Origin of the sequence: Streptomyces sp. NRRL B-1140 (assembly GCF_001280065.1) — a bacterium.
GTDB lineage: Bacteria > Actinomycetota > Actinomycetes > Streptomycetales > Streptomycetaceae > Streptomyces.
In genome coordinates this window covers 1-57,671 of the sequence record NZ_LGEA01000114.1, presented here as the reverse complement: position 1 = coordinate 57,671, position 57,671 = coordinate 1, and the positions used below count along the sequence as shown (strand labels likewise).

46 protein-coding genes and 1 pseudogene (1 of these 47 running past the window's edge) are annotated in these 57,671 nt (G+C 71.2%); 27 read left to right on the top strand and 20 right to left on the bottom strand.

The window, feature by feature from the left end; translation table 11 throughout:
• Nucleotides 1–33 carry the 3' end of a hypothetical protein gene (locus ADK65_RS26330; RefSeq protein WP_053673299.1) on the top strand. It extends 333 nt beyond the left edge of the window, so only the last 33 of its 366 coding nucleotides appear in the window; the start codon falls outside the window, past its left edge; its stop codon occupies nt 31–33.
• Nucleotides 34–86: 53 nt separating this feature from the next.
• Here ADK65_RS26330 and ppk2 read toward each other — a convergent pair whose 3' ends face one another.
• The 5 genes from ppk2 to ADK65_RS26305 all read right to left on the bottom strand — a co-directional run bounded on the left by ppk2 (nt 87) and on the right by ADK65_RS26305 (nt 4,603).
• The gene (ppk2, locus tag ADK65_RS26325) at nt 87–1,043 is read right to left on the bottom strand and encodes a polyphosphate kinase 2 (protein ID WP_199825708.1); all 957 of its coding nucleotides are present in this window, start codon (nt 1,041–1,043) and stop codon (nt 87–89) included.
• 230 nt (nt 1,044–1,273) lie between these two features.
• Nucleotides 1,274–2,002: an SDR family NAD(P)-dependent oxidoreductase gene (locus ADK65_RS26320; protein ID WP_053673751.1), complete on the bottom strand. Its 729-nt coding sequence runs from the start codon at nt 2,000–2,002 to the stop codon at nt 1,274–1,276.
• Nucleotides 2,003–2,201: 199 nt separating this feature from the next.
• Nucleotides 2,202–2,597, bottom strand: a complete 396-nt coding sequence (locus ADK65_RS26315) for a cupin domain-containing protein (RefSeq protein WP_053673295.1) — start codon at nt 2,595–2,597, stop codon at nt 2,202–2,204.
• A gap of 132 nt (nt 2,598–2,729) precedes the next feature.
• The gene (locus tag ADK65_RS26310) at nt 2,730–3,674 is read right to left on the bottom strand and encodes an MIP/aquaporin family protein (RefSeq protein WP_053673293.1); all 945 of its coding nucleotides are present in this window, start codon (nt 3,672–3,674) and stop codon (nt 2,730–2,732) included.
• Between the two features lie 176 nt (nt 3,675–3,850).
• Nucleotides 3,851–4,603, bottom strand: a complete 753-nt coding sequence (locus tag ADK65_RS26305; protein WP_053673292.1) for a helix-turn-helix transcriptional regulator — start codon at nt 4,601–4,603, stop codon at nt 3,851–3,853.
• A gap of 162 nt (nt 4,604–4,765) precedes the next feature.
• On the opposite strand from ADK65_RS26305, the gene folE reads away from it, so the two are divergent.
• The gene (folE, locus tag ADK65_RS26300) at nt 4,766–5,368 is read left to right on the top strand and encodes a GTP cyclohydrolase I FolE (RefSeq protein ID WP_053673750.1); all 603 of its coding nucleotides are present in this window, start codon (nt 4,766–4,768) and stop codon (nt 5,366–5,368) included.
• 57 nt (nt 5,369–5,425) lie between these two features.
• Here the strand turns inward: folE and ADK65_RS26295 are convergent, their stop codons facing one another.
• Entirely contained in the window at nt 5,426–9,079 is a 3,654-nt protein-coding gene (locus tag ADK65_RS26295; RefSeq protein ID WP_053673290.1) for a LamG-like jellyroll fold domain-containing protein, read from the bottom strand.
• A 364-nt stretch (nt 9,080–9,443) separates the two neighbouring features.
• Between ADK65_RS26295 and ADK65_RS26290 the strand changes: the two genes are divergently transcribed.
• The 5 genes from ADK65_RS26290 (at nt 9,444) to ADK65_RS26270 (ending at nt 15,415) form a co-directional block, all read left to right on the top strand.
• Complete coding sequence (locus tag ADK65_RS26290) at nt 9,444–10,466, top strand: LacI family DNA-binding transcriptional regulator (RefSeq protein ID WP_053673288.1); 1,023 nt, start codon at nt 9,444–9,446, stop codon at nt 10,464–10,466.
• A gap of 122 nt (nt 10,467–10,588) precedes the next feature.
• A complete protein-coding gene (locus ADK65_RS26285) occupies nt 10,589–11,830 on the top strand; it encodes a sugar ABC transporter substrate-binding protein (protein ID WP_053673287.1) in 1,242 nt (413 codons plus the stop codon).
• A gap of 10 nt (nt 11,831–11,840) precedes the next feature.
• Nucleotides 11,841–12,824, top strand: a complete 984-nt coding sequence (locus tag ADK65_RS26280) for a carbohydrate ABC transporter permease (RefSeq protein WP_053673749.1) — start codon at nt 11,841–11,843, stop codon at nt 12,822–12,824.
• Complete coding sequence (locus ADK65_RS26275; RefSeq protein WP_053673286.1) at nt 12,821–13,639, top strand: carbohydrate ABC transporter permease; 819 nt, start codon at nt 12,821–12,823, stop codon at nt 13,637–13,639. Before ADK65_RS26280 ends, ADK65_RS26275 begins: the two co-directional genes overlap by 4 nt.
• A 33-nt stretch (nt 13,640–13,672) precedes the next feature.
• On the top strand, nt 13,673–15,415 hold the full coding sequence (locus ADK65_RS26270) for an amylo-alpha-1,6-glucosidase (RefSeq protein ID WP_053673284.1): 1,743 nt from the start codon (nt 13,673–13,675) through the stop codon (nt 15,413–15,415).
• Between the two features lie 16 nt (nt 15,416–15,431).
• Here the strand turns inward: ADK65_RS26270 and ADK65_RS26265 are convergent, their stop codons facing one another.
• Complete coding sequence (locus tag ADK65_RS26265; RefSeq protein WP_053673283.1) at nt 15,432–16,793, bottom strand: pyridoxal phosphate-dependent decarboxylase family protein; 1,362 nt, start codon at nt 16,791–16,793, stop codon at nt 15,432–15,434.
• A gap of 121 nt (nt 16,794–16,914) precedes the next feature.
• Here ADK65_RS26265 and ADK65_RS26260 point away from each other — a divergent pair, with 121 nt between their 5' ends.
• Both ADK65_RS26260 and ADK65_RS26255 read left to right on the top strand, forming a co-directional pair.
• Nucleotides 16,915–17,397, top strand: a complete 483-nt coding sequence (locus tag ADK65_RS26260) for a MarR family winged helix-turn-helix transcriptional regulator (RefSeq protein WP_053673281.1) — start codon at nt 16,915–16,917, stop codon at nt 17,395–17,397.
• A 142-nt stretch (nt 17,398–17,539) separates the two neighbouring features.
• Nucleotides 17,540–18,655 (top strand): acyltransferase family protein, encoded by a 1,116-nt coding sequence (locus ADK65_RS26255; protein WP_053673279.1) that lies wholly within the window; start codon nt 17,540–17,542, stop codon nt 18,653–18,655.
• Here the strand turns inward: ADK65_RS26255 and ADK65_RS40000 are convergent.
• A pseudogene (locus ADK65_RS40000) lies at nt 18,643–20,504 on the bottom strand (rhamnogalacturonan lyase). The gene ADK65_RS26255 and the pseudogene ADK65_RS40000 overlap by 13 nt on opposite strands.
• Nucleotides 20,505–21,059: 555 nt before the next feature.
• Here ADK65_RS40000 and ADK65_RS26240 point away from each other — a divergent pair.
• From ADK65_RS26240 to ADK65_RS26230, 3 genes are all read left to right on the top strand, one after another.
• On the top strand, nt 21,060–22,052 hold the full coding sequence (locus ADK65_RS26240; protein WP_234352965.1) for a rhamnogalacturonan acetylesterase: 993 nt from the start codon (nt 21,060–21,062) through the stop codon (nt 22,050–22,052).
• Nucleotides 22,053–22,073: 21 nt separating this feature from the next.
• Nucleotides 22,074–22,940 carry a GDSL-type esterase/lipase family protein gene (locus ADK65_RS26235; protein ID WP_053673277.1) on the top strand — a complete coding sequence of 289 codons (867 nt, stop codon included), beginning with the start codon at nt 22,074–22,076 and terminating at the stop codon, nt 22,938–22,940.
• A gap of 176 nt (nt 22,941–23,116) precedes the next feature.
• Nucleotides 23,117–23,824, top strand: coding sequence for a GNAT family N-acetyltransferase (locus ADK65_RS26230; protein WP_053673275.1), 708 nt, complete (start codon nt 23,117–23,119; stop codon nt 23,822–23,824).
• A gap of 9 nt (nt 23,825–23,833) precedes the next feature.
• On the opposite strand, the gene ADK65_RS26225 is transcribed toward ADK65_RS26230, so the two are convergent.
• The 3 genes from ADK65_RS26225 to ADK65_RS26215 form a co-directional block, all read right to left on the bottom strand.
• Nucleotides 23,834–26,473 (bottom strand): SpoIIE family protein phosphatase, encoded by a 2,640-nt coding sequence (locus tag ADK65_RS26225; RefSeq protein WP_053673747.1) that lies wholly within the window; start codon nt 26,471–26,473, stop codon nt 23,834–23,836.
• A gap of 252 nt (nt 26,474–26,725) precedes the next feature.
• Nucleotides 26,726–27,814, bottom strand: a complete 1,089-nt coding sequence (locus ADK65_RS26220; protein ID WP_053673273.1) for an ABC transporter substrate-binding protein — start codon at nt 27,812–27,814, stop codon at nt 26,726–26,728.
• Nucleotides 27,815–27,923: 109 nt separating this feature from the next.
• Nucleotides 27,924–29,024, bottom strand: coding sequence for a saccharopine dehydrogenase family protein (locus ADK65_RS26215; protein WP_053673271.1), 1,101 nt, complete (start codon nt 29,022–29,024; stop codon nt 27,924–27,926).
• 103 nt (nt 29,025–29,127) lie between these two features.
• On the opposite strand from ADK65_RS26215, the gene ADK65_RS26210 reads away from it, so the two are divergent.
• Nucleotides 29,128–30,072 (top strand): helix-turn-helix domain-containing protein, encoded by a 945-nt coding sequence (locus ADK65_RS26210; protein ID WP_053673269.1) that lies wholly within the window; start codon nt 29,128–29,130, stop codon nt 30,070–30,072.
• A 12-nt stretch (nt 30,073–30,084) separates the two neighbouring features.
• Here the strand turns inward: ADK65_RS26210 and ADK65_RS26205 are convergent, their stop codons facing one another.
• From ADK65_RS26205 to ADK65_RS26190, 4 genes are all read right to left on the bottom strand, one after another.
• Nucleotides 30,085–30,744 carry a maltokinase N-terminal cap-like domain-containing protein gene (locus ADK65_RS26205; RefSeq protein WP_053673267.1) on the bottom strand — a complete coding sequence of 220 codons (660 nt, stop codon included), beginning with the start codon at nt 30,742–30,744 and terminating at the stop codon, nt 30,085–30,087.
• Nucleotides 30,745–30,828: 84 nt separating this feature from the next.
• The gene (locus tag ADK65_RS26200; RefSeq protein ID WP_053673265.1) at nt 30,829–31,101 is read right to left on the bottom strand and encodes a hypothetical protein; all 273 of its coding nucleotides are present in this window, start codon (nt 31,099–31,101) and stop codon (nt 30,829–30,831) included.
• A complete protein-coding gene (locus ADK65_RS26195; protein WP_199825714.1) occupies nt 31,098–31,646 on the bottom strand; it encodes a SigE family RNA polymerase sigma factor in 549 nt (182 codons plus the stop codon). The genes ADK65_RS26200 and ADK65_RS26195 overlap by 4 nt, the downstream gene beginning before the upstream one ends.
• A 14-nt stretch (nt 31,647–31,660) precedes the next feature.
• Nucleotides 31,661–33,202: a sodium:solute symporter family protein gene (locus ADK65_RS26190; RefSeq protein ID WP_053673261.1), complete on the bottom strand. Its 1,542-nt coding sequence runs from the start codon at nt 33,200–33,202 to the stop codon at nt 31,661–31,663.
• A 226-nt stretch (nt 33,203–33,428) separates the two neighbouring features.
• Here ADK65_RS26190 and ADK65_RS26185 point away from each other — a divergent pair, with 226 nt between their 5' ends.
• Both ADK65_RS26185 and ADK65_RS26180 read left to right on the top strand, forming a co-directional pair.
• Nucleotides 33,429–35,636, top strand: a complete 2,208-nt coding sequence (locus ADK65_RS26185; RefSeq protein WP_053673259.1) for a carbon starvation CstA family protein — start codon at nt 33,429–33,431, stop codon at nt 35,634–35,636.
• Complete coding sequence (locus ADK65_RS26180; protein WP_053673256.1) at nt 35,633–35,821, top strand: YbdD/YjiX family protein; 189 nt, start codon at nt 35,633–35,635, stop codon at nt 35,819–35,821. Before ADK65_RS26185 ends, ADK65_RS26180 begins: the two co-directional genes overlap by 4 nt.
• A 44-nt stretch (nt 35,822–35,865) precedes the next feature.
• Here ADK65_RS26180 and ADK65_RS26175 read toward each other — a convergent pair whose 3' ends face one another.
• Nucleotides 35,866–36,462: an acetoacetate decarboxylase family protein gene (locus ADK65_RS26175; protein WP_053673255.1), complete on the bottom strand. Its 597-nt coding sequence runs from the start codon at nt 36,460–36,462 to the stop codon at nt 35,866–35,868.
• A 566-nt stretch (nt 36,463–37,028) separates the two neighbouring features.
• Between ADK65_RS26175 and ADK65_RS26170 the strand changes: the two genes are divergently transcribed.
• Both ADK65_RS26170 and ADK65_RS26165 read left to right on the top strand, forming a co-directional pair.
• Entirely contained in the window at nt 37,029–37,286 is a 258-nt protein-coding gene (locus ADK65_RS26170) for a hypothetical protein (protein ID WP_053673252.1), read from the top strand.
• A 1-nt stretch (nt 37,287) separates the two neighbouring features.
• On the top strand, nt 37,288–38,253 hold the full coding sequence (locus tag ADK65_RS26165; RefSeq protein ID WP_053673250.1) for an ATP-grasp domain-containing protein: 966 nt from the start codon (nt 37,288–37,290) through the stop codon (nt 38,251–38,253).
• A gap of 91 nt (nt 38,254–38,344) precedes the next feature.
• On the opposite strand, the gene ADK65_RS26160 is transcribed toward ADK65_RS26165, so the two are convergent.
• Nucleotides 38,345–38,746 carry a hypothetical protein gene (locus ADK65_RS26160; RefSeq protein WP_053673248.1) on the bottom strand — a complete coding sequence of 134 codons (402 nt, stop codon included), beginning with the start codon at nt 38,744–38,746 and terminating at the stop codon, nt 38,345–38,347.
• Between the two features lie 99 nt (nt 38,747–38,845).
• On the opposite strand from ADK65_RS26160, the gene sigJ reads away from it, so the two are divergent.
• The 7 genes from sigJ (at nt 38,846) to ADK65_RS26125 (ending at nt 48,911) form a co-directional block, all read left to right on the top strand.
• Nucleotides 38,846–39,805, top strand: coding sequence for an RNA polymerase sigma factor SigJ (gene sigJ / locus ADK65_RS26155; RefSeq protein WP_053673247.1), 960 nt, complete (start codon nt 38,846–38,848; stop codon nt 39,803–39,805).
• Nucleotides 39,806–40,180: 375 nt separating this feature from the next.
• Nucleotides 40,181–41,290 (top strand): LacI family DNA-binding transcriptional regulator, encoded by a 1,110-nt coding sequence (locus ADK65_RS26150; RefSeq protein WP_053673244.1) that lies wholly within the window; start codon nt 40,181–40,183, stop codon nt 41,288–41,290.
• A 301-nt stretch (nt 41,291–41,591) separates the two neighbouring features.
• Nucleotides 41,592–42,977, top strand: a complete 1,386-nt coding sequence (locus tag ADK65_RS26145; RefSeq protein WP_053673242.1) for an ABC transporter substrate-binding protein — start codon at nt 41,592–41,594, stop codon at nt 42,975–42,977.
• A gap of 1 nt (nt 42,978) precedes the next feature.
• The gene (locus ADK65_RS26140; RefSeq protein WP_053673240.1) at nt 42,979–43,896 is read left to right on the top strand and encodes a carbohydrate ABC transporter permease; all 918 of its coding nucleotides are present in this window, start codon (nt 42,979–42,981) and stop codon (nt 43,894–43,896) included.
• A gap of 2 nt (nt 43,897–43,898) precedes the next feature.
• The gene (locus ADK65_RS26135; protein WP_053673239.1) at nt 43,899–44,831 is read left to right on the top strand and encodes a carbohydrate ABC transporter permease; all 933 of its coding nucleotides are present in this window, start codon (nt 43,899–43,901) and stop codon (nt 44,829–44,831) included.
• Nucleotides 44,832–44,881: 50 nt separating this feature from the next.
• Nucleotides 44,882–47,029 (top strand): beta-galactosidase, encoded by a 2,148-nt coding sequence (locus ADK65_RS26130; protein WP_053673238.1) that lies wholly within the window; start codon nt 44,882–44,884, stop codon nt 47,027–47,029.
• A gap of 16 nt (nt 47,030–47,045) precedes the next feature.
• Nucleotides 47,046–48,911: an RICIN domain-containing protein gene (locus tag ADK65_RS26125; protein ID WP_053673235.1), complete on the top strand. Its 1,866-nt coding sequence runs from the start codon at nt 47,046–47,048 to the stop codon at nt 48,909–48,911.
• Nucleotides 48,912–49,046: 135 nt separating this feature from the next.
• On the opposite strand, the gene ADK65_RS26120 is transcribed toward ADK65_RS26125, so the two are convergent.
• Both ADK65_RS26120 and ADK65_RS26115 read right to left on the bottom strand, forming a co-directional pair.
• On the bottom strand, nt 49,047–50,663 hold the full coding sequence (locus ADK65_RS26120) for a glycoside hydrolase 43 family protein (protein WP_053673233.1): 1,617 nt from the start codon (nt 50,661–50,663) through the stop codon (nt 49,047–49,049).
• Between the two features lie 182 nt (nt 50,664–50,845).
• The gene (locus tag ADK65_RS26115; RefSeq protein WP_053673746.1) at nt 50,846–52,309 is read right to left on the bottom strand and encodes an aldehyde dehydrogenase family protein; all 1,464 of its coding nucleotides are present in this window, start codon (nt 52,307–52,309) and stop codon (nt 50,846–50,848) included.
• A 152-nt stretch (nt 52,310–52,461) separates the two neighbouring features.
• Between ADK65_RS26115 and ADK65_RS26110 the strand changes: the two genes are divergently transcribed.
• Nucleotides 52,462–54,870, top strand: coding sequence for a SpoIIE family protein phosphatase (locus tag ADK65_RS26110; RefSeq protein WP_053673230.1), 2,409 nt, complete (start codon nt 52,462–52,464; stop codon nt 54,868–54,870).
• A gap of 34 nt (nt 54,871–54,904) precedes the next feature.
• Here the strand turns inward: ADK65_RS26110 and ADK65_RS26105 are convergent, their stop codons facing one another.
• Nucleotides 54,905–56,218 carry a Gfo/Idh/MocA family protein gene (locus ADK65_RS26105; protein ID WP_053673228.1) on the bottom strand — a complete coding sequence of 438 codons (1,314 nt, stop codon included), beginning with the start codon at nt 56,216–56,218 and terminating at the stop codon, nt 54,905–54,907.
• Between the two features lie 311 nt (nt 56,219–56,529).
• On the opposite strand from ADK65_RS26105, the gene ADK65_RS26100 reads away from it, so the two are divergent.
• Nucleotides 56,530–56,967, top strand: a complete 438-nt coding sequence (locus ADK65_RS26100; RefSeq protein WP_053673226.1) for a hypothetical protein — start codon at nt 56,530–56,532, stop codon at nt 56,965–56,967.
• Nucleotides 56,964–57,671, top strand: a 708-nt coding sequence (locus ADK65_RS26095; protein ID WP_053673224.1) for a hypothetical protein, incomplete at its 3' end; no start/stop codon positions are given. The genes ADK65_RS26100 and ADK65_RS26095, both read left to right, overlap by 4 nt.

Below are 57,671 nucleotides of genomic sequence, written 5' to 3'. Positions count from 1 at the left end.
CGCACGGAGACGCGCGCTTCCGCCCGGTCCTGAGGCGGACACCGGCCCCTCACCTCCGCAAACGAGAGGGGAGGGGCCCTGATGCGTCAGTCGGCCCCCGGGTGCTTCCCGGGCCCCTCGGCGCCCGGGAACAGCGGAGTCGGCGACAGCGTGGTGTCCTCCTCACCCGGCTCGAGCAGGGTGTCGGCGGCGCCCACGATGAGAGGGTCGGGTGTGCCCACCGCCTCGTTGTCCTTGCTCGCGTAGTCGATGCGTGACAGCAGACTGCGCATGGTCTCCAGCCGGGCGCGCCGTTTGTCGTTGCTCTTGACGACGGTCCAGGGCGCGTGCGCGGTGTCCGTGGCGCGGAACATGTCCACCTTCGCCTCGGTGTAGTCGTCCCAGAGGTCCAGCGAGGCCAGGTCGGTGGGGGAGAGCTTCCACTGGCGCACCGGATCCACCTGCCGGATCGCGAAGCGCGTGCGCTGCTCGGAACGCGACACCGAGAACCAGAACTTCACGAGCAGGATGCCGTCGTCCACCAGCATCCGCTCGAAGGCCGGGCACTGGCCGAGGAACAACTCGTACTCGTCCTTGGAGCAGTAGCCCATCACGCGCTCGACGCCGGCCCGGTTGTACCAGGAGCGGTCGAGGAAGACGATCTCCCCGGCCGTCGGCAGATGCGCGATGTACCGCTGGAAGTACCACTGGCCGGACTCGCGTTCGGTGGGCTTGTCCAGGGCGACGACGCGTGCGCCGCGCGGGTTGAGCCGCTCGGTGAGCCGCTGGATCGTGCCGCCCTTGCCCGCCGCGTCCCGCCCCTCGCACACGACGACCAGACGTGCGCCGGTGTCCTTGACCCAGCGCTGGAGCTTGAGCAGCTCTATCTGCAGGATGCGCTTGGTCCGCTCGTACTCCTTGCGGCCCACTTTCCGGTCGTAGGGGTAGTTCTCCCGCCAGGTGCGGATGGGGCGCCCGTCACCGTCCAGCACGATCGGCTGCTCCCGCCGGCTGGTGTCCACGGTCAGCCCGTCCAGCAGCTTGTCCGCGTCTTCGGCGCTCATCACTCGACTCCCCGTTCGGCTCGCACGGTCGGCACCGAGCGTACGGCGCACGCCGTGCGGACACGGCTCCCGTCGCTGGTGAACGCCCACACGGGTGCCCCGCCCGGCCCCGCCCATGTGAGGTGCGCCAGGACGGCGGCGCCTCCTGGAGGTGCCGTCCGGCAGGTGCCGCCTGACGGCCGGGCTCCACTGACGCCCCCGGCAGGCCGCGGCCGAGGGCGGGACCGCGCTCAGAGCGCGGTGCCCGTCTCCTCGGCGAGGGCCTGCACGAGTCGGTCCTGGAACGCCTCGTCGCGGACGGCCTCGTGCGGCCGCGACCGCCGGCCGTGGTACCAGTACCCGCCGGTGGTCAGGGCCTCCGGGTCGTCGCTCGACGCCAGCCACTCCTGTGTCCGGTGGCCGAGCTCGAGGTCGTCCGGCGCACTCGGCCCGCCCATCCTGGTCGGCACCCAGCCGGGATCCACGGCGTTGCTCGGCGCTCCGGGGCGCAGCCGGGCCACCGCGGCCGCCAGCGCCGTCACGAACAGCTTGCTGTCGGCGTACGATCCCGCGCTCTCGCCGCGCCAGTCGGCCTCCTCCAGCGCCCACGGGCGCCCGCCGAGATGCGAGCCGCTGCTCAGGTACACCAGCCGGCGCGGCCCGCGCAGCAGGGCGGTCAGCAGATAGGGCGCGACGATGTTGACCGGCATGACGGCGGGTCCGCTCCACACCCCGGCGTTGTGGACGACGGCGTCGAGCGGTGGCAGGTCGTTCAGCTCGTCGGCGACCCGGCGCACGGCGTCACGCTCGGCGAAGTCCCCCACCACGACATGTGCCCCACGGGCGGCCGGCTCCTCCAGTACCTTCGCCCGCTCCGGGCTGCGGGCGTGCACCACCACGTCGTGCCCGGCGGCCAGCAACGCCTCCGCCGTGGCCCGCCCCAGCCCCTCCGCGGAGCCGGTCACCAGGATCCGGCGCACCGTTCCTCGCATGCGACTGCCTCCTTCCGCGGGATTCGCGTCCGGGTTGATCCCGGGCACCCCGTGTGCCCCTCGCTCGGGGTCGCAGTCGCACGGCGTCGGGGCACGGCCGGACCCGGGCTCAGTGGCCCACACGCAGGGCCGTGTCCTGAGGGCCGGTCGTCGTGGAGAGCGCACGATCCCCTGCCCGATGCCGCGGTCAGGTCGGCGGCCGGTCCTGGATCTGCATGCCCGGCCGGCGGCGGTGCACCGTCACGTACGACAGGCCGCCCGCGCCCGCGGTCACGCCGCGGACGCTGCCGTGCGGCAGCCAGACGAGGGTCCCGGGCTCCACCGGGTGCGGTCCGGCCGCGGAGCCGAGCGTGCCGTCACCCGACACGACGAGGAGCAGGACGTCGAGATCGGGTTCGGCGTGGGCGTCGATGGTCCCCCGGGGCGGGACGCGCACGAGGTTGGCGTCCAGCTGCCGGCCGGGTTCGGCCAGCCGCCACAGGGCGCCGGTCGCCTCCGGGGCGGCTGCGACGAGCGCCCCGGTGTTGCCGAGGATCCGGGGGAGAGGAGGTCCGGCCGCGGGGAGCTCCTCCGGGTCAGTCATGGATCGTGCCACCATCCGATACGGGCCTGCCTTGGGCCGGTTCACCTGTACAGCAGGCGATCCGCGCCTCTCATGGCCGGACGCCCGGAGGAATTTAGCATCGGCCGCGGTCCTGGCCGCGGCCGATACCGCTCACTCTTCGTCGGAGGTGGTGGGGCGCGTCCGCCCGGGCTCCGGTGCCTCGCCCTGTTGCGCGCGGGCGTGCAGGACGTCGCCGATGAAGAGGTCGTACACCAGTACGCCGATCACACCGCCGATGAGCGGACCGACGATCGGGATCCACCAGTAGCCGCTGAACGCCCCGGCCAGACTGCCGGGAAAAGCCAGCCCGTCCCATCCCGCCATCCAGGTGAACAGGCGCGGGCCGAAGTCGCGGGCCGGATTGATGGCGTACCCCGCGTTCGCCCCGTAGGACATGCCGATGGCCGCCACGACGAAGCCGATCACCACCGGGCCCAGATTCGCCTTCACGGCCGTGTTGCGCAGGTCGATGATCGCCACGACCAGCATGACGAGGAAGGCGGTGCCCACGATCTGGTCGATCAGCGGGCCCCAGATGCCGCCGTGGAAGTACGGCGCCGGGAAGGTCGCGAAGATGGAGAACGAGGCGAGGGTCTTCCCGTCGGTCTTCGGGCCCTTGAAGGCGGCGTCGAAGGCGTTGATGGCGTCGTGGTACACGGCGTAGACCAGGGCCGCCCCCGCCAGGGCGCCGGCCACCTGGGACACCCAGTAGGGCAGGACCTTGACCCAGGGGAACCTGCGGCGGACGGCGAAGGCCAGGGTGACCGCCGGGTTGATGTGCGCTCCACTGACGCCGCCGGCCACATAGATGCCGAGGATCACGGCCATGCACCAGCCCCAGGTGATCAGGAGCCAGTCCCCGGCGCCCAGGAAGAAGATGGTGGGCCCCTCGGTACGTCCCGAGCCGGGCAGCGCCGCCACCGTCATCGCCACCACGCCGCACCCGAAGGAGATGAGGACGAACGTCCCGAGGAACTCCGCCAGGCACTCGCCCGCCAGGCCTGCGCGACGTCTGAGCCTGGAGGGTTTCACCAGAGGCTTGATCTCCACTGCCATGTGATTTCTCCCTGGGTTCGCTGCGGTCGCACGTAACGCGTCGTAGTCACGTGGTAACCCGGAGCGTGACCCGCGGCAACCGCAGGAGACCCGTCGGCAGCTCGCTCACCGAACGACCGACGGCAGCTCGCTCACCGATACGCCCGGGACGCGGTGGCGTGCGGCTCTGACGCCCCTCAGGGGCCCGGGGGCGTCTCCTCGGTGGACTCGCCGCTCCCGGAACCGAGCCGGACGCAGCACTCCCCGGCTTCCGGCGCCAGTACCGCGCCGACCCCGCTGACCTCCAGACCCTCGAGGTAGCCGCTGAGGAACGCCTGGTTCATGCCGCACACCAGATCCGGCGCCCTGGCGGCCAGCGGGTGGAAGGGGCAGTTGCGCAGCCGGATCCGGGTCGGGGTTTCCCGCACCGGCTCGTAGCCGTACTGGTCCAGCAGTCGCTCGCAGGTGGTCAGCCCGCGCTCGGGGCCGAGCCGGCCCGGGCGGGTCTCGTGCCGTGCGGCCTCGCCCACCTGCCGGCCGCGCTGCCGCGCGACGCTTATCGCGGCCTGTGCGGCGTCTTCGCCGGCCTGCGCGGTCAGAACGGCGTCGAGCAGCAGGTCGGCCAGCAACTCGTGCCGACGGTCGGGGATGTTCACGGTGATCTGGGCGCCGGTGGGCTCGTACACCTTCGGCTGCCTGCCGACCTTGCGGGCCCCGCCCGGCGCTTCGTAGCGGGCGCGCAGCAGGCCGGCGTCGACCAGCTTGTCGAGGTGGAAGGCGGCGAGTTTGCGGGAGATGCCGACGCTGGCGGCGGCCTCGTCGCGGGTGACGGGGTGCCGGGCCCGCCGGATGAAGGCGAACATGCGCCGGCGCGAGTCCTCGTTCAGGACGCTGACGGAATCGATGGCGCCGGCGGCCGGATCGGCCGGCGCGGGCGGGTCGGAAGCCACACGACCACGGTAACTCCCACACCGGTGGGAGCGAGAGCTGTTCGGGCTCCCTGGTCTGCGGGCCTTGACGGTGACGCGCAATAAAGGAAACACTTGTTGGTGAAACTCTTGGAGGTCAGCATGGTCCCGCTCTCACCGCACTCGGCATCGGAGGCAGCCGGCATGACGGCACCCGTGCGGCCCGCCCTACGGGTGGTCCACGAAACCGACGGGATCGACCTGGCCGCCGCCGAGGTGGCGGCAGGCCGGTTCCTGGAGGCCCTCGGCATCTCCACGGCCTCGGAGAGCCTGCGCGGCACCCCCGGCCGGATGGCCCGCGCCTACGCCGAACTCTTCAGCCCGCGCCCCTTCGACCTGACGACGTTCCCCAACGACGAGGGCTACGACGAACTCGTCCTCGCCCGGCGCATCCCGGTCCGCACCGTCTGCGAGCATCATCTGCTGCCGGTGGTCGGTACCGCGCACGTCGGTTATCTGCCCGGGGCCCGCATCCTGGGCCTGTCCAAGCTGGCGCGCGTCGTCGAGCACTTCGCCTGCCGCCCCCAGGTCCAGGAGCGCCTGACCAAGCAGGTCGCCGACTGGCTGCAGGAGCATCTCGAGCCCAAGGGCGTCGGCGTGGTGATCGAGGCCGAGCACTCGTGCATGACGCTGCGCGGGGTCCAGGCCACCGGCTCCGACACCCTGACCTCGACCCTGCTCGGTCTCCTGCGCTCCGACGCCCGCTCCCGCGGCGAATTCCTCGCCCTGACGGGTGTGGCCAAGTGAGCACGGCGCGGCGCCCGGGACCGTCCCCGACGGTCCCGGGCGCCGCGCGTCAGCGGGTCATCGCACCTCTCGCGCATAGGGCGCGACGGTGATCCGGTCGATCAGCGGCGCGTAGCGGGAGCGGAGCAGTACGCCGGGGAAGGTGTCCGAGGCGTAGGTGGTGCCGTCGAAGTTCGGCGGTTCCTCGGAGCGGAAGCCGATCGTGTTCTCGCCCTTCTTCAGCTGCACCGGGACGGTCAGCTCCCAGAAGTTGTTCTGGTGGAAGCTGTGCGGGAAGCCGACGCGATCGGCCGGGCCGCCGTTGACGCTGATGTCGGCGTGGCGGGCGAGCGGGTCGGGGTTGTAATGGGTGGCCTCGGACTGTTCGGGGTTGGAGTAGCGGATGCGCAGCGCGTACAGGCCGGTCCGGTCGGCCGTGACGGTGAAGGTCGCGGTGTTGCCGTTGCCGGGGGCCCCGCCGATGCCCGTGATCGCCGTGCCGCCGGTGGCGAGGGAGAGCGGGGCCAGCGTGGCGTCTCCGGCGAGAGCGGCGTCCCCGGCTTCGTAGGTGCGCGCCGGCAGCCTGCCTTCGGTGGGAGTGACCGTGATGCGGTCGACGAGGGTCGTGGCCGGTCCACCGGTCACCGTCACCTTGTTGACGCCGCCGGAGAGGGAGACCGCCGCGCTGCTCCGGTCCCTGGCCAGGCGCAGGACGTCGTGGCCGTTGACGGAGAGCCGGGCGCCCGTGCCGCCGAGGGTGTCGACCACCAGGGTCGCCTCCCGGTCGGCCGGGGAGTAGACCCAGAACGTCGCGCTCTGGCCCTTCGCGAGCCGGATCGCACCCGAACCGGAAGCCGCCCGCTTCGGGAGGTCGTACACCGGGCGTGCCCCACCGGCCGGCCACGCCAGTTCGCCTTCGTACACCCGCGTGTCCGCCGAGGCGCGGGGGAGGGAGAGGGTCAGGCGGTCGACGATGGCGTCGCCCTTCGTCGCACGCTTGCCGTCGGCGCTCCTCGCGGCGAGCGTCAGGGTGTGCTTGCCCTTGGTGAGCTCGACCTTGGTGTCGGCGTGGTCCCACACGACCCACTTGTAGCCGAGCGGCAGGTGCAGTTCCTGCTCACCGGCCGCCTTGCCGTCCACGCGCAGGAAGACGTTGGTGGGGCCCTGCTCCTTCACCTTGTCGTAGGTGTTGAGGGAGTTGGCGAAGACGCTCAGGTCGTAGGTGCCGTCCTCGGGCACGTCCACGGTGAAGTCGAGTGCGACGTCCGAGCCGGTGCGCAGACCGCCGACGTCGTAGCCGCCGGAGGTGTAGAACTTCGACACGTCACGCGGTGAGCCCTCCGGACCGTTCTTCGACCAGCCGGAGCCGGTGTGCGCGGCGTCCTCGGCCTCGTACGAGGACTGCCAGCGCACGGGCGGCGCCTGCGTGCCCTTCGCATTCCCGGCAGGGCTGAGGACGACCTCGTAGGCCGAGGACTCCTTCAGCTTCGGCAGGACGCCGTCGCCGAAGCCGAGCGTCACCGTGCCGTCGTGCGCGACCGTCAGGTTCGTCTCGGCGAGCAGCTTCGGACCCGAGGAGTCACCGACCTGCCCGCTCCACTCGATCTCCCGCACCCAGGCGTGCACCCGCCTGCCGAAGACCTTCTCCGGGACCCCCGCGAAGGTGATGTGGCCCTTGCCGGTCGACCCGCCGAAGAGCAGCCGCGCCTGCTTCCTGTTCTCGTCGAGGGTGGCGACACCCTGCATGGTGTAGTTCTCGCCTGGGAACGGCGGGGTCACCGTCACGGTGTGACCGCTCATGGAGGCGTACGAGTTCAGCAGCCACCACTGCCCGTTGCCCCGGTTCGACTGCACCGCGGAGTCGGACAGGTTGCCGTCGATGTTCCAGTACGCGATGTCGGCGTCGACCTTGGACTCCTCGATCGCGGACACCCACTGGATCATCTGGCCCGGCACCGAGGTGTGGTAGTTGAACGCGTACTCGTTGATGTTGATGGGGAGTCGGGTGCCCTCGCGGTCGGTGCCCTTGAACAGGTCCTTCTCCCAGGCCCGGTACGTGGCGACGCTCCGGCGCACCGCCTCCGGATGGCTGAGCTCGTGCCAGGTGATGACGTCCGGGAGGGTGCCGGCGGCCAGGGTGTGGGTGAGGAATCCCTTCACCTGGTCGTACAGGACGCTGGTGTTGGGCCCGGCGATGCGGGCGCGGGGCATCCTGCTCTTGATCAGCTTGTACGCGTCGTCCCAGGCGGCGAAGTAGGCGTCGGGGTCGCTCAGCCAGCTGACCTTGTCGTAGCTCCACTCGCCGGTGCCGAACATGTTGCCCTCGGGCTCGTTGAACGGCACGAAGACGATGTTGTCCTGGTACTGCTCCGGCAGCTTCAGGACCTGGTCGACCTGCTGGGCGATCTTCTCCTTGTAGAGCTTCAGCTTCTCGGCGGGGGTGTCGCCCGGCCACTGGTACGGAAAGCCCCGGTGGATGTCGGTCATGTAGATGTACACGTCCCCGTCGGTGGAGTCGGCCAGTGGCTTCACCACCTCCAGGGCGTCGGCGCCGGGATGCTGGGGGCCGTCCTGCGCCTTGGTGGAGACCGTGCGCAGACCCATGCCCTCCATGAGGTTGTTGGTCGGGACGTCGGGCCCGTACACGCCGTAGAGGGTGCCGGACGCGCCGCCGTGGAACGCGCCGGTGTCAGAGCCGAGGTCGACGGTGAGCTCCCCCTCGCGGACCACGGTGACGGTGGCCTTCACGGCGCGTCCGGCCGCGGTTCCGGAGACCGTGAAGGTGCCCGGCGCGGCGTACTCGTCGGAGGGCACGGCGTCCCAGGTGACGGGGGTGTCGCGGTCGTATCCGTCGGAGAAGGAGGCGCGGACGGCGGCGGGCAGGGACGGGGCGGTCCCGGTGGTGGTACGGACCTCGAAGGACGTCCGTGAGAGTTCCTGGAGGGTCGGCACGGCACCGACCGTACCGGCCACCTGCTCGGGGCTCAGTGCCGCGTGCCACACCGTGAAGTCGTCGATCGCGCCCCGGAGCAGCGGGTCCGGGTAGAGGGACTTGCCTATGTACCCGGCGGTGGTGGCAGAACCGTCCAGAAGGTCTCCGGCCCTGATGGCGGTCGCGGCGGAAGAGACCGCCACGCCGTCGAGGTAGGTGGTGAGCCGGCCGGCGGCGGTGTCGAGGGTGACCGTGACCGTGCGCCACTCGTCCGCGGGCAGGCTCGCGTAGCCGCGCACCTGGTCCTCCGCGCCCCCGCCCCCGGTGGTCACCGAGGTCTGCAACAGCCCGCTGCCGTTGTAGGGCGTGCTGAAGAGGTACTTGCTGGTGTCCGTGCCCAGGTCGAAGATCCGCTGCCAGGGTGAGGTGCCGCCGTTCCACTTCACGCGGGCGGAGACGGTCAGGTCGGTCGTGCCGGCGAGCACCTGGCGCGGAAGGCGGACGTACGCGCCGTCGGACGTCGCGGAGCCGCCGGGCAGGGACAGCGCCTTCCCGCCGGCCGGGCCGTCGACCGAGCGGGCGGTGGAGGCGTTCACCAGGGTCGCCGTCAGGCCGTTGCCCGAGCTGTCGGTGATCTTCCCGGAGGCGAGGTCGTCCTGGTCGAAGGAGTAGTGCGCGGCGGGCTGCGGTGCCTCGGCGGCCTGTGCGGGGGCCGCCGGTGCGGCCAGCAGGCCCGCCCCGAGGGTCAGCGCCACGGTGGCCGGGGCCCGGCGCCGCGTGAATCTGTCAGCGGATGGCATGGATGGCGTCCTCAGTCGTCGTGTAGTCCGTCGTGTCGTCGCTTGGTCGAGCAGCGGTTCGGCCCGCACGTTCGTCGAACCGGTTCGATCCGGGCCTCGGGCGAGCGGAGGGGGCTGCGTCGGGTGGCGGGTGCGCCGGTGTACGGATGGGGGCGTGAGGGCTGCCCCGCCGCAACCGAACGGGCCGATGCGTCGAACCGGTTCGCGAAGCTAGCACCGGCACCCCGGGTCAGCAATGCCTGTGGCACAAGGATTCCGGGCGGGCGATCGACCGGCCGGCGAAGTATGTCCCGGGTGTTGACAGGAGTCGGGGCGCTTCCTACCTTCCTGCCATGCGAACCGGTTCGACGAGCCAGGAGATGCCGTGAACATCGGGGAGATCGCCAAGCGTGCCGGTGTCTCGCGGAGCACCGTGTCCTACGCACTCAGCGGCAAGCGCCCGGTCTCGGAGGACACCCGCCGGAAGATCCAGCAGGTCGTCGACGAACTGGGCTACCGGCCCAGCGCCAGCGCCCGCGCCCTGGCCAACGGGCGGACCAGCACCATCGGCCTCGTCTTCCCGCCGGCCGGCAACCACTACACCGGTATGCAGCTGGACTTCATCGGCAGTGTGGTGGAGGCCGCCGCGGCCTACGACTACGACGTGCTGCTGTCGCCCAGCGGCGTGGACAGCGACCGGTCCTTCCAGCGGCTGCTGGGGGAGCGGCGGGTCGACGGCGCCATCCTGATGGAGATCCGGCTGGAGGACGACCGGGCCGATCACCTCGCCGCCCTCGACTTCCCCGCCGTCGCCATCGGCCGCACCGCCCGTCCGGAGAGCGGCTGGTGGGTGGGCCTGGACCACACCGCGCTGGCGGCGGCGTGCGTCCACCACCTCGCGGACCTGGGCCACCGCCGGGTCGCCTTCGTCAACCGCCCCGAGCAACTCCTGCGCGCGGGATACGAGTCGGCGCACCGCGGCCTCGACGGCTTCACCAAGGCCGCGGCCGAACGCGGACTGACCGTGCGGACCTACTGCTGCGGGGACGACGCCGCCTCCGGCCAGGCCTGCCTGGAACAAATTCTGCGCGACGACCCGGACACCACCGCCCTGGTCACCCTGAACGAGGCCGCGCTGGGCGGTCTGTACCGAGGACTGGCCGGGGCCGGCCGCCATGTGCCGCGCGACTTCTCCGTCACCGGGGTGGTCGCGAGCCGGTGGGCGGAGACGGTGACCCCCCAGCTCACCGCCGCGGACGTACCGGCGGAGGAACTGGGCCGGCGCGCCGTGGAACTGCTCGTGGAGCGGCTCGGCCGGCCCGGCGCCCCCGCACGGCACCATCTGCTGACACCCCCCATCTCGCTGCGGGCCAGTACCGGACCCGCCACCGGCTCCCCACAGCCCTGACCCCCGCCCCCTCTCCCGCCCCTTCTTCGAGCACACCCCCGCGACGCCTCCCCGCGGTGTGCCCGCTTCCCCCACATCGCCCCCGCCACGGCACCCCTGTGCCCAGAACGAAGGAACCCGCGATGCACAGCTCCTCCAGACGGCGTCTCGCCGCAGTGGCCCTGTCGACCGTCCTCGCCGCGGCCGGCACCGCCTGCTCCTCCGGCTCGGGAAGCACCGGCACCAAGGGCGCGGACAGCGGCACCTACACCATCTGGGACCCCTACCCGCAGTTCGCCAAGGGCTCGGCGTGGGTGAAACTGCTGGACGCCTGCGGCAGCAGAGCGGGCGTGAAGGTCAAGCGGACCGGTTTCGACACCAGCGACCTGGCCAACAAGACGCTGCTCGCGGCCCAGCAGGGCAACTCCCCGGACGTCCTCATCGTCGACAACCCGGTGGTGTCCACCCTCGCCGAGGCGGGCGTGCTCACCACGACCGACGAGAACAAGCTCGACACCTCCGCCGTGGACCCCAACCTCCTCGCGGCCGGCCAGTCGGACGGCAAGACCTACGGCACCCCGATCGGTGCCAACACCCTCGCGCTCTACTACAACAAGAAGGTCCTGAAGGAGGCCGGTGTCGACATCGCCTCCGTCAAGGACTGGAAGTCGCTGACGGCGGCCCTGGAGAAGACCAAGAAGGCGGGCAAGAAGGGCATCACCTTCTCCGCGATCGGCACCGAGGAGGGCAGCTTCCAGTTCCTGCCCTGGTTCTGGGGCTCCGGCGCCGCCCTGACCGACCTCGACTCGCCCGCGGCCGTCTCCGCGCTGTCTCTGTGGAAGACCTGGCTGGACAAGGGCTACGCCCCCAACTCCGTGCTCAACAACACCCAGACCACCAGCTGGCAGGAGTTCGCGAGCGGCGACTACGCCTTCGCCGAGAACGGCACCTGGCAGCTCGCGGCCGCCAAGAAGGCCGGCTTCGACTACGGCGTCCTGCCCATCCCGGCCACCGGCGGAGGCAGCGCCGCGGCCCCGACGGGCGGCGAGTTCGTCACCGTCCCCGTCCAGAGCGACACCGCCCGCTACACCACCACGGGCAAGCTCACGGCGTGCCTCACCAGCTCGACGAACCTGTACGACACCGACACCACCCTCTCCTACGTGGCGCCCACCGAGGTGGTCCGCGAGAAGCAACTGGCGGCCGACCCCGCACTGAAGCCGTGGGTCGACGCGGTCAAGGCGGCCAAGGGCCGCACCAGCGACGACCTGGGCACGAAGTACCCCAGGATCTCGGAACAGATGTGGAAGGCCGTGCAGTCCGCGCTGAGCGGGTCCAAGTCGCCCAAGGACGCTCTCACGTCCGCGCAGGCCGCGGTCAAGTGACGTGGGACCGATGAAGCAGACCGCCCGTCCGCCGGACCACCGGTCCGTGCGGCCGCGGAACGGGGCGGCCCACGCCGCCCCGCCCCCGGCCCGCACCGCGCGACGCCGCCGGCCCACCTCCCCGCAATGGGCCGCCTGGGCCTTCCTCACCCCGGTGACCGTCTATCTCGCCCTCTTCTACGCCTATCCGCTCTACCGCAACCTCGACCTGAGCCTGCGCAACTACACCGTCCGCTCCTTCGTCCAGGGAGACGCGCCGTTCACCGGCCTGGAGAACTACCGGAAGGTCTTCGACGACCCGACCTTCGCCCCGGCACTGCTCCACACCGTCGTCTTCACCGGCGTGTGCCTGGCCTTCCAGTACGCCATCGGTCTGGCCCTCGCGGTCTTCTTCAACCAGCACTTCCGGCTCTCGGCGACCCTGCGAGCCCTGTTCCTCGTCCCCTGGCTGCTGCCGCTGATCGTGTCGGCCTCGACCTGGTCGTGGATGCTCAACAGTGACTCCGGCATCGTCAACGCGGCCCTGCACGTCCTCGGCCTCGACCCCGTCAACTGGCTGACGTCACCGTCCTGGTCGCTCACCTCGGTGATCATCGCGAACATCTGGATCGGCGTTCCCTTCAACCTGGTCGTGCTGTACAGCGGCCTGCAGTCCATCCCCTCCGGCCTGTACGAGGCGGCCGCCCTCGACGGGGCGGGACCCTGGCGCCGCTTCTGGAGCATCACCTTCCCGCTGCTGCGCCCCGTGTCCGCGATCACGCTGCTCCTCGGGCTCGTCTACACACTCAAGGTCTTCGACATCATCTGGATCATGACCAAGGGAGGCCCGGCCGACGCCTCCACGACCTTCGCCACCTGGTCCTACCGGCTGGGCTTCGGCAACCTGCTGCCCGCCTTCGGGCCGGGCGCCGCCGTAGGCAACCTGCTGGTGGTGGCCGCCCTCGCGTTCGGCCTCCTCTACATGAGGGTCCAGCGAAAGCAGGCGTACTCATGACAAGCCGACGCACCTGGGGAAAGACCGCCTTCGGCGTCCTGCTGACCGCGATCATGCTCTTCCCGGTCTACTGGATGCTGACCGTCTCCCTCACCCGCGACCAGGACATGCGCAAGTCCCCGCCCGACCTGTTCCCCGTCCACGGCACCCTGGCCGGCTACCGCACCGTCCTCGACGAGCAGTTGCCCTACCTCGGCACCAGCCTGGTCATCGGCCTGGGCACCGTCGCCCTGACCGTGGCCCTGTCCGCTCCCGCCGGCTACGCCCTGGCCAAACTGCGCCCGCGCGGCGGAGGCGCGCTGAGCTTCCTCCTCCTCGCCGCGCAGATGATCCCCGGCATCATCATGGCGATGGGCTTCTACGCCATCTACCTGCAACTGGGCCTGCTCCAGTCCGTCCCCGGGCTGATCGTCGCCGACTCCACCCTGGCCGTCCCGTTCGCGGTGCTCATCTTCACCGCGTTCATGTCCGGCATCCCCGGCGAGATGCTCCAGGCGGCCCGCACGGACGGCGCCGGGCCCGTGCGCACCTTCTGGTCGATCGTGCTGCCGATGAGCCGCAACGCAGTGGTCACGGTCTCGCTCTTCGCGTTCCTGTGGTCCTGGTCCGACTTCGTCTTCGCCGGCACCCTCGTCAACGGAGGGGCGCACGAGCCGATCACCCTCGGCATCTACCACTACATCGGCAACAACAACCAGGAGTGGAACGCCATCATGGCCACCGCCGTCGTGGCCTCGCTGCCCGCCGCGGTCATCCTCGTCCTGGCCCAGCGCTACGTGGCCGCCGGCGTGACGGCCGGCGCGGTCAAGGACTGACCTTCCCCCTGCTCGAGAAACGAGTGACACCTCATGACCGCCGACCGCTCCGGCCCGGCCTTCTCCGTCCAGGACATCCCGTTCAGCACGTACGGATCCTGGTTCGGCATCTCGCCCGTGGTGGCCGAGAAGACGTACGCCGAGGATCTTCACCTGGTCTCCCACCAGAACGGCATGCACGCCGTCCTGAGCCTGACACCCCTCGACCCGGTCACCGGGGATCGCGCGGCGACCCGCGTGGAGGCCGGCCCGGGCCTGCTCAGCTGGATCGGCGCGCGGGGGCGCGCTGACCTCGCCTACGAGTCGCCGGACACCGTGCGACTGCGGGGGAGCGGCCTGGGCATGGCCGTACGGGCGGCCGCGCGGACCCTGACGCCGTTCAGCGGAACCTGGTTCTTCCACGACGCCGCCGCCCGCGCCCACGTGTTCACGTCCTACGAGACGGGACGCCGGTACCGCGTCACCGTGCTGTCCGGCACCCTCGACGCTACCGGTGCCCAGACGCTGGGCAGCGCCGAGCGCGGTCTGGCCACGGCCGCGGCGGACGACGAGACGTGGGAGATCGCCATCGAGGAAATCGACGCCGCCCGCCCGCCGTACGCGTCCGCCGCGGCCTTCGACGACATCGCGGCGTCCGCGCGGGCCTCGTTCACCCGGTTCGTGGACGCCGTGGCTCCCTGGCGCTCCTCCGCCACCCCGGCCGCCGAACTGGCCGCCTACGTCGTCTGGTCGGCCACCGTGAACCCGACCGGTCTGGTCACCCGGCCCGCGGTGCTGATGTCCAAGCACTGGATGGACAAGGTGTGGAGCTGGGACCACTGCTTCAACGCCCTCGCCCTGGCGCCCGGTTGCCCGGAACTGGCGCGCGACCAGTTCGCCCTGCCCTTCGACCACCAGGACGGCAGCGGCGCCCTGCCCGACTCGGTGACCCATTCCGAGGTCCTCTACAACTTCGTCAAACCCCCCATCCACGGCTGGGCCTTCGGCCATCTGCGCCGCCGCCTGCCGACGCCTCCCGGCCCGGCCGAACTGGACGAGACCTACCGGCGGCTGGAACGCTGGACGAACTTCTGGCTCACCGCCCGGCGCGCCCCCGGCGCCCCCTTCCCCCACTACCAGCACGGCAACGACAGCGGCTGGGACAACGCCACCACCTTCGACCCCGAACGGGTGGTCGAGACCGCCGACCTGTCCGCCTTCCTCATCCTCCAGCTCCACGAACTCTCGCGTCTGGCTGATGAGTTGAACCGAGCCGACGAGGCGCGCCGCTGGGCGCGAGCCGCCGAGGAGACCCAGGCGGCACTGCTGGACCGGCTCTGGAGGGACGACCGGTTCGTCGCCCGGGGAGTCGGTACGGGGGAGACCTGGAGCAGCGCCAGTCTCCTGGACCTCATGCCCATCGTGCTCGGCGAGCATCTGCCCGGCCACGTCAGCGGTGCCCTGGCCGACCACATCAAGGCCCACCTGACCCCGTACGGTCTCGCCACCGAACTGCCCACCTCCCCCCACTACCTCGACGACGGCTACTGGCGCGGCCCCATCTGGGCCCCCGCCACCGTCCTCGTCGAGGACGGCCTGCGCCGCGCAGGCCATCACCGGCTGGCGGACGACATCAGCGGCCGCTTCCGCGCCCTGTGCGAGACCCACGGCTTCGCCGAGAACTTCGACGCCCTCGCCGGAACGGGCCTGCGCGACCGCGCCTACACCTGGACCGCCAGCAGCTACCTCCTCCTCGCCGAGGCGTACGCACTGCGAGGCGACCGTGACCTGACGTGAACCCCGTGGGCGGCGCTCATGACCGGGCGAGACGCGCGACCCGGTCATGAAGGCGCCGCACGTGGTCCTCGGACTCCGGCTTCATCAGGACGCTGCGCAGGATGCGGGCCCCGTCGGCGTCGGCGGTGACCTGCGGGTGGCGTGCGGTGAAGGCGTCCCGGTCGGCCTTGAGGGTGCTCAGGAAGACGGGGTCGGGGCCCGTCATGCCCCCGGCCAGGACGCGTGCCGATGCCGCGTCGACAGCACCGAGGGTGGCGGGCTCCACCGCGGGGAAGTAGGCGACGATGTCCAGCTCGGGCCGCTGGTACAGCTCCAGCTCGTCCGAGGAGGTGATCAGGTCGGCCCAGCGCAGCGCGGCCCGTCGGCCGGCCCCGAGGACACGGCCCAGTCCCGCGGGCGTGGGCGGAAGCACCTGGAAGGTGAGCCACAGGGCCGCGGCCGAGGCACCGGCCCGGGAGCACTCCAGGCTGATCTCGCCCAGGTGCAGCTCGCTGGAGGTGAAGTAGGTGTAGGGCGAGTCGTGCAGGTAGAAGCGGCCCACCTCCGGATCGCGGAAGAGGACGGCGCCGCAGCCGTAGGGCTGGAGTCCGTGCTTGTGCGGATCGACGACGACCGAGTCACACCCGGCGATCGCCCGCCAGGGCTGCGGGGGCAGTCCCTCCGGCCCTTCGGCACCGGCGAGCAGCGTGAAGAAGCCGCCGTACGCGGCGTCGACATGGAGCCGGACGCCGTAGCGCTCCTTGAGGGCGAGGGCGTCGTGGACCGGGTCGACCGCTCCGAGGCCGGTGGTGCCGGCGGTGAGCACGACCGTGCCGACCTCTCCCGTCCCCAGGATGTCCTCGAGCGCGTCGAGGCGGATGCGGCCGCGGTCGTCGGCCGGGACCGGATACCCCTTCATGCCCAGGACGTGGCACATGCGGCCGTGGGTGTAGTGGGCGTCGGCGCTGTAGGCGATGCCGCGGCCGGGGTGGAGCTCGCGGGCGACGAAGAGGGCCTCGAGGTTGGCGATCGTGCCGCTGGTGGTGAGGTGACCCAGGTGGGTGTCGTAGCCGAACATCGAGGCCAGTTGCGCGACGGCCTCGCGTTCCATGCGGGCGGTGGCGGGACCACCGTCCAGGGCGTGGTTGTTGGGGTTGATCAGCATCGTGGTGAGGTGGCCGACGATCGCGGCCGGGTGCGGGGGCTTGATCATCTGCCCGGCGTAGCGCGGGTGGAAGAAGGGATAGTTCTCCTTCAGCCTCCCGGTCAGCTCCTCGAAGGCGGCGGCGAAACGGTCGTCGTCGACGAGGAGGGACGGGTGCTGCTCATAGGGGCCGAAGGTGTCGGCCCACCGCTGTATCGCGTCGTTGGCCCGGCCGAGCCAGTGCTGCAGGTCCACTGCTCTCCCTCTCTCCGCCGACGTCCGGGTGGCCCACACGGTAGAACTTTGTTGACTGATCAGCAATTGATTGCTCAGTAATTGAGACGGCAGTAGGTGAAGAGGCAGTAAAGTCGGCCGGGTGAATCCCGCGAAACGAGACGACGACGAGGCCGCCCGGGCCGCCGGCAGCCGGCTGGTGCACGACTTCGGCCTGCTGATCAAGACGGCCACGCGCCTGGAGCGGCGGATCGACGCCGCTCTGCGCAAGGAGTGCGAGATCAGCCACACGATGTTCGAGGTCCTCATCCGGCTCTGCCGGCAGCCCGACGAGGAGATCTCGCAGCGCCGGCTCGCCGACGACCTCACGCTCACCAGCAGCGGTATCACCCGCCTGATCGACCGCATGGAGGCGACCGGCCTGGTGCGCCGCGTACCGGCTCCCGGGGACCGCAGGAGCGTCCTGGTCGAGCCGACCGGGCCAGGTCGTACGGTGTTCCTGCGGGCGGCCGCCGTCCACGCGCAGGTCGTCGAACAGTACTTCGTGGCGCCGGTGACCCCCGCCGACTACGGGCGGCTGACCCGCTCGCTCGGCGAGATCGAGAAGGCGCTTGGCGACACCTGACCGCTCGGGGCGCTCATGGTTGCACGATTACGCAACCGATGAACTTTCGTGATGTGATCGGGGCAGGTCCACCGGCACGCGACGAAAGAGGTGTTCTGGTCTGTCCGGGCTTTCACCGCAAGGAAACGCCGGCCCACCCACGCTGCCCCCGCGCGGCGACCGGGAGACACGGCGCTCCCCAGCCGAAGTCCCGCGTGGAACGAGCGGCAGGGCGACCGGAGACAGGCCGACGGCCCCCACGGCAAAACCCAGAGACGCGTTCTTCGACAACGCCAAGTACCTGGCCATCGTTCTGGTGGCCATCGGACACGCCTGGGAGCCGCTGCGCGACGGCAGCCGGGCCGTCACCGCGCTCTACACCGTCGTCTACGCCTTTCACATGCCGGCCTTCATCGTCATCTCCGGCTATTTCTCCCGCGGTTTCGACGCCGGGCCGGAGCGGATCAAACGCCTGGTCACCACCGTGGTCGTGCCGTACGTCGTCTTCGAGGTGGCGTACACCTGCTACACCCGCTGGACGAGCGGCGACCCCGACCGCGCCATCAGCCTGCTGAGTCCCCTGTACCTGACGTGGTTCCTGGCGGCCCTGTTCATCTGGCGGCTGACCACCCCGGTCTGGGCACTCCTGCGGTGGCCGCTGCCGGTCGCCCTCGTCATCGCGGCTCTGGCGACCCTCTCGCCGTCCATCGGCGACGACCTCGACCTCCAGCGCGTCCTGCAGTTCCTGCCCTACTTCGTGCTCGGGCTGCTGCTGAAGCCGGAACACTTCCGGCTCGTGCGCCGACGGGAGGTGCGCCTGCTGTCCCTGCCCGTCTTCGCCGTGGCCCTCGCCGGGGCGTACCGGATCACGCCCCGGTGGGACTACGCCTGGCTCTTCCACCGCTCCAGCGCCGAGGAACTGGGCGTACCCGGCTGGTACGGGCCCGTGATGACCCTGGCCCTGTTCGGCTGCTCGCTGCTCCTCGTCGCCTGCTTCCTCGCCTGGGTCCCGGGACGGCGCACGTGGTTCACCGCCCTCGGCGTCGGCACCCTGTACGGCTACCTGCTGCACGGCTTCGCCGTCCAGGGGGCCAAGCACTTCGGCTGGTTCGGCCCCGGCTGGGTCCACGATCCCGTGGGCGAGATCACGGTCACCCTCGTGGCCGCGGCCGTCATGACCGCCCTGTGCACACCGCCCGTGCGGCGGGTGTTCCGCTTCGCCCTGGAGCCCCGGCTGGAGTGGGCGTTCCGGCGGGACCGCGCCGGTCAGGGCGTGTAGACCGTCGGCCGCGGCGCTGCCGCCATGCCGTTTCCGATGAGGAAGCTCGGGTGCGGAGGCTGGTTGTAGGCGGTGTTCTGCCAGGCCAGGGCCGTGCGGTACTGGGAGTCGTGGAGCAGGGTGGTGATCTTGGTGGTGGTCTGGTGCGGCGTCGAGTAGATCCGCAGCGCCCTGTTGTCGCCGGTACGCCAGACGACCTCCTCGCGCCAGTCGCCGAGCAGATCACCGGACAGGACGGGAGTGGACTTGGTGCCGTTGTTGGAGGCGACGCCGGAGCCGGTGAGCAGCCGGGTGTCGCCCGAGGCGCCGTACTTGTCGATGCGGGTGCCGTCCAGGAGTTCGCGCACGGGGTCCCCGTCCCACCAGGACAGGAAGTTGATGCTGGACGGCTCCCGGCCCAGGGAGGCGCCTGCGGCCGAGCGCAGGGTGGTGTCGGAGGCGGACCAGGCCTCGGCGCCCGGGCTGCCGGCCCAGATGTCGGCGGCGACCCCGCGGCCGTTGTCGGAGCCCGAGGCCGTCTGCCACAGCCTGGCCCCCGTGCGGGCGTCGGCCATCCAGGAGCCCGGCTTGCTCGAGTCCTCCGAGACCTTGAAGTACTCCAGGCCCGCCCGGGAGGGATCGAGGTCGCCGACGTGGCCTGCGTCGCCGTGACCCAGCTTCGTGGTCCACAGGCCGCTGCCGTTGTCGTACTCACTCATCCCAACAGGGCCGCACAGCGGACCGGACAAAATCCTTCACGAGCAATCAGCCCGATCTTACCCTCCCTCCACATGGGTGCGCTCCCATCTCCCCCCACACCCCCCAGGCCAACGCCACAGACCCGCCCCCCCCGCCAGTCCCAGGCGGCTATCACCGTGCGGGTGTAGTAGCCGCGCGCCATGATCAGGGAGGGGCGGGCGCCGTCGAGGTAGGCGGTGCCGGCGAGGAAGCGGTCCACGCGGTTGCCGTAGGTGTCGCCCCAGGAGGAGACGGTGCCGCGGCCCGGGACGTAGTCGACGCTCTGCATCGCCTTGCCCGTCCGGCCGTCGAACATCGTCAGGTACTCCGGCCCGGACAGGACGTAGCCGCTGGAATTGCGGTGGTCAGCGGAGGAGTTGCCGATGACCGCGCCCGTGCCGTCCCGGGTGCCGTCGGCGGTCTTCATGGCGACCTCCGCCCTGCCGTCGCCGTCGTAGTCGTAGACCTGGAACTGTGTGTAGTGGGCGCCGGAGCGGATGTTCCGGCCCAGGTCGACGCGCCACAGCCGGGTGCCGTCGAGCTTGATGCCGTCGACGACGGTGTTGCCGGTGTAGCCGGACTGGGAGTTGTCCTTGGCGTTGGTGGGCTGCCACTTCAGGACGAGGTCCAGGACGCCGTCGCCGTCGAGGTCGCCGACCGAGGCGTCGTTGGCGTCGTAGGTGTAGGCGGAGTTGCCCGGGGCGGTGCCGCCCGCCGGCGGGGAGATCGGCACGTCCTTGTAGCCCGCGCGGAACTGGACCGCGGACGCCGACGCGGCCTGCTCGGTGCCGTTGACCACCGCGCGCACGGTGTAGTCGGCCGAGTCCGCGCCGCCCGCGTCGAAGTAGTTCGTCGAGGCGGTGACGGGCGAGGAGTTGAGTCTCGTGGTGCCGCGGTAGACGTTGAACGACACGTCGTTCGGGTCGGTCGCCAGCCACCGCCAGGACACCAGGTTTCCGCTGCCGGTGTGCACGCTGGTCAGACCCCGGTCGAGCCTTTCGACCTGGCGGGCTGTCGCCGCGTGCGCGGACGGCGGCAGGGCGACGAGTGCGGACACGGCCAGTGCCGCAGCGGACACGCAGCCGACGATCCGGCTGCGTGTCCGGCGGGGCGAGCGCCGGGGTCGTAACACGGTGAGGGGGCGCCGGTGCGGGTCGGTCACGGTTGCCTCCGGGGTGTGGGGGGATATGGGAACGCTCCCATGTCGAGGGAGAGTAAGAACGGGCTGATGGCTCGTCAAGGATTCTGTCCGGTCCGCTGTGCGGCCCTGTTGGGATGAGTGAGTTGTCCGCGCCTGCGCATTGACAGCCGGGCGACGGGCCTTGAACACTGCGTGATGCGCCCTGCGGGCAACCGCGGCCGAAGGCGGCCGGATCGGTCCGCTCAGTCCAGTGATCGGGCGCGGCGCAACAGCCGTTCACGTCTCCTCGTACCCGCACATGTTGTGAACGCTCCCAGTGCACGGATCACGCGGTCCCGGAAACTCCACCCCCACCACCCGCTGCCCGCCGGCCGCGGCACCTCACGCGCGGTCGGTGGGCAGGGAGGAGCGACCATGTCCCCCGTCCCTGCTCCCGTTTCCTCTCGGATCACCCGCCGGACACCGCTCCAGGCCGCCCCCAGGAGGGCGGGGCTGGTAAGAACGGCGAGCCTGCCGGCCTTTGCCTCACTGGCCGGTACCGGTGCGGTGACACAGACCGCGGCAGCCGCGCCGCGGGCCCTGCCGGCCGGCTGCTCCGGGACCTCGACCATCGCCTGTCATTACGGTGTCGCACCGGGCACCTACGACGTGACGGTCTCCGTCGGTGGCGCCGTCGCCGGGCGGACCGAGGTGTGGGCGGAGGCCCGGCGTCTGATGCTCCCGGTGACGAGCACCGCGGCCGGAGCCGTCGCCACGTACGCCTTCACCGTCGACGTGCGCCGGCCGGAGGGGCAGCCGACCGGCCAGGGCGGTACGGGCAGTCCTGGACTGGATCTTCGCTTCACGGGTGCCGCCCCCCAGGTCTCGGCCGTGTCGGTGAAACCGGCGGCGCAGCCACTGGTCGCCTACCTGGCGGGTGACTCGACGGTGTGCGACCAGCCGGCCGCTCCGTACACCGGCTGGGGCCAGATGATCACCACGGCGGTGCGTCCCGGTGCGGCCATCGCCAACTATGGTGACTCCGGCGAGAGTTCGGGAAGCTTCCTGAGCAACTCGGCGCTTTTGCCCGCATTGCTGTCGAAGGTCGGGGCGAACGACCCGGTCTTCATCCAGTTCGGCCACAACGACAAGCAGACCAGCGCGTCCTCCTACCGGAACAACCTCACCACCATGATCGCGCGAGTCCGAGCCGAGGGCGGCGTCCCGGTGCTGGTGACGCCGCCGGTCCGCCGGCTCTTCGACGGTGACCGGCTCACCCCCACGGCACTGCACGTCAACGGCGTGGGCGCCGACCTGCCCGCCGAGATGCGCGCGGTCGGTGCGGCGCAGCGGGTCCCGGTGATCGACCTGACCGCCCGGAGCAAGGCGCTGGTCGAGTCCCTCGGACCCTCTGCTTCCGCGCAGCTCTTCCTCCGCTCCTCCGCCGACGGCGTCACGGACAACACCCACTTCTCGCAGTACGGCGCCACCCGGATGGCCGGGCTGGTGCTCCAGAGCATCCGGGAGCAGAACCTGCCCCTGGCCTCGTACCTGCGCTGACCGGCCCGAGGGGGACACACGATGAAGAAGCTCCGTACGCTCGTCACGACGGCGCTGGTGATCGCCTTGTCGAGCCTCGGCGTCAGCACCGCCTCAGGGGCCGGCGGCGCCGGGGCGAGATGCTCCGGCGGAACCGGCGCCGAGGCCCCGGCCGCACGGGCGGCGGCCGCACCGGTCACGGTGTGGCTGGCCGGGGACTCCACCATGGCCAACCCGGGCGCCGCCCGCTGCCCTGTGGGCTGGGGCAGCCGGTTCGACGCCCTGTTCAACGCCGACGTGACCGTCAGGAACCAGGCGGTGGGAGGCCGCAGCATCCAGACCTGGATGTACGAGGGCAACGTCAGCGGCACCACGGGCGCGGACGGCGAGTGCCGGCTCACCTCCGGCGCGTACTCGGCGCGCTGGCAGTCGATGCTGAACGCGAGCACCGGGATGAAGGCGGGTGACTACCTTTTCATCCAGTTCGGCATCAACGACTCCTCCTCGACCTGCCCCCGGCACGTCGGTCCCGCCCGCTACCGGCAGTTGATGACCACCATGGTGCAGGCCGCCCTGGCCCGGGGAGCGCACCCTGTGCTGCTCACCCCGGTGGCCGCCCTCACCTGTTCCGGAAGCACGGCGACGAGGAACCGCGGTTTCGTGAACGAGACCTTCGCCGTCGGGTCCACCACCGGGACGCCGGTGGTCGACCTGCACTCCCTCAGCGTCTCGCTCTACAACGGTCTGCGGTTCTGCCCGCACAACGGCGACTTCGGGTCGGGCCCCGTGGGCGCCTTCTTCTGCGAGGACCGCACCCACTTCGAGACGTACGGCGCGCAGCGGATCGCCGGACTCGTCGCCGGTGACGTGCGCAGGCAGAACCTGCCGCTGGCCGCGTATCTGACGTAGCGCCGTGATGCGGTCGCACGTCGCTGACCAGTGCCGTGGCAGGCAGCGTTCGCCTCGTCGTGACGCCCGGGCGAACGCTGCCTGCGGCGGCACTAGCATGGCCGGCGACATCCGGTGACGCCGTGTCGGCCTGCCGGCCGAACCGGCCCCGGCAGGGGACAGGAAGGCGCAGCACGATGACGGGGTTCAGCGACGCCGCCGCACTCGACGACCCGGTGGGTGAGTCGCTCCGCGGGCACCACGCACATCTCGCCCGCCGGCTCGGCGGTGCCGTCACCTACGTACCCGAGGTCGCGACCTTCTCCGCGGTGCCGGCCGAACCGGACGCGGCGGCCTGGGCCGACCTGGCCAAGCTGCTGGGTCCGGGCGCCTTCGCCGACATGTTCAGCTGCCCGGCGATGCCGCCACCGGACTGGGAACCGGTCTTCGTCCTGGAGGGCCGCCAGATGATCTGGACCGGCCACGGCGGGCCGGCCCCCTCCGCTGCCGAGTTCGGCTCCGACGTGGTCGAACTCGGCGCGCGGGACGTGCCCGAGATGCTCGACCTCGTCGAGCGGACCCGGCCGGGCCCGTTCCGGCCCCGCACACACGAGCTCGGCACCTATTTCGGCGTCCGCGACGGAGGCACACTGGTGGCCATGGTGGGGGAGCGGCTGAGGCCTCCCGGATGGACCGAGATCAGCGCCGTCTGCACCGCCCCCGAGGCCCGCGGGCGGGGCCACGCGGTCCGCCTGCTGCGCACACACATCGCACGGATCACGGCTCGCGGGGACCGTCCCTTCCTGCACGTGGCCGAAGCGAACAGCGGTGCCCTCGCGCTCTACGAACGACTGGGCTTCGAGACCCGTAAGCACGTGACGTTCCGCGGGTTCACCACCCCGTGACGGGGTGACTCACCAGGCCGCGTCCTCCCACTGGTCCAGCAGTGCCTCGGCCGGCATCTCCTCGGGCTCGCCCGCCGGGTCACGGGTGGACTGCTCGGTCCAGATCACCTTGCCGCGGGCGAGGTAGCGGGTGCCCCACCGCCGGGCGAACCGGGCGACGAGGAACAGGCCCCGCCCGCCCTCGTCGGTGGTCGCGGCCCGGCGCAGGTGGGGCGAGGTGCTGCTGCCGTCGGCGACCTCGCAGATCAGGCTGTCGCGGTCGTGCAGCACCCGGAGCCTGATCGGTTCGATGCCGTAACGGATGGCGTTGGTGACCAGTTCGCTGACGATCAGCTCGGTCGTGAAGGCCATCTCCTCGAGCCCCCAGGCCCGCAGCCGCCCGGTGACCTCCGCCCGGAGGGGCGCGACGGCCGAGGGATCGCCCGGCACGTCCCACTCGGCCACCTGGGAACGGTCCAGCAGCCGGGTGCGGGCGACGAGCAGGGCGATGTCGTCGCTCGAGCGGGCCGGAAGCAGCGCGTCGAGCACGTCCCGGCAGGTCTCCTCCGAGGTGCGGCCCGGGCGGGCCAGAGCGTGGCCGAGGGCCTGTAGGCCGGTGTCGATGCCCTGCTCCCTGTCCTCGACCAGGCCGTCCGTGAAGAGGACCAGCCGGGAACCCTCGGGGAGGGTGACGTCCGTGGTCTCGAACGGTTCACCGCCGCCCAGACCGAGCGGGGGCGAACCGGACACCCGCAGGAACTCCACGGTGCCGTCGGGGCGCACCAGGGCGGGCTCCACATGCCCGGACCGGGACAGGGAGCACATCCCGGAGGCGGGGTCGTAGATGGCGTAGAGACACGTCGCGCCCGAGACGCTCTCACTGTCCCGCTCCACGTTCTCGTCGCCGTCGATTTGCGCGACCAGCTCGTCCAGGTGCCCGAGCAGCTCGTCCGGAGGCAGGTCCAGGGCGGAGAAGTTGTGCACCGCCGTGCGCAGCCGGCCCATCGTGGCCGCGGCGTGCAGGCCGTGCCCCACGACGTCGCCGACCACCAGGGCGACCCGCGCACCGGGCAGGGGAATCACGTCGAACCAGTCGCCGCCCACGCCCTCCAGGGCGGGCAGATAGCGGTGGGCGACCTCCACGGCCGAATGCTCGGGCAGGGAGCTCGGCAGCAGTCTGCGTTGCAGCGTCTCGGCCATGGTGTGCTCGCGGGTGTAGCGGCGGGCGTTGTCGACGGCGACCGCGGCCCGGGCGGCCAGTTCCTCGGCGGTGGCCAGATCCTCCCCGTCGAAGGGAGCACCGTCGGAGCGCCAGAAGCTCGCCATGCCCAGCACCACACCGCGGGCCTGCAGCGGCACCGTGATCAGGGAGTGGAATCCGAGGGCCAGCAGCCGCCGGGCCCGCTCGGGATCCTGGGCGCTCATCCAGCCGCCGGAGCCGGTCAGGTCGGCGTCCAGCACCGCACGGCCGCGCTCGGCGCCGACGGCCACGGGCGACGTGGGTACAAAACGGATCAGCTCACCCACCGGATAGAGAGTCCGGGCCCCGTCGACGCCGTGCACCGCCACCCGGCGCATCTCCGGACCGGGGCCCGCCGACACCGCACCCCGCAGGAGCGGATCCAGCAGATCGACCGTCGCGGCGTCGGCGAACCGGGGGACCGCCACCTCGGCCAGCTCCTCCGCGGTGCGCACCACATCCAGCGTGGTCCCGATGCGTACACCCGCCTCGTACAGCAGCCCCAGCCGCTCCCGCGCCACCTCCGCCCGGCCCGCCAGTGCGCGCAGCTCCGTCGTGTCACGCAAGGTGGCCACGCTTCCCGCAGGAGGGTCGTCGGGGTCGACCGGCCGTACGTTGACCGCCAGCAACCGGTCGCCGGCCCGGTGCACGACGTCCGTGACCTGCCGGCCCGTGCCCAGCAGCGCCGCGGTCCCCGCCTCCAGGCCGAGCTCCGCGACCCGGCGCGTCTCGGCGTCCGCGGGCAGGTCCAGCAGCCGGCGCGCCTCGTCGTTCGCGAGCAGCAGCCTCCCGTCGCCCCCGGTGATCAGTACGCCCTCCCGCACCGCGTGCAGCACCGCGTCGTGATGCTCGTACATCCGGGTCATCTCCGACGGATCCAGTCCGCGGGTCTGCCGTCGCAGTCGCCACGACACCAGTGCCGTGCCGCCCGCGGCGACGGCGAGCGCGCCGCCGGCGAACCCCAGCAACTGCGGCAGCTGGTCCTGTACGACGTCGTCCACGCTGGCCACGGTGACCCCGACCGACACGAAGCCGGCGATGGTGAGCCCGTTGCTGTCGTAGACCGGAACCGTCGTGTCCACGGCAAGACCGAGACTGCCCTCGAACGTCTTGGTGAACGGCCGGTCGGCGGCGGCGCCCTCGCGCCGGGCGTAGATGTGCTTGCCGATCAGTTTCGGGTCGGGGTGGGTCCAGCGGAAGCCCTGGGGATCGAAGGTCACCACGTAGTCGACCCCGCTGTTCCTCCGGGTGTCCTCCGCGCGCGGTTGCAGCAGCTCGGTGGGTTCGCCGGACTTCATGGCGGCCAGCGTTCCCGGGGCCCGGGCGAACGCCTGGGCGACCCCCTTCGACAGCTGCCGGGCCTCCTGCGTGCTGGAGTCCCGGGCCTGCACCACGAGCGCTCCCCCCGCGGCGGCGGCGAACAGCACCATGATCGCCAACTGCAGCAGAAACACCTGGCCGGCGACGCTGCGCACTCTCGGCAGTGTCTTCCAGCGGACTCCCGGGGGCCCGGCGCCCGGCCGCTGCCGCGCACCGGGCTCCCCGGCATGACGCAGAGCCCGCCGAAGTCGGCCGCCTCTGCGCCCGGGGGAGCGATGGGCCGGACAACGGCCAGGGTGCCGGAGCATACCGACTCTTTACCATGCGCATTGATATTCAGCCATATGGCTGCATTCGCTCGGTCAACCGCGAGCCCACCGCCGCCAGCGCCCGGTCACGGCGTCCCCGTTCTCGAGCCACCACTCGATGTCCAGGTCGAAGCCCGACAGCAGGTGCCCGGGAGTGCTCGCCAGACGGACGGCGGTGGACTCGGTGAGATGGCCGTAGGCGGCGGGCACCACCGGGCCGTCGGGGTAGAGCCGGGCCATATGGGCCTGGACCTCGGGCCGCAGCGCGAAGTCGATGAGCCGGTAGGCGGCGTCCTGGTTCGCGGCGCCCTTGGGGATTCCGTAGCCGTTGCTCTGCCGGCGGGCACCGTTCCACTCACACGCGAGCGGAACCCCGCCGTCGATCAGATGCTGAACCCTGCCGGCCCACGTGCTGGAAGCCATGACGCTGCCACGGGAGAGCAGCTCGCCGGGCTCCGCGCCGTACTCCCAGAACGTCCGCACCGAGCCCCTGACCTCATCGAGGACCCTGAAGGCGCGGTCCACGTCGAGGGGGTACAGCCCGTCGAGCGGAACACCGTCGGCGAGCAGGGCGAACTCGAGCTCGGGCCAGTCGACCTCGCCCTGCAGTGCGCGGCGGCCCGGGAAGGCTCCGAGATTCCAGAAGTCGGCCCATGACTCGGGCCTTCTCCCGCCGAAGGCGTCGGTGCGGTAGGCCAGGACGCTGGCCCAGTAGCTCTTTCCGACGCCGTTGGGGGTGAGCAGGGACTGGGCGATGCCCGCGTTCCGGGCGTTCTTCAGCCGGCCGTAGTCGAGTGGCTCCGAGGCGCCCTCGTGCTCGAACCGCACCAGGTTGGACATGTCGATGTCCATGACGTCGAACTGCGGACGGCCTTCCTTGATCTGGGCGAGCATCTCGTCGTGACCGAAGTTCACCGCCCGGACCCGGATGCCGGTCTCCCTGGTGAACGGCTCGTACACGGCCTCACGGTTCGCCTCGCCGTAGGAACCGCCGAAATTCCGGACGACGAGCAGTCCGCCGCCCTTGGCGGCGCGCCCCCCGGTGCGGGTCTCGCACGCGGTGAGCGGTGCGGTGGCCGCGCCGACGGCGATCCCCGCGACCCTGGCCAGGAAGGCTCTGCGGCCGGCTCCGACGTCTTCCACCGGCTGCCTCCACAACGTCCTCGTGCGGCTTTGATGAGTTTTTACCAGGAAAAGTGCCGCTTTCACAGATGCGGAGGGTCGGCGTCATGGCCGGGTGCTTCGCCACCGGTCAGGACGCCGGCTCCGCGATCGACGGCGTCTTGAGTGAGGTCGTGGGCGTTGCCGCGGCGGTAGGAGACGGGGCGGGCAGCTCCACGGAGAGGTGCGAGGACAGCGCGTGCAGGAAATCGGCGGCGTCGAAGATCTCGCCCGCGGAGGCGACGCCGACCGTCCTGGTCCGGCCGGTGAGGATCCTGTGCACCGCCTCCACCGCGAGCGGCGCCGTGACGGCGTAGATGTCCTGCCCTCGCGCCACCGCGCGCCGCTCGGTCCCGCCGGAACGTACGACCACGTCGACGAGGAAGGTCTGGGCGGACCGTCCGCGCTCGTCGACCGCGGCCGGCGTCGGCGTGTCCGGGGCCACCACGTCCTGGGCGGCCTCGGCCGACATATGGGTCCGCACCTCGGGGATGCGCAGGTGGCTGGGGATGGTGACGACGTCGGCCATCGTGAACTCCCCGACGACCGTCCGCGGTCCCAGCGGCTCGGGGAAGGACCACTGGAAGGTCGTGGCCGCGTCGTGACGGTAGTCCAGCCGCCCGTTCCGGTACACCACCCGCGCACCGCCCCGGCGCTGCCGGGAGACCGCACCCGCGGTCCGCGTCCCGTTCGTGGGCTGCCAACCACTCAGCGCATAGGCGACGTGCGCCTCGTCGGCCGCGGTCCAGTCGCCCATCGCCGCGGTGGCCAGCAGGTCACCGAGGCCGCCGAAGAAGGCCATCGCCGGGACGATCACCGCTCCCGCGGCGAGGGCGCGGTCCGCGAAGTGCGCGAACGTGTCCGCGTTCGCCTCGATCTCGGCCGCCACATCGACGTACGGGATGCCGGCGCGCAGGGCCGCCTCGATCACGGGTGCGGCCGTCGTGGCGAACGGCCCCGCGCAGTTGACCACCGCCGCCGCCCCGGCCAGCGCGCGGTCGAGCGAGTCCGGATCGTCGGCCGACGCCGGCCGCACCTCCAGCCCGGGGTGCGACGCCGCCAGTGTCTTCAGCCTGGCCTCGTCGCGACCGGAGGCGATCGGCACGAACCCGCGCCGCCGCAGCTCCGCCACCACGAACCGTCCGGTGTGCCCGTAGGCGCCCAGCACCGTCACCGTCTGACCCGGTCCCATGAGCTCTCTCCCCTGCGCTCGAACGATCAACTGCGGCCATCCTGACCGCGATGAGCACTCGATCGTGAGTGTCCGGAACGACCTGCCCCATACAATTACGGACATGGTCACTGTCGCGCTCGCCGCCACCGACGGAATGCTGCACTTCGAACTGTCCCTGGCACACGAGGTGTTCGCCTCCGCCCCGGACGGCGTGACGGCCCCCTGGTACGACCTCACCGTCTGCGGTCCGGCCGCCGCGCACGTCGGCCGGTTCCGGCTGGAGCCCGACGCCGGGCTGGACCGGCTGCGGCAGGCCGACACCGTGATCGTCCCCGGCTGGGCGGACATCGACGAGGAGCCGCCCGCTCAACTCGTCGACGCGGTGCGCGAGGCCCACGAGGCGGGAGCGCGCGTGGTCTCCCTGTGCACGGGCGCGTTCGTGCTGGCGGCGGCGGGGCTTCTCGACGGGCGGCGCGCCACCACGCACTGGGCGCACACCGAGGCACTGGCCCACCGTCACCCGCGAGTGGAGGTCGACCCGGACGTGCTCTACGTGGACAACGGCACTGTGCTCACCTCGGCAGGCAAGGCCGCCGCGCTGGATCTGTGCCTGCACCTCGTCCGTCTCGACCTGGGTTCGTCCGTCGCCAACGCCGTCGCGCGTCGCCTGGTCGTACCACCCCACCGGGCGGGGGGCCAGGCCCAGTTCGTCACCGCCCCGGTGCCCGACCGGGACGACCACCCGCTGGCCGCCCTGTTCCCCTGGGCCATCGAACGGCTCGACCAGCCGCTGACCGTTCAAGACCTGGCCCGCCGGGCGGGGATGAGCTCCCGCCACCTGGGCCGCCACTTCAAGGCCGTGACCGGCACGACTCCACTGCAGTGGCTGCTGACCCAGCGGATCCGCTACGCCCAGGAGCTGCTGGAGCAGACCGACGACGGCGTCGACACCATCGCGGCGGCCGCCGGCATGGGGACCGCAACGACGCTGCGCCGCCACTTCAACCGCACGGTCGGCGTGCCCCCGGACGCGTACCGCAGGACATTCCGCTCGGGAGCCCGCTGATCCCGGAGGAAGCTACGCCCGACCGGACCTGTGCAGAACCGCGAACGCACCCCGGACGCGAGTGCCGTCCGGCAACTGCCAGGAACCGGTGACGTGGCCGATCGCTTCTCCGGGAGACGCCGACGGGCCGTCCGGGGAAGGCCGCAGAACCCGATGCAAACGGAGGGTCGCACCCAGCGGCGCGGTCAGTGCGGTGCCGTCCTGGTCGTCGGCGACCGTGAGGTCCGGCGGGAGCGAGCCTTCACCGGCGCACGAGACGACGACCTCCCGCGCGGGAGCGTCGCTGATGTTCTGGTCCTGGGCCCGCACGCGCCCCTCGATCAGGGCAGCCAACTGGGCGACCGCCACGGCGTCGTGGCAGCCGTCGTAGGCCCAGCGCCGCCCCAGCACGCCGTGCTCCATCGTGCCGACCAGCGCGTGCTCCGCCCCTTCGAGCGGGGCACCGCGATAGGTGAGGGGCACCAGGTACGCGACCGGCCGGGAACCCGAGACGTCCGTGACCACCATGAACTCGATCCCCACCGCCCCGCGCGGATCGTCGAGCCGGAAGCCGCCCGCCTTCGCCAGCCGCGGTCCTGCCGGGCCGCCGCGGTACCACGGACGGGACGGCAGCCACGAGGCCAGCAGTTCCAGCTTGGTGGGCTTGAGGGTGGTGTGATGGATGACGGCCATGCCGAAATTCCCTTCCGACGAGTCACACGGGTGATCACACTGTCGCACCGCCCGGCCGCGGCGGGGCTGTGGCCGACCAGCCGTCTACGGTGCGCCGCTCTGCGTGCCCCCAAGGCCCGAGAAGATCACCCCCGCGGAGGACGGCGCCGCGTTCAGCACCCACAGACCGATCAATGTGGCCAGCGCGAACACGACGGTGATGAGCACGGCGAGAACGAGCCGGCGGCGGCGTTCGCGACGCAGCCATGCGCCGCGTGCCGTGCGATAGGCGTCGGGAGCGGCCCGCACCCCGCCGGCCAGGGCGGCCAGGGCCTCGGCGAGCTCCTGCTCCGTGCGGTCCGGTTCGGTGTGGTTCATCGCCGGGCCTCCATCGCCTGGGTCAGCGCGGCGAGGCCGCGTGCGGTGTGCGTCTTGACCGAACCCGGGGAGATGCCCATCGCGGCCGCGATCTCGCCCTCCTTCAGCCCGAGCCAGTGCCGCAGCACGAGCGCCTCGCGCTGCCGGGCCGGCAGCTGCTGCAGCGCGTCGATCAGCACGCGCTGGTCGTCGCGGAGCAGCGCCGCGCTCTCGGCGGAGACGACGGTCTCCTCGGGCGGGCTCTCCACGTGCTTGCGGGCGACCTGGAGGTGCCGGATGCGCATCCGGGTCAGATTGCACACCGTGGAGCGCAGGTACGCCTCCGCCGCCTCGGTGTCCCTCAGACGCCGCCACTTCCGGTAGATCTGGTAGTACGCCTCGGCCACCACGTTCTCCGGGTCGTCCGCGCCCAGCAGCACGGCCAGGCGCAGCATCGAGGCGTAGTGCAGCTCGAAGAGCCCGGCCAGTCCGGCCTCGCGTTCCAGTTCCGCGGGGTCGGCGGGCGCGGGCGCCAGCGTCTCGACGCCGGGTTCCGGCACCGGTATCGGATGTCTGTGTCTCACTGCTGGTGGGCTCCCGTCTCCGGACGCCGCCCGGTGCTCAGGCGGGACGGCAGGTCGGTCAGATCGGCGCCCCGCGGGACGCCGAGACGTTCGAGTACGGCGGTGCCGGTCACCGCGACGATCAGGTTGAGCACGAGCGCGGCGAGGCCGGCGTAGATCTGCAGCGGCCCGGAACCGAGGCCCACGATGGAGGAGAACCCCTCGCGCACGACGAGGAAGGTCCCGCTCGCCATGCCCACGCCCCACCCGGCGAGCAGCGCCCGCGGATGCAGTCGCGCGGTGTACAGGCCGACGGCGACGGCGGGGAAGATCTGCAGGATCCAGACCCCGCCGAGCAGCTGGAGATTGATCGCGTCCTGGTCGCGCAGTCCGATGACGAACGCGACCGCCCCCGCCTTCGCGATGAGCGACACGGCCTTGGCGATGCGCACCTGCCGTTTGGGTGTGGCCGTGGGGTGCACGTACTCGACGTACACATTGCGTACGAAACCGGTGGCCGCCGCGATCGACATCACCGCCGCCGGGACGAGCGCCCCGACGGTGATCGCGCCGAAGACCAGCCCGGCCAGTGGTCCCGGCATCAGCCGGTCGACGAGCATCGGCACGGCCGCCTCGGCGCCGCCCTCCGGTGCCCGCACCCCGGCCGCCAGCGCCGCGAAACCCAGCACGCCGAAGAGCGCGAGCAGGCCCGTCCAGGCGGGCAGCGCCACGGAGACCTTGCGCAGGGTGCGCGGCCCGTCGGCGGCGAAGCCCGCCGTCAGCACGTGCGGGTACATCATCAGGGCGAGCGCGGAGCCGAGCGCGAGGGTGGCGTAGGCGGGCTGCTGGGCCGGGGTCAGGGCCAGCGCCCGGCCGCCGAGCCGCCGGGCCGCTCCGTCGAAGACGGCGCCCGGCCCGCCGAGCCGCTCCAGGACCAGCCAGGTGACCGCGGTCAGTGACACGAAGACGGCCACCGCCTTGAGTGCCGAGATGACCGTGGGTGCGCGCAGCCCGTGCCGGTAGGTGGCCACGGCGAGACCGGCGAACAGCGCCACCATCACCAGGTCCCCGGCCGCGCCGCGCGGATACACCCCGCCGGCCGTCAGCACGGCTCGTATCCCGAGCAGCTGGAGGGCGAGGTAGGGCATGGTCGCGAGGATCCCGGTCAGCGCGACGACCAGCGCGAGGGGCGGTGACCCGTACCGCCCGCGCACGAAGTCGGCGACGGTGATGTAGCCGTGGGCGCGTGCCACGGTCCACAGCCGGCTGAGCAGCACGAAGGCGAGGGGACAGACGATCACCGTGTACGGCACGGCGAAGAAGGCCGCCGCGCCGTTGCCGTACGCCAGCCCCGGTACGGCGGTGAAGGTGTACGCGGTGAAGATCGTGCCGCCCAGCAGGAACCAGGTCCACACCGGGCCCAGGCTGCGGTCGGCCAGCGCCCAGCCCTCCAGGGACGGCAGCCGGTCGCTGGGACGCAGGCGCCGCGCGGTGACGGCGAGCAGCGACGCTCCGCCGATCACGGCGAGGAACGTCGCGGTCATGGTGCCGTCGGCCATGGGTCACCGTCCTTGGTGTGCCTGATCCTCACGGGGGAGTTGCGCGACGGCCCCGATCGGAGGACACGGAACCGGCGGGAAATCCTCTGGAAATTCGCTGTCAACCGGTTCCGGGGGGTGGGCAACTCTTGCACAGACCGACAGCGAGCGGGAGAGCCGCCGCTTCGCCGATCCCCCGGCACCTCGTGTCACGAGGTGCCTCGCACCGCCCTGGTGAGGAGCCGCCATGCCTGCGTCCACCCTGCCCGAAACCGATCTGCCGAGGCCCGGAAAGTCGCGTATGTCACCCCGATCCGTCCTGTTGTGGACCGTCGTGGGCCTGCTCGGCGCCGTCGCCTGGGGTGTGCTCGCGCTGGCCCGGGGCGAGAGGATCTCCGCGGTCTGGCTGGTGGTCGCCGCGCTCGGCTCCTACGCCATCGCCTACCGCTTCTACGCGCGGTTCGTCGCACGCCGGGTGCTCCGGCCGGACGACCGCCGGGCCACGCCCGCCGAACGCCTGGAGGACGGCGTCGACTTCCAGCCGACCGACCGCCGGGTGCTGCTCGGCCACCACTTCGCCGCCATCGCCGGCGCCGGACCGCTGGTGGGGCCGGTCCTCGCGGCGCAGATGGGCTACCTGCCGGGCACCCTGTGGATCGTCGCCGGGGTGATCTTCGCCGGGGCGGTGCAGGACATGGTGGTGCTGTTCCTGTCGATGCGCCGGGACGGCAAGTCGCTCGGGCAGATGGCCCGCGAGGAGATCGGCCGGGTGGGCGGAGCCGCCGCTCTGGTCGCGGTGTTCGCCATCATGATCATTTTGCTGGGTGTGCTCGCCCTGGTGGTCGTGAACGCGCTGGCCCACTCGCCGTGGGGCACCTTCTCCGTCGCGATGACCATCCCCATCGCTCTCTTCATGGGCTTCTGGATGCACCGCGTCCGCCCCGGCAGGGTCGTCGAGACCAGCCTCATCGGCGTCGCCCTGCTCCTCCTCGCCATCGTCGGCGGCAGCTGGGTGCAGAACTCCTCCCTGGCCGGCACCTTCACCCTCGGCCCCACCACCCTCGTCCTCTGCCTGATCGGCTACGGCTTCGTCGCCTCCGTGCTGCCGGTGTGGATGCTGCTGGCTCCGCGCGACTACCTCTCCACCTTCATGAAGATCGGCACGATCGCGCTGCTCGCGGTCGGTGTGGTCGTGGCCGCGCCGGTGCTCAGGGCGGACGCGGTGAGCGACTTCGCTGCCTCGGGCGCCGGGCCGGTCTTCGCCGGATCGCTCTTCCCCTTTCTCTTCATCACGATCGCCTGTGGCGCGCTGTCCGGCTTTCACGCCCTGGTCTCCTCCGGAACGACCCCGAAGCTGATCCAGAAGGAGTCGCAGGTCCGGCTCATCGGCTACGGCGCGATGCTGATGGAGTCGTTCGTGGCGATCATGGCGCTGATCGCCGCGGCGACCCTGGAGCCGGGTCTCTACTACGCGATGAACGCACCGGCGGGCCTGCTCGGCGCGACGGCCGAGTCCGCTTCCCACGCGGTGGCGGGCCTCGGCTTCACCATCACCCCCGACCAGCTCACCCAGGCGGCGAAGGCCGTCGAGGAACAGACCCTGATCGCCCGCTCCGGCGGGGCACCGACCCTCGCGGTCGGCATGTCGGAGATCTTCTCCGGAGTCTTCGGCGGGTCCGCCATGAAGGCCTTCTGGTACCACTTCGCGATCATGTTCGAGGCACTGTTCATCCTGACCACCGTGGACGCCGGGACCCGGGTCGGCCGCTTCATGCTCCAGGACATGCTCGGCAATGTCTTCAAGCCGCTCGGCCGGGTCAACTGGAAGCCCGGCATCTGGCTGTGCAGCGCCCTGGTCGTCGCAGCCTGGGGCTACTTCCTCCACACCGGCGCGACCGACCCGCTCGGCGGAATCAACCAGCTGTTCCCCCTCTTCGGGATCGCCAACCAACTGCTCGCGGCCATCGCCCTCGCCGTCTGCACCACGGTCCTGATCAAGTCCGGGCGTCTTCGCTGGGCCTGGGTCACCGGCGTCCCCCTGGCCTGGGTCACCGCGATCACCTTCACCGCCGGCTGGCAGAAGCTCTTCTCCGCCGACCCGAAGATCGGCTTCTTCGCCCAACGGGCGCACTACGCCGACGCACTGGACGCCGGGCAAATCCTCGCCCCCGCCAAGTCGACGGCCGACATGCACACCGTGATCACGAACTCCACCGTCGACGGCGTCCTCATCGCCCTCTTCCTGCTCCTGGTCGCCGTGGTGATCGGCAACGCGGCGGTGGTCTGCGTCCGCGCGATGCGGTCCGCGTCGCCGCTGCCGACCACCGAGGCGCCGTACGTCGAGTCCCGCATCGACGCAGCGGGCAGCTTGGCCGAGCCCCGGGCCGGAGCGGGAGCGGGATCGGCAGCCGGAGCAGGAGCCGGAGCCGAATCCGGAGTCGGAGCCCGCTCGTGAGGATCCCGAACTGGGCGCGGGCCGTGCGCTGGTATCTGCGCGAGCTGACCGGCGAGGCCGAGTACGACCGTCACTGCGAGCGGCACCGGCGCCACCACCCGTCGGCCCCGGTCCCGACCCGTCGCGAGTACCAGGTGCTGCGCCTCCGGCACCAAGAGGCCCGCAGCCACAGCCGCTGCTGCTGAACGGCTGGAGCCGCAGCGGGGGACCGGGCGAGGACCCGCGCGGCTCAGCTGCCCACGACGCTGCGGAAGTCGCGGAGCGCGAGGGAGAGGGGCGGCCGATGCCGGCCGAGGGCGGACAGGACATCGTCGGGCAGGGCCCCGCCGGGCCCGGTCGTGACCCGGCCGCGGCCGAGGGCCGGCCGCCCACTGATGCGCAGGGGGACGCGGCACCGCGTACCGTCGGACAGCTGCTGCACCAAGTGGGCGCGGCCGGGCAGCCTGCAGGGCAGCCGCAGCATGTCGCGGTACGTGAGGCGGAGAGCCGGAGACCCCGGGGCGGTCAGCTCGCCCCGGGCGCTCCGGCCGTTCAGGCGGAGCGTGATCGCGGCGCGCTCTTTCGGGATGCCCCACAGGGCCCGTCCCCCGGCGAGGGACTGTTCGTCGTCGACCCAGGCGGCCACGGTCGTGGCGGTGAGGCCGTGCCCGTGGCGCGCCACCAGGGCGATGAGGAACTCGCGGTAGGTGAGGACGCCGCCGGGCCGGTAGTCGACCCAGAAGCCGACCAGGGTGGCGCGCCGCCGCACGGTCAACGGCCGAACCCCCGACGGCAGTGGCCAGGGCGGCAGCTCGTCGACGGGGACGCGCCACAGCGAGACGATCATGTCACCGGTGAGGTGCCACGGCGAAGGAGGAAAAGGGACGGCTGGTCGTTCCACGGCGTGATGACCGACTTCCTCGGTTCGGACTCGTAGGGCCGATTGTTCCACCCGACGTGGCGGATGTGTCTGGTCGTAGGGTGCGACGAGTCGTCTTCCACGCCAGGATCATGGACTGTGCGTGGGCTGCGCGAGCGGCTGCCGTGCCAACACGTCGGCCGAGCGCTGCAGATCGTCCATCGGAGGCGCACGCTGAGCACCGGCCGCAAGCGAGAATCGCCCACCACATCAGGGATGGGCGTGAGGCAGGTCGAGTGAGGCAAGGATGGGGAACCAACGAGGCTGCTGCTGACGAGTTGAGAGGTCGAACAACTCTCGCAATGGTGCAGGGTCTGATTGACCGGGGTGGGGCGGCGGTCGGTGAGGTGGGTGAGTTGCTACAAGCGCCTCGTCTGCCTCACCACATGGGACACCGTCTTGGCGAGGCTTTTCCGGCGTGCGTCGGCAGCCCTGCCGTAGCATCATGGAAGAGCCAGAAGTGCAAGTTGGCTCACTTTTCCGAGGTGAGAGCGATGGATGAATTCCTGCTCGGCAAGCCCCTGGACGAGAGCGCGGACGGATTTGTCAAGATGCCGCCCCCTGTGGTGCTGATGGTTCAACCCACCTCGTTCGTGCCGATGAATACTCCTGAAGAGTTGCGCGCCTGGGAAGCAGCGGTCCGTATGACCACGGGGGTTGAGATCGTCGCAGACAATCTCGCGGGCATCGCAAGCGAGTCCGGGTCGGAGGGACACCAGAAATGCATCAGCGACGACTGTGCTATGCAGTGACGTGATCCTCACCATTTCAATACACAACGAATTCCACGCCCTCGCCATCCAGCATGCGGCACGCCGCCGTGGATATCAGGACTTCCACATCGTGGAGTGCGACAGGATAAGCGGTCGACGCGGCATCACTTGGCGCTCGCATGGAGACGCTCCCGCCACCGTGCGGACGTCAGAAGGTATCGCGCTCCCCGTCAACGAGGCGTCACTGCTCTGGTGGCGGCGGGTACGAGCCGATCAAGAGGCCGTAGACCACGCATCAGGCGAGCACGAACGCAGCCTCGTGAACAACGACTGCCGTGGAGCGCTCGCCGGGGTCCTCGCCGCAGAGTTCCGGGGGCAATGGGTTTCACCTCCCGACGCGACCGATCGCGCTGCGGACAAACTCTACCAACTGGCAGTAGCGAAACGGATGGGCTTCCGAGTTCCACAGACACTCGTCTCGCAATCGCGTACCGACGTCGTGGCGTTCACCCGGAAAGTCGGTCGGACCATTGTCAAACCGGTCGTGGGAGCCCGGGGGCCGATGATGTTCACGCAGTTCATCAACGACCCGGAAACCATCCCGGCAGAGTCGTTCGACGCGTGCCCCGCCGCTTATCAGGAGTACATTGAAGGCCGTCGCCACATAAGGCTGAATTGCTTCGGCAAGCGAATGGTCGCCGCACTCATTGAGACGGACGCTCTCGACTGGCGTCCGAACCTCGGTGCTTCCACCATCTCCAAGTGGCGTGTGCCGCAGGATGTGGCGCAGCGGGTGACGGCGGTGTTGCGTCAACTGGGTCTCCGCATGGGCATCATAGATCTCAAGCTCACTCCGGATGGGGAACCGGTGTGGCTCGAAGTAAACCCCCAGGGCCAGTTCCTCTTCCTGGAACCACTTCTACGAGAGCCCATGGCAGACCACTTCGTGGACTTTCTCCTCACGCTGACAGAGAACGGCGCCACGCCCACCGGTCAACAGGCTTGACGAGGTCACGGTTATGCAGTGGCAGACGAGCCGCGTGCGGGTAGTCCGCTGACGATCACTCAACGCACGGCGGCGCTGGAACGGCCCGGGTCTACCTCGCTCCGGCGGCCCCCCTGCCGGCTCTCACCGCCGGGGCCAGCACCAACACGCTCAGGCCGAACATCAGCACGCCCAGGGGGAGATGGAGTGAGGGGACGTGCGCGATGCCGAGCACGACCTGCAGCGAGGCGAGCGCCAGGAAACCCGAGGCGTACCAGATCGGCCGGGGCGAGCCCCCGCCCGGCTTCCACGCCAGCACCGCCGCGAGCACGTACAGCATGGACGCCCCGTACATCACGCGCGCCCCGACGCCGTGCAGCATCTCTCCGTAGGACGAGGTCAGCAGCAGTCCGGCGGACACCGCCTGGAGGAAGATCGTCAGTGTCTGCAGGGTGATCGCGATCTGCAGGAACGCCGCACCACGCCGCGTCGCCGCCGTCACCTGAGTGGCCATGTCGCAGTCCTCTCTTCCGCCGTCGGGCGGGAGATCGATAAGGTCTCGAAAGACCGACGACGCGGGGGCGCGAAAGGTAAGGCGGGGGGACGCCGACATATGGGGACGGCCGGGACCGGCACGGATGAGATGGCCGGCGAGCAACGCCAATTGATCAATGTCGCCTACCGGTTGCTCGGCTCGGTCACCGAGGCCGAGGACGCCGTGCAGGACGCCTACGCACGCTGGTACGCGCTGCCGCGCAGCCGACGGGAGGAGATCCTCTCTCCCGGCGCCTGGCTGACGACGGTGACCAGCCGCATCTGCCTGGATCTGCTCGGCTCGGCCCGGGCCCGCCGTGAACGCTATGTCGGCGCGTGGCTGCCCGAGCCGCTGCCCGACCGCGCCGAGTGGGGCCCCGTGGGCGGCTCCGGCCGTACCGGTCCCGCGGATCCCGCCGACCAGATCGTCCTGGACGAATCGGTGACCGTGGCCTTCCTCGTCGTCCTGGAGTCGATGACGCCCGCCGAGCGGGTGGCGTTCGTCCTGCACGACGTCTTCCGGTACCCGTTCGCCGAGATCGCCGAGGTTCTCGGCCGGACTCCCGCGGCCTGCAAACAACTTGCCGCCTCCGCCCGGCGGCGGGTGAGCGCGGCGCGCTTCCGGGAGAGGGCGGCCGACCAGGCCGAGGTGGTGCGGCACGTCAAGGAAGCCTGGGAGAGCAAGGACATCGCCGCCCTGGTCCGTCTCCTGGACCCGGCCGCCGTGATGACCGCCGACGGCGGCGGCATGGCCGGGGCCGCGCGGCGCCCGGTCGAGGGCGGCACACGCATCGCCCAGTACATGGTGGCCATCGCGGACAAGGCGCCCGGACTCGAACTCCTGGAGCGGTCGGTCAACGGCAGCCCGGGCCTCGTAGCCCAGCGGGGCGGCGTCGTCATGACCGTGGCCTCCTTCGATGTCCGCGCGGGGCGCGTGAGGGGGATCTGGGCCGTTCGCAACCCGGAGAAGCTACGCCCCTGGCGGCGGGGCGGCCGGATCCACGAGGGCGGGACATCGGTGACGCCGGACCTGAGCTGAGACGTCGGCAGCCGGTCGCCGGACGCCCGGTGGCGGCGTGGTGAAGGTTCGGCCCCGATCGTTGTCGAGCGCTCGATCACGCCGCTGAGCTCACGGGCCCCGCCCTTGAGCTCCAGTACGGTCACCTGAGCCCCACCGACCTGCCGGGACGCCCGGCGCAGCCCCATCCGCCTCCGCCCGCCCCGGTCCGCGCCAGCAGGCGAATCCCCCGAGGGCCCGGGCCGCGGAGGAAGCCGACCTCGCACGAAGTCTTGACGCGACGCGCTCGACTGCGTAGATATGTCTGCGCAGTCATGACAGCGCAGTCACCCGGCGACGCGGCGGGGCGACCGAGGCCGTCCACACGATCCGATCCACCGCACACCGGGAGACGCCATGACGCGAGCAAGGGGGTGGGACGGTGCTCCCGCCGCGCCGCGAGGCGTCGACGTGGCCAGGGCCGCGGGTGTCTCCCAGAAGACGGTTTCCCGGGTCCTCAACGGCGAGCGGTACGTCTCGGTGGAGGTGCGCCGCCGCGTCCTGGAGGCGGCCGACCGTCTCGGCTACCGGCTGAACACCGCGGCACGGGCCCTCGCCTCGGGGCGGTCCCGGACCATCGGCGTGGTGGCGCTGGGTACCGCCCTGTACGGTCCCGCCTCGCTGCTCCTCGGTGTGGAGCGGGCGGCGCGGGACGCCGGGTACGCGTTGAGCGTGGTCAACACCCTCGAAGGCGACCAGGGGGGCGTCGGCGGCGCCGTGCAGTCACTCCTGGAGCGGGGAGTGGACGGCATCGTCGTGTCGGAGCCCATCGACGAGGACACCGATCCGCTCGCCTCGGAGGTTCCGGTGCTCGTCCTCGGGGCGCCGGCCGGCACCCGCACGGGGGAGCGGACCATCGCCGCGGGGGTCGACTCCGAGGCGCTGGCCCGGGCCGCCACCGAACACCTGCTGGACCTGGGACACCCGACGGTCCATCACCTCGCGGGTCCCGAACGGTGGTTCGCGGCCCGGGACCGGCTGGCCGGCTGGCGGCAGGCGCTCGCGGCCCGTGGCCGTGCGCAGCCCCCGGTCGCCGAGGGCGACTGGTCGGCCGCCTCCGGGTACGCGGCGGGGCGTGAACTGGCCGCCGGGAAGGACCTCACGGCCGTGTTCGCCGCCAATGACGACATGGCCGTCGGCCTGATCAGCGCCCTCACCGAGGCCGGGTTGCGGGTGCCCCAGGACGTCAGCGTGGTCGGCTTCGACGACATCCCGCTGGCCGCCTACGTCCGTCCGCCGCTGACGACCGTGCGCCAGCCGTTCGACGCGGTGGCCGACGAGGGCCTGCGGCTGCTCGTCCACGCCATCGAGAACCCGGAGGCGGAGCTGCCGACGGCACAGGGGCAGCCCGTCGAGCTCGTCGTCCGCTCCTCCACCGCGCCGCCACCGGCCAGGACGGGCACGGCTCCGGTACGACATACCGTGCCGCCCCCGGCCGGCGAGGCGCACGCCCCTCCGGCCGCCTGACCGGGAGGCCACGTCCCGTTTCCGTTACCCGGGGGTGTGAGGGCGCCGGACGTAACCGGACATCCGACGGCACCGTCCTCGTCCCGCACCCACCACCCGTACAAGCACCACCCGTACAAGCCTCGCCACGGGCGGTCGCCCGTCCGGCCCACCAGCGGCCGCGCACCTCGCAGGCCCCGTTCACCGGATCGGCCACCCCGACGCCCGCGGTCACCGGTGCACACCTTTCCTGATCTCGTCTTCCCCGGGCATGCCGCTGCCGGCCTCTGCCTTCCCTCTTCCTTCTCGGCGGGAGCCCAGCATGTCCAGAACCCCTATCCCCTCGTCCGCACCGAGCCGCCGGTTCTTCCTCACCGCCACCGGCGCGGTGACGCTCGGCGCGGCCCTGTCCGCCTGCGGCGGTGGCGACTCGGGCGGCTCGTCCGCCGCGGCCAAGCCGGTCAGCCGGGCCGACATCGACAAGGCGATGCGCAAGCCGACGCAGCTGACGTTCTGGACCTGGGTCCCGAACATCCAGCGCGAGGTCGCCCTCTTCGAGAAGAAGTACCCCGCGATCAAGGTCAACGTGGTCAACGCCGGCCAGGGGATCAAGCACTACACCAAGCTGCGCACCGCGCTCAAGGCCGGCAGCGGGGCCCCCGACCTGGCACAGATCGAGTACCAGGCGATCCCGACCTTCACGATCACGGACAGCCTGCTGGACCTGGGCCCGCACGGCGCCTCGGCCCTCAAGGGGGAGTTCGTCGACTGGACCTGGGGGCAGGTCAGCGGGCCCAAGGGGGAGGTCTGGGCGATACCCCAGGACACCGGCCCGATGGGGATGCTCTACCGCAAGGACGTCTTCGACCGGCACGGCATCCGGGTCCCCGAGACCTGGGACGACTTCGCCGCCGCGGCCCGCAAGCTGCACAAGGCCGACCCGGACGTCTACCTGACCAACCTCTCGGCCAACGAACCCGCCGCCTGGCACGGCCTGTTGTGGCAGGCGGGCGCGAACCCCTACGGCGTCTCCGGCAAGAGCGACCTGTCCATCAGCGTCGACGACACGGTCTCCAAGAAGCTCGGCACGTACTGGGGCGGGCTCGCCGAGGAAGGCGTCATCAGCACCGACCCCGACTTCACCGACGGCTGGTACGCGGGCTTCAACAAGGGCAAGTACGCCACCTGGCTCACCGCGGCCTGGGGACCGGCGTTCCTGTCCGGCTCGGCCAAGTCCACGGCCGGCAAGTGGCGTGCGGCCCCGCTGCCCCAGTGGGACGCGGCCAAGCCGGCCTCCGGCAACTGGGGCGGCTCGACCACGGCCGTCCTGCGATCGAGCAAGAACGCCATCGCCGCCGCGCAGTTCGCCCAGTTCCTCAACAGCGACCCGGCCAGCGCGAAGCTCTTCGCCACCGAGCAGTCCTTCTTCCCGGCCACCAAGGCCCTGCTCACCGACCCCTCCTTCACCGGTGGCGCCGCCCCCTTCTACGGCGGTCAGAAGGTCAACGAGCTCTTCGCGTCCATCGGCGACACGGTCGACCCCGCCTTCCAGTGGCCGCCCTTCTACGACCAGGCGGCGACCGACTGGATCGAAACCGTCGGCAAGTCCCTCGCCGACAAGTCCGACGCGGGCGCCGCGCTCGGCGCCTGGCAGACGCGCCTGACCACGTACGCCAAGAAGCAGGGCTTCACCGTCAAGGGAACGTGACATGACCGCCGCCACCGCACCCCCCGTTTCCAGGCCGAAGGGAGCCGGCCCGCGTCACCGCCGCGTCGCCGGCCCCCTGTTCGTCGCCCCGTTCCTCATCCTCTTCCTGCTGCTCTTCCTCACCCCGCTCGGCTACGCCGCCTACCTGAGCCTCTTCCAGGAACGCCTCGTCGGCGGAACGGTGTTCGTCGGCCTGGACAACTACGTCACCGCCCTGACCGACCCCCAGCTCCTGAGCGGTGTCGGCCGGGTGGCGCTGTTCTTCCTCATCCAGGTCCCGCTGATGCTGGCCCTCGCGCTGGTGTTCGCCCTCGCCCTGGACAGCGGACTGCTGCGGCTCGCGCGCCTGATCCGGCTGGGCATCTTCGTGCCGTACGCCGTCCCGAGCGTCGTCGCGGCCCTCATGTGGGGCTATCTGTACGGGCCGGACTTCGGGCCGTTCGCCCAGCTGAGCCGCGAACTCGGCGTCCCGGCGCCGGACTTCCTCAGCGACGGGTGGATGCTCGGCAGCCTCGCCAACGTCGTCACCTGGGAGTTCGTCGGCTACAACATGATCATCCTGTACGCGGCTCTGCGCACCATCCCGCACGAGCTGTACGAGGCCGCCGCGATGGACGGGGCCGGCCCCTGGCGCGTCGCGAGGTCGATCAAACTCCCCGCACTGAAACCCGCCCTCCTGCTGACCCTGCTGTTCTCCGTGATCGGCAGCTTCCAGCTCTTCAACGAACCGAACCTGCTGATGAAGATCGCGCCCGACGTCATCAGCAGCTCCTACACCGCCAACCTCTACGCCTACTCCCTCGCCTTCACCGGCCAGCAGGTCAACTACGCGGCCACGGTCTCCTTCCTCCTCGGCCTGGTCATCGTCATCGCCTCCTACGGCGTCCTGCTCACGGCGAACCGCAGGAGGACCCCGTGACCATGACCACTCCCGCGGGCACCACCGCCGCTCGCCGAACCGAGCGGAAGCACACGCCGCCGCCACCGGCGCGTCGCCGGTCCCGGCCCCGCCGCAGCACCCCGCTGACCATCGCCATGCTGGCGGCGCTCGCCTACTTCCTGCTGCCGCTGCTCTGGCTGCTCGTCGCCTCCACCAAGAACACCCAGGACCTGTTCGACAGCTTCGGCCTGTGGTTCTCGCACGCCCCGCAGCTGCTGACCAACATCCGGGCCACCTTCGCCCAGGACGGGGGCGTCTTCGCGCACTGGCTGCTCAACACCGCCGTGTACGCGGGAGTCAGCGCGGCCGGCGCGGCGTTGCTGGCGGCCGCCGCCGGGTACGGGTTCGCCAAGTTCCGCTTCCGCGGGGACCGTCTGGCCTTCAACGTGGTCCTCGGCGCCATCATGGTCCCGGCCACCGCCCTGGCGATCCCGACCTATCTGCTGTTCGCGGGCGTCGGCCTGGTCAACACCCCCTGGGCGGTCATCCTCCCTTCCCTCGTCAACCCCTTCGGCCTGTACCTGATGCGCGTCTACGCCGCCGACGCCGTCCCGGACAGCCTCCTGGAAGCGGCCCGCATCGACGGGGCCGGCGAGGCGCGGATCTTCTTCGGGATCGCGCTGCGCCTGCTGGCCCCCGGCCTGGTGACCGTCCTGCTCTTCACGCTCGTGGCGACCTGGAACAACTACTTCCTGCCGCTGATCATGCTCAACGACCCGGACCTGTACCCCATCACGGTCGGGCTGTCGTCCTGGGCGGAGCAGGCACAGAACGGCGGCGCGGGCGCCAGCAGCGACATGCTCCCCCTCGTCGTCACCGGTTCCCTGATCTCGATCGTGCCGCTCGTCGCGGCCTTCCTGCTGCTGCAGCGCTACTGGCAGAGCGGCCTGGCCGCGGGCAGCGTCAAGCAGTAGGTCGCGCGCAGCCCCCCACACTCCCCTTCTTGTTCACGGAGGTTCCTCCCATGGCGGATCTGCCAGACCGCGTTCTGTTCGGTGCCGCGTACTACCACGAGTACACCCCCACGTACGACGCCGGCCTGCGGCCCGACGAACGGCTGAAGACCGACCTCGACCTCATGGCCGAGGCGCACTTCACCGTGATCCGGGTGGGGGAGTCGGTCTGGTCGACGTGGGAGCCCGACAACGGCCGCTTCGACCTCGACTGGCTGCAGCCGGTTCTCGACGGTGCCCACGAACGCGGCATCTCCGTCATCCTCGGCACACCGACCTACGCGGTGCCGCCGTGGCTGGCCCGCCAGTACCCCGAGATCACGGGGGAGCGGCGCACCGGCGAGCGCATCGGCTGGGGAGCCCGCCAGGAGGTCGACTTCACCCACCCGGCCTTCCGGTTCTTCGCCGAGCGGGTCATCCGCAGGATCGTCGCCCGGTACGCGGACCATCCGGCGGTCATCGGCTGGCAGGTGGACAACGAGCCGGGCCTGCACCTCTTCCACAACCACGGCGTCTTCCAGCGCTTCACGGACCATCTGCGGGAGAAGTACGGGGACGTCGAGACCCTCAACCGCGAGTGGGGCCTGGTCTACTGGTCCCACCGCCTGTCCACCTGGGCCGACCTGTGGACCCCGGACGGCAACGAACAGCCCCAGTACGACGTCGCCTGGCGGGAGTTCCAGGCCCGCCAGGTCACCGAGTTCATCGGCTGGCAGGCGGACATCGTGCGGGAGTACGCCCGTCCCGGCCAGTTCGTCACCACCTGCATCTCCTACACCCGACAGGGCGTCGCGGACGACGAGCTGTCCGCCCGGCTCGACATCGCCTCCGGCAACCCGTACTACGACATGCAGGACGGCCTGCTGCTGCCCGACCCCACGCCCGACGAGCACGAGCAGGTCTGGAAGACCACCGGCGTCTGGTCGATGTACCAGACGGCGGACTGGATGTTCTCCTCCCGCCAGGAGCCCTTCCTGGTCACCGAGACCAATGCCAACTCCATCGGCTTCTGCTGGGACAACCGGCCCGGCTACGACGGGCAATGGCGCCAGGCGGCCTGGGCGCACGTGGCGCGCGGCGCCCGGATGATCGAGTACTGGCAGTGGCAGACCCTGCGCTTCGGCGCCGAGACGTACTGGGGCGGAGTCCTGCCGCACACCGGGCGGCCCGGCCGGACGTACGCCGAGATCGCCCGGCTGGGCGCCGAGTTCGACCGGGCGGGCGCGCTCGTCGCGGACCTCGAACCGGACGCCGACATCACGGTCGTCTACTCCACGCCCAGCAAGTGGCTGATGCAGAAGTACCCGCCACTGGCGAACGCCGCCGGCGAGCCGGACCCGGCCGCCTACCATCGCATCCTCGACCCCTTCTACCGCGGCGCCTTCGACGCCGACCGCCAGGTGCGCATCGTCCACGCACGCCACCTGCACGACCCCCTCGGCGAGAACGCGGGCCTGACCCCCGACGAGGCCGTAGTCCGCCACCCGGTCCTGGTCGTCCCGGCGCTCTACATCGCCCACGACGAGCTGCTCGACTGGCTCGCCGCCTATGCCCACGCGGGCGGCCACCTGGTCCTCGGCCCCCGCACCGGCTACGCCGACCACGAGGCCCGGGCCCGGCACGAGGCGGCCCCCGGACGTCTCACCGAAGCCGCGGGGGTGTCGTACGACGAGTTCAGCAACCTCACCGGCGCCCTCCGGGTGCGAGCGGCGGCCGGCAGCCCCCTGGAGGTGCCGGAGGAGGCGACGGCGACCCACTGGGCGGACGGCCTGACCGTCACCGACGCCGACGTCCTCGCCGAGTACGACCACCCGCACTTCGGACGCTGGCCCGCGCTCACCACCCGCCGCCACGGAGCCGGCCGCGTCACCCACGTCGGCACCGTGCCCGGCCGCGCCCTCGCCCGGGCGCTGGCCGGCTGGCTCGCGCCGGAGCCCCGCAGCGGCTGGCGCGACCTCCCCGCATCCGTCACCGCCACCACCGGCACGGCCGCCGACGGCCGCCGCGTCCACGTCGTCCACAACTGGAGCTTCGAGCCCGCCCGGGTCGAAGCACCAATGGAGCTGACCGACGTCCTGGACGGCGGGGCGCTCCGGGCCGGCACGTCCGTCTCACTCGGCGCGTGGGACGTGCGCGTCTTCGTCGCAGCAACCGAATAGAGGAGGCACACCACCGATGAACCGAGCCGCACCGTGGTCGTCCCCGAAAGGGGCCACCAGAACAGGCAGAACGGTCCGAGCCCTCGGGACGTTCGCCGCGGCCTCCGCGCTGCTGGCGATACCCGCCGCGAGCGCGCAGGCGTACAACCCGACGGGCGGGATCCTCTACCAGCTCGGCAGCGAGCCGTGCCTGAAGGGCCGGGGCAACTGCGCGGTCTACCCGAAGACGGCACAGCTGCCCGGCGGGCGCCTGGTCGCCTCGTTCGAGAAGTCCACCGTCGTGCCCACGTCGTCAAGCGCCGACGGCCAGACCCTGCCCGTCTACAAGAGCGACGACCACGGTACGAGCTGGCAGCCCCTGTCCGAGGTCAAGGCACCCGCGTACCTCTCGAAGGACCCCAAGTACGCCAAGTACACGAGCAACTGGACGAACCCGTATCTCTACGTGCTGCCGCAGAACGTCGGCAAGCTCAAGGCGGGCACCCTGCTCCTGGCGAGCGTCGTGTCCGGCGACGACGCCTACTACAAGGAGCACAAGGCGGCCGACCCCGGCTGGACGCCGAGCAACGACGGCGACCGCAGCGACCTGGCGATCGCCCTGTACTCCAGCACCGACGAGGGCAGGACCTGGAAGGTCCTCAACATCGTCGCGACGGGCGGCTGGCAGGGCGGCAGCGCGGGTGCCGTCGGACGGAACGTCGCCGACGCGAACAAGACCAGGCAGGTCGATCCCCTCTGGGAGCCGTACCTGATGGTCTACAAGGGCAAGCTGGTCTGCTACTACTCCGACGAGAACGACTACCTCGGCTTCGACGCCAGGACCGGCGCTCCGAAGCCCGACCCCGAGAACGGCACCGCCACCGACTCGCACGGCCAGATCCTCGCGCACCGCACGTGGGACGGCAGCGCCACGAAGTGGAGCGACGCCGTCGTCGACCTCGCCGGTTCCGTCCAGGACATGGGAGGCGGCAAGACGGAGATCGGCGGCGGCCGGCCGGGCATGACCAACGTCGTCCGCACGACCGACGGCAAGTGGATGCTGACCTTCGAGTACTGGGGCGGCGGGGCCAACACCAGGTACGTGATCGCCGACGACCCGCTGAGCTTCTTCCGCGGTACCCAGACCGGCATGTCCGTCGGCTCGCTGCCCGTCACCGCCGGTTCCCGTCCGCTCTCCGGCGGCGGCAGCCCGGTCCTCATCCGGCTGCCCGACGGGCGCCTGGTCTACAACGCGGCGAACAGCGGCAACGTCTGGGTCAACGACAGCGGACGCAGCGACGGCGTGTGGACCGAGTACCAGACGACCTCGCAGCCCGGCTACAGCCGCAATCTCCAGTACGTCGAGGGCACCGGTCGCGTCGCGATCCTCAACAACCAGGGCACGTCCCAGATCGCCTATGCCGAGGTCGACCTCGGCGACTCGGACGGCGCCTACTACCGGCTGGTGAACCGCAGGACCGGCCAGGTGATCGGCACCGGCAACAGGACCAACGACGCGAACCTCGGCAACGGGAACGTTCCCGACGTGGTCCTGGAGGACGCCGGCGCCGCGGCGAACCCGGACACCCAGTACTGGCACGTGGTGGCCGAGCCCAAGGGCGGCACGACGCTGCTCAACAAGTCGGGCGGGCGCGCGGCGGCGATCTGGACGGGCAGCGCCACGGCCGGCCAGCGGATCGGCCAATGGGTCGACGACAGCCCCACGGGCAGCTGGAACCTCGTCAAGAACGCCGACGGTTCCTACAAGCTCCAGTCGGTCAAGGCCACCGGTCTGTACCTCACCGGCGCGACCGCGGGAGGGCCGCTGACCCTCCAGAGCGCGGCCTCGGACGGTTCGCAGGACTGGCGGCTGGTCCGGGACACCCGGCGCGGCGGCTCGTGATGCCTGCTCCCGCCGGTCGCTGAACCGCTCGGACGCGGCGCCTCCTGCCGTCCGCAGAAGACGCCGCGTCCCTGCCTCCTGGTGAGGCCTGCCAGTGAGGCCGAACGATGGAAGGGCAAGGGCGGGTCAGGCCGTTCAGGGGGTGGACAGTTCGAACCGCGTCACTCGGACCGACCCGCCCAGCGCCTGCGTGGCGTGGTTGAAGAGCGCGAACCGGTAGCCCATGAAGAACCGCCAGTCGTTGCCCATGGCGAAGGCGGGGCCCAGCCGGGTGAAGGTGACGCCGTCGGTGCTGTAGGAGAAGGTGCCGGGCCGGGACGCTCCGGGGCGGATGTCGGCGTTCGCCCGCAGCCAGAGGCGACCGCCCGGCACGTTCGCACTCGCCCGCTCGATCCCGGTGCCCGTGGTGTTCCAGCTGCCGTCCATCGTCAGGCCGTCGACCATGACCACCCGCGTCGTACCCCCGTCCCGTTTCAGGCCGATCCAGGCGGAGGAGTCGCGCAGCAGCGCGAGCCCGGCCCGGTCGCCGTCCCGCATCGCGGAGTGGTCGAGCTGGACCGTCGCCGTGGAGGTGGGTCCCTGGATGCGGTGGGTGAGGGTGTTGCGCGCCCAGTAGAGGTCGTTGGTGACCGTGGCGGTGCGCAGGGTCAGGCCGTTGTTCACCGACCACCTGCCGTTGTCCGGGTTGTGGTTCCACTCCCACCTGGGCTTGAGGACCGTGCCGTCGAAGGTGTCGGCACCGGTCAGGGGAGTGACCTGCCGGGGCGGTGGCGGCATGACCGGAGTGGGATACGACCTGCCCCACGCGCCGTTCACGAGCTGGACGACCGGCCAGCCGTCCGGGGTCCAGGTGACGGGTGCCAGGGCGGGCATGCGGCCGCCGGGGTAGGCGTCGACGAACGCCATGTAGTACCAGGCACCGTTCTGGGTCCGCACCAGCCCGCCCTGGTGCGGCACGCCGCCGCCGGAGATCGGCCCGGGCAGGTCGAGCAGGACCTGCCGCAGGGTGTAGGGGCCGAAGGGGCCACTGGTGGACCGCAGGATGTACTGGCCGTTGGCCGGGCGGGTCAGGAAGATGTAGTAGCTCCCGTTGATCTTGTAGAAGCGGGATCCCTCCAGGGTGCCGATGCTCGACGGGGTGCTGAACACCTGCTGGGCCCGCACCTGGCTGCGGCCGTCCGCGGACAACTGGGCCACGCTGATCGTGCCGTTGCCGTACGCCACGTACAGGGTGTTGTCGTCGTCCACCAGCAGACCCGCGTCGTAGTACACCTGAGGGAGCGTCGCGTGCCTGCTCCAGGGTCCCTCGGCGGAGCGGGCCGTGTACACGTGGGTCCGGGCGAAATCGATCTGGCCGAGCCAGTAGAACGTCCGGTCGGCGGGGCGGTACGCCAGGGACGAGGCCCAGATCCCCCTGACGTAGCCACGTCCGCCGTTCAGGTCGTACTTGGCGCCGAAGTCGAGGACGGGCACCGCGTGGCCGGCGATCTCCCAGTTCACCAGGTCGTACGAGCGCAGCACGGGGGCGCCCGGCGAATAGTGCATCGTCGAGGCGGAGCAGTAGTAGGTGTTGTCGACGCGGATGATGTCGATGTCCGCGAAGTCCTGCCAGATCACGGGGTTCGAGTAGGTCGCGGCCGGTCCGGCCGCGGCTGCTCCCGCCCTGCCGGGAGGCAGCAGGGCGCCGGCGGCCAGGCCGCCGGTCGTGGCGAGGGCCGCACGGCGACTCAAGGGATGACCGGTCCATGTCATTCGAAACCGCCTCGGGAGTGGGGGCTGCCATGAAAGGGCGGGTGGACTGTCTGTTCTGTATGCCGAACAACGGCTGTCCTGTCGAACGCTCTGGATGATATGAGCAGCACCTGACGGGTCGTCAATACATCTCGCAGCATTCGATTGTCATGGCGAAATGTTTCGCTCTGGCCCGGGTGGGGTCAGGACGGGCCGGGTGCCGTCATCCAGCGCCACTGTGTGAACGCCTCCAGGCTGGCGGTGCCGCCGATGCGGGAGGTGTTGCCCGAGATCCCCATGCCGCCGAAAGGCGCGTTCGCGGCGTTCTTGGCCGACACGTCGTTGATGTGGATCATGCCCGTGCGCAACCGCTGGGCCAGGGCGGTCGCCCGCGGTACGGACCGGGAGTGAACGGCGGCGGCCAGGCCGTACGCCGTGTCGTTGGCGATCTCCACGGCCTCGTTCTCGTGGCGGAACGGGATGACGGGCGCGACCGGCCCGAAGATCTCCTCCCGGAAGGCCGGCATGGACCGCTCGACGCGGTCCAGCACGGTGGGCGGGTAGAAAAGCCCCTTACGGATCCCTCCGGTCAGCACGCGTGCTCCGGCGTCCACGCTCAGGTCCACGATCCGTGCGATCCGGGCCGCCTGCCGTTCGCTGATGACCGGGCCGAGCGCCACGCCCTCGTCGCGCGGATCACCCACCGGCATCGCCTTCGCATGCCGGACCAGCGCCTCGGTGTACGCGTCGACGACATCCGCGTGGACGACATGACGTCCCGCCGCGACACAGGCCTGGCCCTGGTAGCCGAACGAACTCATGGCCCCGGCCACCGCGGCCGCCTCCACGTCCGCGTCCTCCAGGACGACGATCGAGTTCTTGCCGCCCAGCTCCAGGGACACGCGTTTCAGCCCCTCGCCCGCGATCCGGGCCACCTCCCGCCCCGCCTCGGTCGAGCCGGTGAAGGAGATCATCGCGACATGGGGATCGGCGGCGACCGCACGCCCGGTCGCGGCATCGCCCGGCAGGACGTGCAGCACACCCTCGGGCAGCCCGGCCTCGGCGAACAGCCGCGCGACCAGGACACCGCCCGAGACCGGGGTGAGAGGGTCGGGCTTGAGCAGCGCGGTGTTGCCCAGGACCAGCGCCGGCGCCAGTGCCCGCATCGCGAACAGCAGCGGCGCGTTCCACGGGGTGATGACCCCCACGACCCCCAGCGGCACCCGCCACGCCAGACTCGTCCCGCCGGGGACCTGCGGTACGAGGACCTCGCCCGGGGGCTGGGACGCGAGCCCGACCGCGTTCCGCAGCTGAGCGAGGCCGGCCGTGATCTCGTAGTCGCCCTTGGCCGGGACGCCCCCGGTCTCCCGGACGATCCACTCACGGACCGCTCCGCTGCGCTCACGCAGGGCACGATCCGCCCTCATCAGTACATCGACCCGGTCGGACACGGTGGTCGCCGCCCACCCCGGCGCGGCCCGGGCGGCCCGGGCACCCGCCCGTTCGACGTCCGCCGCGCCGGCCAGACCCACCTCCGCCAGTTGTTCCCCGCCGGCCGGCTCGAAGACCCGGAGGGTGCCGCCCTCGGCGGTGCGCCAGCCCTCGCTGTGAATCTTCCCGGTCCACTCGGCCGCGTCGGGCCAGATCAGCTCGCCGTCGACAGACATGGTCACGACCTCCGCGCCCGGTCGGTGGTGATGCACGCGCTGCTCACCAGCTCACAGGCCATTCAACCTGGCTGAGGAGATATCTGTCATTCTTGGGGCATATCGGATTCACGTAGTAAGGGTGCCTAGAGGGTGAGGCGGGTTGAGGCTCCATGGCGAGATCTGCGTCCGTCCCGGGCGAGGGCAGCGGGGCACCGCCCGAGGGCCTCGACGACGAGACCCTCACCGCCAAGGCCGTCGTGGACGAGCGCGGCGTCGTCACGGGATGGAACGAAGGAGCACGCAGGCTGCTCGGCTATCAGGCCTCGGAAGTGATCGGCCGGCCCGGGTCCGCGCTGCTCGCGGACGAGCCCCCGCCCGGTCTCCTGAGCTCCCTGCTCACCCTCCCCCGATGGAACGGCGCCGCGACGCTCCTGCACCGCCAGGGACACCCCCTGACCGTGAACCTCCTGGCCCACCTCCGGCGCGACGACAACGGTCACAGCGAATGGCTGCTGCTCACGGCGGTCAGCCGCCGGGAGGTGAGCCCGGACGACGACGCCTTCCTCAGGAGGAGCTTCACCCAGTCCACCTGCACGACGGCGCTGTACGACACCGGCCTGCGGCTGGTCAGGGCCAACGCCGACATGGAACGGGTGATCGGCCTGCCCGAGGAGGCGATGCGCGGGCTGCGTGTCTCGGAGATCGTGCACCACCCGCAGGCCGACCTCACCGAGCAGGCCATGCGGCGAGCGCTGGACACCGGTGAGCGGCAGGACCTCCAAGTCTCCCTCCAGCTCGCCGGCCATGAACGCCCGAGCGTGTGGACCGTCTCCCTCGCCCCGGTCCGCACGGGCGACGGCCGGGCACAGGGGGTGCTGCTCTCGGCGCACGACATGACCGAACAGCACCAGGCCCGGCAGCGGCTGGCCCTGGTGAACGAGGCGAGCCTGCGCATCGGCAGCACGCTCGACCTCGTCCGCACCGCGCAGGAGCTCGCCGACGTCGCCGTACCGCGGCTCGCCGACTTCGTCACGGTCGACCTGCTTCCGTCCATCGACGACGGCGACGACCCGCCCACCGGTTCCCCCAAGGGCTCCGTCCGGCTGCGCCGCGTCGCCCATCAGTCGGTGCTCGACGGTTGTCCCGAGGCCGTGGTCCCCAACGGGACCGTGGCCGTCTACCCCGACAGGTCGACGGCGGCCGAGTGCCTGGCTGCCGGGCGGCCCCTGATCCAGCAGGTCACCCCCGAAGCCATGGAGCACGTGCTGCGCCAGACCCCCGAGCGCGGGGAACGGATGCGCCGGTTCGGCTTCCACTCCGTGCTGGCCGTACCCATGCGGGCACGCGGCCTCACCCTGGGGGTGGCCACCTTCTCCCGCCACCGCAATCCGGAACCCTTCGAACAGGACGACCTGCTGCTGGGCCAGGAGATCACCGACAGAGCCGGCCTCTGCATCGACAACGCCCGCCGGTTCACCCGGGAGCGCGCCACCTCCCTGACGCTGCAGAGCAGCCTCCTGCCGCAACGGCTGCCCGAGCAGTCCGCCCTCGACGTCGCCTCACGCTACCTGCCCGCAAGCGCCCAGGCCGGCGTGGGCGGGGACTGGTTCGACGTCATCCCGCTGTCCGGCGCCCGCGTCGCCCTGGTCGTCGGTGACGTCGTCGGCCACGGCATCCAGGCCTCGGCCACCATGGGGCGGCTGCGGACCGCGGTCAGAACCCTCGCCGACGTCGACCTCCCTCCCGACGAGCTCCTCACCCACCTGGACGACCTGGTCAGTCATCTGGCCGCGGACGCCGACGGTACGGGAGACATCGGGGCCACCTGCCTGTACGCCGTGTACGACCCGGTCTCCCGCCGCTGCTCGCTGGCACGCGCGGGACATCCCGTCCCGGCGCTGCTGACACCGGACGGCAGGGCGGAGTTCCTCGACATACCCGCCGGACCCCCCTTGGGACTGGGCGGTCTGCCCTTCGAGGCAGTCGAACGAGAACTGCCCGAAGGCAGCATGCTCGCGCTGTACACCGACGGACTCGTCGAGGCGGGATCCCGTGACATCGACGTCGGCTTGGACACCTTGCTGAGCACACTGCGGACCTCCGACGCCTCACTCGAGGGCACCTGCGACGCGGTGCTGCGGGCCCTGCTTCCGGAACGGCCGGCCGACGACGTGGCCCTGCTCGTGGCCCGCACCCGCGCCCTGGACACCTTCCACGTGGCCGCCTGGGACGTACCACCCGACACCTCCGCGGTCGCCGTGGCACGCAAGAACGCGTGCCGGCAGCTGACCGCATGGGGCCTCGACGACTGCGCGTTCGTCACGGAGCTGGTGGTCAGCGAGCTCGTCACCAACGCCATCCGGCACGCCGAACCCCCCATCGAGCTGAGGCTGATCCACGACCGCTCCCTCATCTGTGAGGTGTCGGACGGTAGCACCACCGCCCCGCACATGCGGCGGGCCCGCACCTACGACGAGGGCGGCCGGGGCCTGCTCCTCGTGGCCCAGACGTGCCAGGGCTGGGGCGCGCGGCACACGACCGAAGGCAAGGTCATCTGGGCGGAGCAGGCGCTTCCCTGACGCGTCGCCAGGTTCGTCGTACTCTCCGGAGCCCTCACACGTCGAGCAGGTCCCGGGTGCGCACCGGGCCCCCCGACTCGAAGGACCGGTTCGCGGCGAGGCCCGTCACCAGTGAGCGCGCCCCGTCGACCGCGTCCGCCGCCCGGCCCAGCGGGTCGGCCACGGATACGCCGAAGAGATCCTCGAGCATGCGTACGTCCCCGCCGCCGTGGCCGCCGTCCTCGGTCCGGACCTTCAGTTCACGCGGCGGCTCCCAGAACCGGCGCAGCATCAGCTCCGTGCGTCCCGCCGTGTCGCCGGCCGACTCCCCGTGCAGCACGGCGCTCCCGCCCGGGACCCGTACCCGCGGCCGGGTCCACGTGGACTCCTCCACCAGCAGCTCGAGGCGGCCTTCGCTGCCGTTGAAGGCGATCCGGTACCCCTCCCACGGGGCATAGGCGGTGAGGTGGTAGGTCAGGGTGGAGCCGGTCGCGTAGCGGACCAGCACCGCCATGTCGTCCTCGATCGTCACACCGGGCCCGAAGACGTTCTGATCCCGGTGGTAGCCGTCTGCGGCCTCCGCGTCCAGATACAGCGCGGAGAGCAGCGGGGAGTCGGCCATCCGTACCGCGAACGGATCGTCCGCCGCCGCCGGTGAGCCGTGCGCCCTCGCGTAGTCACGGGCCAGGCCGCGCCGCGTGCCCGCCTCGTCGCCGTAGAAGAACAGACCGCCGTGCGCGTACACCGTCTCGGGCTCGGTGCCCAGCCACCAGTTGACCAGGTCGAAGTGATGGGTGGCCTTGTGCACCATCAGGCCACCGGAGTTGGCCTTCTCACGGTGCCAGCGCCGGAAGTAGTCGGCACCGTGCCGCAGGTCGAGCAGCCATTCGAAGTGCACGGAGCCGATCTCGCCGATCTCCCCGGCCGCGAGGGTCTCCCGGACGGCGGCGTGCACCGGGTTGTAGCGGTAGTTGAAGGCGACCCGCACCTGACGGCCGGTGCGGCGCTGTGCGTCGAGGATGCGCATGGCGCGGTCGGCGTCCGTCGTCATCGGCTTCTCGGTGACCACGTCGCAGCCGGCCTCCAGGGCCTCGACGATGTAGTGGTCGTGGGTCCGGTCCACCGTGCAGACGACGACGAGATCGACGCGTTCGCGGCGCAGCATCTCGGTGAAGTCCTCAGCGCCGTAGGCGGGTACCGAGGCGCCGATCCACTCGTTGTGCACGGCCATGCGGTGGGGATTGACATCGCAGAATCCCACCAGGTCGATCCGGTCCGCGTAGGGACCGGCGAGTGCGGTGGTGAACATCCGGGCGCGGGCGCCCAGTCCCACGACGGCGCAGCGGCGGCGTGCGGTGTCGGAAGGCATGCGGTCTCCCTATCGGTTCAGTCGGAGGACGACTCGCGAGTGCCGAGGCTGGCACCCTGGCCTACGAGCGTCAATGCGGGTCCGGCTCCGTGCGCTGACGGCAGGGTGGGGGAAGGCCGCGCTTCGTTGGCGATCGAGTTCCCCATCTATGGGCGCAGGTCCTGCTCGCTTCGGATCGATCACTTCGTGCTCCTGCCCGCTCGACTGCACATTCCTTTGGAAAATGCCAAAGCGTTCACCTGCGCCCACCACTTTCCGTAGTGTCGTGCTCACGTTCGCGGGAACGGCCGTGCAGGGGGAGGGGATTCGGCGTGCCCGGAATCGACGAGAGTCTGCTGGAAGCCATGCGCTTGCCAGGTGCGCGAGGGGCGTCGGTGGTCGACTGGATCAGCGGTCTCGCCCTGGGCGCGGTGGGTGACGCACCCGGTGGCGACGCGGAGGAGACGGCTGCGGAAACCGCCGAACTCGCCCGCCTCGCGACCGAGAGCGGCGTTCTCGCCCGCACCGGCCGACCGTCGGGCGACAGCACAGGCGCATCGCCCGGCGGCGCCGGCGGGCCCTCCGGCAAGGAACCTCCCGTACAGGATCTGATCATCACGAACGCCGACTCGTACCACCTGCTCAGGTTCGTCACGACGACCTTCGACAGCACCGTGTTCGTGCACTTATGGCTCGACCGCGGTGAGGGGAACCTGGCCCTGGCCCGCATCCGGCTGGCCGAGCTGACGGACCGGCTGGTGCTCGGATGACCACTCCGACCCGGGTCCCGCCCACGGCCGAGCCCGCCTCGGCCCTGCTGCGCACCCTCGCCGCACAAGGGGCGACCGGTGCCCTGTCCACCGAGTCGGGGATCGTCTACCTCGCGACCGGACACGTCGTCCACGTCGAATCCGCCGTCACACCCGACCTCGGCGACCTGCTCACCCACAGCGGTGCGCTCGCCCCGGACGGCTGGTGGGAGGCGATCGACCGGGCCGGGCGCCGCTGCCGCGTCGGACGACAGCTGGTGGACAGCGGTCAGCTCGCCGCCGGCGCGCTGGAGCTGTGCCATCTGGGCGCCCTTTTCGACGCGGCGTACTTCGTCCTCGCCCACGACGGACCGGCTCTCCGCTTCCGCCCCGGAGCCGCGCACTGGCTCGGCGCGGTCCGGTCCGTACCGGTGGAGACCGTCCTGCGCGAATCCAGACGCCGCCGCGAACTGCTGCACCGCATATGGCCCGAACCCGCCGTCGACCGCTCGCCGCTCGCCCGCCTGCCCGGCCCGGACGCCGCCGACCTGCCGGCCCGCCGCGGCCGGACCCTCGCCCAGGTCGACGGAGTCCGCACCGCCGCCCAGATCGCCACGGCCCTGGCCTGCCGCACCTTCCACACGCTCGTCGAACTCCGCCGCCTCGCCGCCGCCGGACTGGTGGCTCCGGTGGCCCCCACCTCTTCCCCCACCCCAGTCCCAGCC

Bases quoted from the DNA above. Each gene is read 5' to 3' on its own strand.
- ADK65_RS26135 (WP_053673239.1), top strand. From the start codon at position 43,899: ATGACCACTCCCGCGGGCACCACCGCCGCTCGCCGAACCGAGCGGAAG.
- ADK65_RS26130 (WP_053673238.1), top strand. From the start codon at position 44,882: ATGGCGGATCTGCCAGACCGCGTTCTGTTCGGTGCCGCGTACTACCAC.
- ADK65_RS26150 (WP_053673244.1), top strand. From the start codon at position 40,181: ATGACGCGAGCAAGGGGGTGGGACGGTGCTCCCGCCGCGCCGCGAGGC.
- ADK65_RS26295 (WP_053673290.1), bottom strand. From the start codon at position 9,079: ATGCCATCCGCTGACAGATTCACGCGGCGCCGGGCCCCGGCCACCGTG.
- ADK65_RS26185 (WP_053673259.1), top strand. From the start codon at position 33,429: ATGCCTGCGTCCACCCTGCCCGAAACCGATCTGCCGAGGCCCGGAAAG.
- ADK65_RS26160 (WP_053673248.1), bottom strand. From the start codon at position 38,746: ATGGCCACTCAGGTGACGGCGGCGACGCGGCGTGGTGCGGCGTTCCTG.
- ADK65_RS26270 (WP_053673284.1), top strand. From the start codon at position 13,673: ATGACCGCCGACCGCTCCGGCCCGGCCTTCTCCGTCCAGGACATCCCG.
- ADK65_RS26235 (WP_053673277.1), top strand. From the start codon at position 22,074: ATGAAGAAGCTCCGTACGCTCGTCACGACGGCGCTGGTGATCGCCTTG.
- ADK65_RS26120 (WP_053673233.1), bottom strand. From the start codon at position 50,663: ATGACATGGACCGGTCATCCCTTGAGTCGCCGTGCGGCCCTCGCCACG.
- folE (WP_053673750.1), top strand. From the start codon at position 4,766: ATGACGGCACCCGTGCGGCCCGCCCTACGGGTGGTCCACGAAACCGAC.
- ADK65_RS26145 (WP_053673242.1), top strand. From the start codon at position 41,592: ATGTCCAGAACCCCTATCCCCTCGTCCGCACCGAGCCGCCGGTTCTTC.
- ppk2 (WP_199825708.1), bottom strand. From the start codon at position 1,043: ATGAGCGCCGAAGACGCGGACAAGCTGCTGGACGGGCTGACCGTGGAC.
- ADK65_RS26170 (WP_053673252.1), top strand. From the start codon at position 37,029: ATGGATGAATTCCTGCTCGGCAAGCCCCTGGACGAGAGCGCGGACGGA.
- sigJ (WP_053673247.1), top strand. From the start codon at position 38,846: ATGGGGACGGCCGGGACCGGCACGGATGAGATGGCCGGCGAGCAACGC.
- ADK65_RS26200 (WP_053673265.1), bottom strand. From the start codon at position 31,101: ATGAACCACACCGAACCGGACCGCACGGAGCAGGAGCTCGCCGAGGCC.
- ADK65_RS26110 (WP_053673230.1), top strand. From the start codon at position 52,462: ATGGCGAGATCTGCGTCCGTCCCGGGCGAGGGCAGCGGGGCACCGCCC.
- ADK65_RS26125 (WP_053673235.1), top strand. From the start codon at position 47,046: ATGAACCGAGCCGCACCGTGGTCGTCCCCGAAAGGGGCCACCAGAACA.
- ADK65_RS26315 (WP_053673295.1), bottom strand. From the start codon at position 2,597: ATGACTGACCCGGAGGAGCTCCCCGCGGCCGGACCTCCTCTCCCCCGG.
- ADK65_RS26205 (WP_053673267.1), bottom strand. From the start codon at position 30,744: ATGGCCGTCATCCATCACACCACCCTCAAGCCCACCAAGCTGGAACTG.
- ADK65_RS26230 (WP_053673275.1), top strand. From the start codon at position 23,117: ATGACGGGGTTCAGCGACGCCGCCGCACTCGACGACCCGGTGGGTGAG.
- ADK65_RS26285 (WP_053673287.1), top strand. From the start codon at position 10,589: ATGCACAGCTCCTCCAGACGGCGTCTCGCCGCAGTGGCCCTGTCGACC.
- ADK65_RS26225 (WP_053673747.1), bottom strand. From the start codon at position 26,473: ATGGTGCTGTTCGCCGCCGCCGCGGGGGGAGCGCTCGTGGTGCAGGCC.
- ADK65_RS26280 (WP_053673749.1), top strand. From the start codon at position 11,841: ATGAAGCAGACCGCCCGTCCGCCGGACCACCGGTCCGTGCGGCCGCGG.
- ADK65_RS26105 (WP_053673228.1), bottom strand. From the start codon at position 56,218: ATGCCTTCCGACACCGCACGCCGCCGCTGCGCCGTCGTGGGACTGGGC.
- ADK65_RS26140 (WP_053673240.1), top strand. From the start codon at position 42,979: ATGACCGCCGCCACCGCACCCCCCGTTTCCAGGCCGAAGGGAGCCGGC.
- ADK65_RS26310 (WP_053673293.1), bottom strand. From the start codon at position 3,674: ATGGCAGTGGAGATCAAGCCTCTGGTGAAACCCTCCAGGCTCAGACGT.
- ADK65_RS26115 (WP_053673746.1), bottom strand. From the start codon at position 52,309: ATGTCTGTCGACGGCGAGCTGATCTGGCCCGACGCGGCCGAGTGGACC.
- ADK65_RS26190 (WP_053673261.1), bottom strand. From the start codon at position 33,202: ATGGCCGACGGCACCATGACCGCGACGTTCCTCGCCGTGATCGGCGGA.
- ADK65_RS26275 (WP_053673286.1), top strand. From the start codon at position 12,821: ATGACAAGCCGACGCACCTGGGGAAAGACCGCCTTCGGCGTCCTGCTG.
- ADK65_RS26175 (WP_053673255.1), bottom strand. From the start codon at position 36,462: ATGATCGTCTCGCTGTGGCGCGTCCCCGTCGACGAGCTGCCGCCCTGG.
- ADK65_RS26215 (WP_053673271.1), bottom strand. From the start codon at position 29,024: ATGGGACCGGGTCAGACGGTGACGGTGCTGGGCGCCTACGGGCACACC.
- ADK65_RS26210 (WP_053673269.1), top strand. From the start codon at position 29,128: ATGGTCACTGTCGCGCTCGCCGCCACCGACGGAATGCTGCACTTCGAA.